Here is a 57671-nt window from a genome sequence, read left to right on the forward strand (position 1 = left end):
AGAGCAGGAATCCGCGAGAGATGGGGATGGAACTCCATCTGATGCAGGATTACCTGGCAATGTTGAGGGTAACGGGGCAGCTACTGATCCTTTATCTCCCGCGGTTTCAAATGACCCCGATAATCCTATTGATCCCACCAATCCGATTGCCCCCCTGCCGCCAGCAGAATCTGCTGAGCCTGTGGAACCGGTTGAGCCGGTTGAGCCTGTGGAACCGGTTGAGCCAGCTGAGCCAGTTGAACCAGTTGAACCAGTTGAACCAGTTGAACCTGTGGAACCAGTTGAGCCTGTGGAACCAGTTGAGCCGGTTGAGCCTGTGGAACCAGTTGAGCCGGTTGAGCCTGTGGAACCAGTTGAACCCGTGGAACCAGTTGAGCCGGTTGAGCCTGTGGAACCTGTGGAACCTGTGGAACCAGTTGAGCCTGTGGAACCAGTTGAGCCTGTGGAACCGGTTGAGCCTGTGGAACCAGTTGAGCCGGTTGAGCCTGTGGAACCAGCTACCCCGGCTGATCCTAACGATTGGGTAGGAACCCCTGAATACCAAGAATTTATGCAGAGCGTGCCCTGGGATGCCTTCGGTCAACCCATCGCCGGCAACAGTCTTTGCATCATTCGTTATTCGGTCTGGGATGAACCAGTATTCTTTATAACCTATATCCCCCAGATGGTTTTGGAGCACCCCCATGCCATCTATATTCTTAAGGAATTTCTGGGTTTACCCTCTATTGATGTGGTAGCTTGCTACCGCTAAAGGTATGGGCTGGTCGTCAGCAGCCCATGGGTTGATAGCCCTCAGCTGACAACCTCCCTCCACGGAGTGATGAGGTTTATTCTTTAATAAAGACCGGCACGCTGGCGGTCATCAACAGTAGAAAGGCTAGAAGTGCAGCACCACCACAATAACGGTCTAAAAACGGCGCTACTCCTGGGCTCCATGATTGGCTTCTTGCTCCTCATCGGCGCTGGTCTCGCGGCCTTTACCCGTAGTTCAATTTGGATTCTGCTGTTCGGTTTGCTGGGTGTGATTACCGTTGCCTACACCTACTGGAACTCCGATAAACTGGCTATTAAGTCGATGAAGGCCTACCCCGTTACCCGTGAACAGGTACCAGGTCTTTACTCCATTGTTGAGGAACTTTCAGCTAAAGCCGGCCAGCCTATGCCACGCCTCTACGTGGCCCCCACAATGACCCCTAATGCCTTCGCTACCGGCCGTAACCCGCAGAATGCTGCTGTGTGCTGCACCGAGGGCATCCTCCAGCTTTTAGATGAGCGCGAAATGCGAGGGGTGTTAGGGCATGAACTGATGCATGTTTATAACCGTGATATTTTGACCGGTTCTATCGCAGCAGCGGTTGCCTCGGTGATTGGTACGGTAGCCAATTTTGCTTCATTTGGCATGATGTTTGGTGGCGGCGGCAATAACGAAAACCGTGGTGGTGGTCTTCTCTTCTCACTGCTGATTGCCCTCTTTGCACCTCTCGCTGCTGGTATCATGCAAATGGCTATTAGCCGTACCCGTGAATATGATGCTGATGAGGACGGCGCGCAGCTGACCGGTGACCCGCTGGGGCTGGCTTCTGCTCTGCACAAACTTGAAAACGGCATTTCACGCTATCCCATGAACCCCAATAACCGGCAGGTAGCGGGAACTGCCTCCATGATGATTGCCAATCCCTTTCGTGGGGGTAGCGTGAAGAACATGATGTCCACTCACCCGCCCATGGCTGACCGCATTGCTCGCCTTGAAGCGATGGCTCGGGGGAACGGTCAGCTCTAAGCTCTCGGCACTCTACGTCTAATAAAACCAACCCCTACCGGGTAAACCCGGTAGGGGTTGTGAGGTTCTGCGAGGCTAGGCCAATTGACCTTTAGCGGTAGTTCATGAACTGAAGATCTACCTCAAGGTCAGCACCCTTTAGCAGTGCGATAACGTCCTGCAGATCGTCGCGAGATTTTGAGGTAACGCGCAACTCATCACCCTGAATGGTTGCCTTAACGCTCTTGGGGCCTTCATCTCGGATAAGTTTCGTGATTTTTTTAGCCTGGTCTTGGGCGATACCTTCTTTGATAGAAGATTCGATACGGTATTCCTTACCAGATGCGTAGGGGTCACCGGCGTCCAGAGATTTAAGCGAGATGCCACGTTTAACCAGTTTGGACTGGAAAACATCGAGCACAGCTAGAGCTCGCTCCTCTGAATTAGCCTTAATGAGAATTTTCTCGCCCGAGAAATCAATCTCAGCGCCAACGCCGCGGAAGTCGTAGCGCTGCGCTACTTCTTTTTGAGCTTGGTTGAGCGCGTTAGAAATCTCTTGTTTATCAACCTTAGAGACAACGTCGAATGATGAATCGCTAGCCATGAGCGCGCCTTCTTTCGTGGATAGATAGAGCGGTATAGGCCCCACGGGTGCGGGGTGATGTTACCTATAACGGTACCTTGTCTTAGGGTCTTCTCGCTCAGAATATAAATCGTTATGAAACTGTCACTAAATTCTCAGGAAGGATTAACCTTGATGGACGAGAATGGGGGTATGTTCGAAAACAGAAAAGAGATACGGGCACCCCACGGGGGCAATGCACTGTCATCTGACCCGCTCGCTGAAATGAAGGTGAGCGAAGAACAGGTTCAACGCGACTACAAAAACCTGATTGCTGAACTTGACCAGGAGAGTTTCTCTCAAGAGACTGAACCTCTAGATTTTGCGCCTAATCTTGGCTCAACACTCTATGTTGAAGCCCTCCGCGCACGCTTTGAGGGCGTCAAAGAAAATCTCGGTCGTGAAATTCTCAGCGGTATGTGCACCGTGGAGCAGGCTTATACCTATCTTGAAAACATGGAGATTTCGCTCTTGCTAGAGCAGGAGCTGTCCCTCACGGTTACCTCCTAAAACAGTCGCCCAAGCCTCTGGTTTCGTAGGCTTAGTCACAGATACCACCTAGAGTTTGCAAACTCTGCAAAGGCGTGTAAAGTATTCTACTGTTCGCTCAAACGAACGGTTCAAGAAATTGAACACGGCAGATTACCCGAGCGGCCAAAGGGGGCTGACTGTAAATCAGCTGGCATTGCCTACGGGGGTTCAAATCCCTCATCTGCCACAAACAATCCCGGTTCTTATGAACCGGGATTTTTTGTTTAAACTTCCCTTTACTCACCGAGTAAGGGCTACCGGTGCTACACCAGGATCTCAGACGTTTACTCAAAGTTAATTTAGACAGAACCCTCCGTAATCTTGAATGATTCCAGAAAACTGATTTAGAATGGGAGTATGGAAAGCAAGCAAATTACGGAGGCCCTCAGGGGTGCCGGCTTGCGCGTAACTGCCCCTCGCGTAACGACGATTGGCGTGGTCGCTGAGCAACCCCATCTGCAGGCTGATGCCATCGCAGCGGAGGTGCGCAAGCGGCTGGGTTCAGTCTCGACGCAGGCTATTTACGACATTCTCAACGCCCTCACAAGCGCTGGGATTCTGCGACGGGCCGCAGTGGACGGAAGGACATCGCGGTTCGAATTGGATTCAGGGGATAACCACCACCATATTGTCTGCACCGTGTGCGGGCGACTGGAGGACATTCCCTGCTTCGAGCAGGCGACACCCTGCATGCACCCGCCAAAGGGCACAGGCTTCGATATAAAAATCGCTGAAGTGCTCTTTCGGGGAGTGTGTGCCGATTGTCAAACCCCTTAACACAAGAAGGAGAACGACCTTGAAGTTCGACCCCACCATCCCCTCGACGACCGAAACCGGTGAGCGTCGTCAGTCAGATGCTCACTCACTATCTGTGGGCAATGACGGCCCCCTGCTGCTGCACGACGTAGCTCTGGTACAGAAGCTAGCACGCTTCGACCGTGAGCGTGTGCCCGAGCGCAGCCCCCACGCTAAGGGCTCCGGCGCCTTCGGTGAACTGGAAGTCACCGAAGACGTTTCCCAGTACACCAAGGCACACTTCCTGCAGCCCGGTCAGAAGACCCGCATGCTGGCACGCTTCTCCACCGTTGCAGGTGAGCTCGGCTCACCCGATACCTGGCGCGATGTGCGCGGTTTCTCGCTGAAGTTCTACACCGAAGAGGGTAACTTCGACATGGTGGGTAACAATACCCCCATCTTCTTCGTGCGTGATCCCATGAAGTTCCCCGACTTCATCCACTCCCAGAAGCGTTTGCCCGATTCAGGACTGCGCGATGGCAACATGCAGTGGGACTTTTGGACTCGTTCACCCGAGTCCGCTCACCAGGTCACCTACCTGATGGGCGACCGCGGTCTGCCTATTAGCTGGCGCCACATGAACGGTTACTCATCCCACACCTACATGTGGGTCAACGAGAGTGGCGAGAAGTTCTGGGTCAAGTACCACTTCCTTACCGACCAGGGCGTAGAGAACTTCACTAACGAAGAAGCTGAAGCGCTCGCTGGTAAAGATGCCGACTATCACCGTCGTGACCTCTTTGACTCCATCAAGAAGGGCGACTTCCCCAGCTGGACCATGTACGTTCAGATCATGCCTTACGAGGACGCCAAGAAGTACCGCTTCAATCCCTTCGACCTGACCAAGACCTGGTCAAAGAAGGACTATCCACGCATCAAGGTTGGACGTTTCACTCTGAACGAGAACCCCGTCAACCACTTTGCACAGATTGAACAGGCTGCATTCTCGCCCTCCAACACCGTTCCAGGTACCGGCATCAGCCCCGACAAGATGCTCATCGGCCGTGTTTTCTCTTACCCCGATGCTCAGCGTCACCGCATTGGCACTAACTACAACCAGCTGCCAGTGAACGCTCCCATCAACGCGGTAAACTCGTACGACAAGGAAGGCCACATGCAGTACTTCCACAGCGGCGATGCTCCCGTTTATGCACCCAATTCCTACGGCCGCGGTCATCAGAGCGATGACAACGCTGTTGTAGATAACGGCTGGGAAGCAGATGGTGCCCTGGTGCGCGCAGCTTACACCCTGCACGCTGAGGACGATGACTTCGGTCAGGCACGTACCCTGCTGCGCGAGGTTTACACCGAAGAGCAGCGCGAGCGTATGCTGGACACCCTGGCAGGTCAAGCACCTGACCTGGACGACATCGTCTACCCCCGCTTCATCCAGTACTGGAAGAACGTGGATGCTGACTTCGGCGCCAAGCTCGAAGCCCGCGGCCGCGATGGTCAGGGTGGGGATGACCCCGTTGGTGCCGGCGAAGCATAAGCTTCACCCTTGCTAGCTCAGAAGCCCACCTTCTCAGGGAGAAGGTGGGCTTCTTGCTGGTCGTTGAGAGTTCTTTCAAAGTGAAACCGCTTGGAATAACACCGCTAAACCTGTAGCGTGTTTTTCATGGCAACCATTGAAATCACGCAAGAAAACCTCACCCAGAACGTCGAATCATCAGACATTCTCTTTCTCGACTTCTGGGCCGACTGGTGCGGCCCCTGTAAGCAGTTCGCTCCTATCTACGAAGAGGCTTCGCAGAAGCACGAGAACATCACCTTCGGCAAGGTAGATACCGAGGACCAGCAGCAGCTCGCAGCCGCTGCGGGCATCACCTCTATCCCCACCATTATGGGCTTCCGTGAAGGAGTGCTCGTTTTCTCTCAGCCCGGCGCGTTGAACGCTCAGCAGTTCGATCAGGTTATCGAAGCTGTTCAGGGCCTCGATATGGCTGAAGTTCACCAGCAGGTCGCTGACGCCGAAAAGGCTCAGGAAGAAAACGCCGAATAAGCTTTCAACAAGTTTTCTGGCCGCCACCGGGTGCTACCCGGTGGCGGTTTTTCTATGGGGAAAGTTAGAAGGACCGGTGATCTTCTGGAGCTAGACGAGCCGCGCGGCGTGGCTCAGAAATGCCCGCAGCCTTAATCAGGCTAACGACCCGTTGTCGATGCCCTCGATAGGGGGCTAATAGCTCAACCATGCGCGCATCGTCCCCGCGCCTGCCGTCAAAGGCATAGGTCACATGGTGTGCCAGGTGGTAGTCACCCACCGATACCGCATCGGGGTGCCCGCAGAAACGCTGTAGAGTCTCAGAGATCGTCCATGGCCCTATACCGGGCAGGGACGCCAAGGCCCGTGCTAGGGGTGCCACATCACCTGCTGATGCCAGGCGTTCAAAAGAATCTGCGGTTCGCGCGTACTGCACAATGGCATCAGACCGGGTACGGTCGTAACCGGCCCGATGCCAGGTCCACGAGGGGATACTTATAAATACTGAGGCTTCAGGGAAGATGAGCATGCCGGCAGGCTGGTCCGGCTCACCGGTGGCAGGCGCCGGCTGACCATACTGACGCAGCAGGGCACGCATGCTGCCCATCGCCTCGATACCTGTCACCCTTTGCTCGTTAATCGCCTGAATCAGGTTCTGGCTGAGCAGACCGATAGCAGGTAACCGCAAACCCGGATTGTGCGCACGAGTAATTTGTAGGCGCTGGGGGAGGAGCTCCCAGGTATCCGACCCGTAGAAAGCAGACCAGTGGTCATCTTCACCCAGCCAGGCGGGAACCCTGCGGGCAAAAGACTCAAAATCAGCGACGGCCTGGGCGCCAGTAGCCTCAGACCAGAGGGTGACCGCCACTGGAGCTTCTAAACCTCCCCCGGCTTCCCGGCGAAAGCGAACCAGAAGACCGGTGCTGCCCTCGCGGGCTGTAGCCCAGTAAGCCTGTCCGCGAACATCCTTCACCGATCTGAAGAGCGGGTCAAAAGTGCCACGCTGCAGGGGAGCAAAGGTCTGCCCCAGGTGCAACCTGTGGCTTGGCTCAAGGGTGAAGGACGCCCGCAACATGGTCACCATTTTCTCATGACTACCAATGGATAAGTTGAAGAGAGCCTCCACTATACTGGGACGGACAGATTTTAGCCGCATCTAAGAGGCTCATGGCACCGTTAGCTTTACTCCCGGAGACACACCGCACCCGCGCGCGGGCGCTCGCTGCTGCCCTTGCGTTGGTCGTTTTTGCGCTCTATAGCCTTTACTCCTGGTTTCAATGGCGCCATTTTGTCATCCCCTCTTGGGACTTGGGAATCTTTGCTCAGCTGGCCAAGGCTTATGCCAACAGCCAAGCCCCCATCGTCCCTATTAAGGGTGAGGGCTTTAATCTGCTGGGGGACCACTTTCACCCCATCACACTTCTCCTGACGCCCTTCTACTATGTGTGGCCCAACCCAGCAACCTTGCTCTACGTGCAAAATGCTCTGATTGCGTTATCGGTCTACCTGCTGGTGCGGTTTGCTCAGCAGGTGCTACCTTCCGTCTCAGCTCTCTGCCTGGGCGCTGCGTATGCACTCAGCTTTGGGGTGCAACAGGCCGTTTCCGTGCAGTTCCACGAGGTGGCTTTTGCTTTGCCTCTGCTGGTCATGTCCCTGGGCTACCTGGTAATTTCAAGGGTGACTGATCAGCCTGCAAAAGCGCTGCGGAGGGCCGTCTACTGGGCCGCCCCGCTTGTCTTTGTCAAAGAGGATATCGGTATTACGGTCACCGCTATAGGGCTGGTCGCCCTGCTTCGTACCGGCTGGTTGAGGCAAGCTACTGACCTAGTGTTCCCCTCAGCGAGTAAAGACCCCACCACTGTGCGTCAGCGTCTGCGCACCGCTCTTTCATCCTGGGTCAGTACCCCTACTGTTGCTGAAACAAGCGTGCTGGCGCTGTGGGGCCTCACCTGGTCCCTGCTCGCTGTAGGGCTGATTCTTCCCTACTTCAACACCGGGGGAATCTTCGACTACTCCGATAAACTGGATGTGGGAGCTGCTATCGGTAACCCACTGGGTGCTCTGGCCCAGTTCTTCTACCCCTGGCAAAAATCAGCCTCCCTGGGGCTGATCATGCTGGTCGGCGTCCTCGCCTGGGTAGCTAGTCCTCTAGCCCTCATTGCCCTCCCCACCCTCCTTTGGCGTTTCCTTTCCCCACAGGAGGGCTATTGGCTTTCGACCTGGCACTACTCCCTGGTGCTCATGCCCATTGTTTTTCTAGCGCTACTGGATGTCTGTGCGCGGCCCCAGCGAACTGAAGGTGGGGGAACGGGCAGGAGCGCTCGCTTCCGGCAGTCCTACAGCCGCCTAGCACCCCAGATTCTGCCCGCGCTAGCACTAGCCGTAGCGGTGGCACTCACCCCGCAGCAGCCCCTCTGGCAACTAACAGACCCTAGTTTTGCTACCTCCCAGCTCTCAGCATCGGACGCCGCTAAATACAAGGTACTGGCCTCTATTCCGGAAGGTACCACCGTTGCTGCTGACCTCTCGGTGCTTACCTACCTGGTCGAGCCGAACACCGTCTACTGGATTGGGCACGAGGGTAAACCTGCCCCCGACTATGTGGTCATTGACAGGCTGGGAAGCGCCTGGAACGGCAAAGCTCCCACCGACATCGCCGCTTACGCCTCAGAGCGCTACCAAGCTACCTACCTGCCCCACCACAGCGTCGGTACTATCGACGTTGTGCGCAAAATCAGTGACTAGAAGAAGCAGATAAGGTGTGCTGTACCTTCCATCACCACAGCACCTTAAACAACAAAACCTCCTGTACAGTTGAGACCGTAAGTATCGGGAACCCCCGACGATTCTCTTAGCGCCCATGCCCATTTTCTGGCACAGACAGGGCTACGCGCGTTCAACTTTCACCCCATGGCACAGGTGAGACGGTTGAGCCACCGATAGAGAAACTGATAAGTATCAGCTCGCCCAAGCGCGCCTCCTTCACCTGCACACTCGTGCAGAGACACGTTAGCTCCGTTGCCACGAGATCTAACCCACCTGTCACTGGCTTCTAGAAGTTAGACCGGTTGCAGCCGTTCACACGGCTACCGAAACAGACGAAGAATAAGCGCCCACGATGAAGACCTCACCTGAGGCCCCTCGCGAGCAACCAGGGGAACAACCCGTGCAGCGCAACCAACGACAACAGCGCTGAACCCCCACTCGATGAGGAAAACATTGACTGAAAATACTGCTGTTAACGCAGAAACCGCAACCAACGACCTATTCAAAGAACCGGTTGCAGACACCACCACTCATGTTTCAGAAAACACCGAAGCACCCGCTGAAGAAGCAGGCATACGCTTCACCGACCTGGGCCTGGACGCCCGCGTCCTAGCGGCCCTTGAAAAGGTTGGCTACGAGAAGCCCTCACCCATCCAGGAACAGACCATCCCCCTGTTGCTTGACGGCCGCGACGTTGTGGGTCTGGCGCAGACCGGTACCGGTAAGACCGCTGCCTTCGCTGTACCTGCTCTCTCACGTCTGGCAGAGCTGGCCGACGTCAATGGTCACACCAAGGACACCCAGGTGCTTGTTCTTGCCCCCACCCGCGAACTCGCCCTGCAGGTAGCAGAAGCCTTTGGCTCCTACGCCACCGAAATGGACGACTTCACTGTGCTACCCGTCTACGGTGGCTCACCCTACGGCCCCCAGCTGTCCGGCCTCAAGCGCGGTGCACAGGTTGTCGTAGGTACCCCCGGCCGCGTCATTGACCACCTCAAAAAGGGTTCACTAGATCTCTCTAACCTGCAGTACCTGGTGCTCGATGAAGCCGACGAAATGCTGCGCATGGGCTTCCAGGAAGCCGTTGAAGAAATCTTCGAGCAGACCCCTGCTACCAAGCAGGTAGCCCTCTTCTCGGCGACCATGCCCAAGAGCATCCGCAAAATCGCTGAGCAGTACCTCAATGACCCCGAGGAAGTTCGCGTTAAGTCAAAGACCACCACTAGCTCCAGCATCCGTCAGCGCTACATGCAGGTCATGCACTCCCACAAGCTGGAGGCAATGACCCGCGTGCTTGAGGTTGAAGATTACGACGGCATCATCGTCTTCGTTCGCACCAAGCGCGAAACCGAAGAGCTTGCAGACAAGCTCAAAGCCCGCGGTTTCCAGGCTGCTGCCATCAACGGCGACATCCCCCAGAACCAGCGTGAGCGCACGGTTGAGTCCCTGCGCGATGGCCGCATTGACATCCTGGTAGCAACCGACGTCGCGGCCCGCGGTCTTGACGTTGAACGTATCTCCCTGGTCGTTAATTACGACATCCCTCACGACACCGAATCCTACGTGCACCGCATTGGCCGTACCGGCCGCGCAGGCCGTACCGGTGAAGCGATTCTGTTCATGACTCCCCGCGAAAAGTACATGCTGCGCCAGATCGAAAAGGCAACCCGCCAGCCGGTCGAGCAGATGCATATGCCTTCAGTAGATGATGTGAACGAAAACCGCAAGCAGAACTTTGCTCAGCAGATCACTGACACCATCGAAACCGAAGACCTCAGCTTGTTCCGTGAGCTCATTAACGCTTACGCCTTGGAACATGATGTTGAAGGTGAAGAAATCGCAGCAGCTCTGGCCTCCATCGCCCAGGAAGGCCGATCCTTCCTCATTGAGGACCTGCCCGAGCCCAAGCGCAAGAGCCGCGACCGCGACTTCGATCGTGACTCTGACCGTGACGATAAGCCCCGCGGCGGGCGTCGTGGCCAGGAAGAAGGCATGGTTGACTACAAGCTCAACGTTGGTCGCTCTTCCCGCGTAAACCCCGGCATGATCGTAGGCGCACTGACCAACGAAGGTGGCCTTAACGGCAAGCAGGTTGGTTCTATCGATATCCGTGACCACTTCTCCATTGTTGGTCTGCCTGAAGATCTACCCGGCGACTTCTTTGACCGCTTAGAAAACACCCAGATTAACGGTGAATTCATCAACATCAAGCGCGATCGCGGCCCCAAGGGTGGCGGCGGACGCGGTGGTCGCAGTTTCGGCGGCGGGCGCGGCGGCTATGGCAATCGTGATCGCGGTGGCGACCGTGGTGGTCGTGGTGGCTACGGTGACCGTGGTGGACGCGGCGGCGACGGTGGCGGCGACCGCGGTGGTCGTGGCGGTTACGGTGACCGTGGTGGACGCGGCGGCTATGGCGATCGCGACCGTGGCGGACGCGACTTCGGCGGCAGGAAATTTGGCGGCCGCAAGAGCTACTAAAGCTTAATGAGTGGGCTGCTGCCGGGGTAACCGGTGGGCAGCCCACTTCCATGGAGCAAGGCGCAGAGGTGACCGGCTTCCTGTGTTATCTCAACACAGAAAGCTGTGGGTCAGAACACCTGTAAAAGGTGCTAGCAAAATTTGCGCCTCGCGGCAGAAGTATCGTAGAGTATTATCTGTTGCCCCGATAGCTCAGTGGTAGAGCGCCATCTTGGTAAGATGGAGGTCCCGGGATCGATTCCCGGTCGGGGCTCTCGCAAGAGCTCATAAATAAATAAATATGTTCATGGCGATTGCATGGCGGTGTAGCTCAGCTGGTTAGAGCGCACGACTCATAATCGTGAGGTCGACGGATCGAGCCCGTCCACCGCTACGCCCCGATAGCTCAGTGGTAGAGCGCCATCTTGGTAAGATGGAGGTCCCGGGATCGATTCCCGGTCGGGGCTCAGCATTAAAACCCCTTCAACATTATGTTGGAGGGGTTTTCTGTATGCTTGGTCGGTCGCACATTTTGGTCAAAGGTGCCCATAATTTCAAATAAGACCTTGGCTGGCTCTAGAGTGGTGTCATGGCTATTAACCAAGACATTGTGGGGCGTATCTACCCGCCCGCTGGCACCTATACGGTAGGGCGAGAGAAAATTCGTGAATTTGCGGCAGCTGTTAAAGCTGAGTCCGCTCTGCATTTTGACGTGGAGGCAGCTCAGGCAGCGGGCTACGCTGACCTGATTGCTCCACCTACTTTCGCTATTATTCTTGCGCAGAAGGCTGATGCCGCCCTCATTCAAGACTCTGAAGCTGGCATTGACTTCTCCCGCGTGGTGCACGCTGAGCAGCGTTTTACCCACCATCGACCCATTGTGGCAGGGGATGAGCTGCTGACTGAGCTGCACGTTGACTCCGTGCGTGTCATGGGCGCCGGTGCCATGCTGACCACCCGCGAAGAAATTATGACCCTAAACGCCGAAGCGGTAGCTACCTGTATCTCGTCGCTTCTTGTACGAGCTGAGGACTAGAATGCCTACTTTTGCCGATCTTGAAAAGGGCGCCGAAATCGGGTCCCGCCAGATTCCTGTAACCCGTGCTGACCTTGTTGCCTACGCGGGCGCGTCCGGGGACTTCAACCCCATTCACTGGAACGAACGCTTTGCTACCGAGGTCGGACTGCCGGGTGTTATTGCCCACGGTATGTTCACGATGGGGGCGGCGGTGCAGCTGGTGACCGATTGGGTCGGTGACGCCGGTGCCATCGTGGACTACCAGACCCGCTTCTCCAAGCCCGTCCCTGTCCCTGACGCTCAGGACGCAGCCAGCCCGGCAACCGGGGGCAACGTCATCACGGTTGCCGGTAAGGTAGGCGCCCTGCACGAAGAAAGTCAGACCGCCCGAATTGACCTGACGGTTACCGCCCCTGACACGGACGGCAAGGATCAGAAGGTGCTGATGAAGGCACAAGCGCTGGTCAAACTCTAGAGAATATAAATACCCCGTACCGCCCCGGGTACGGGGTGTTTATTGTAAGGGGTAGAAAGTTCTTTGGTCAGAATGAAAAAATTAAACGGGTAAGCGATGAGCAGATTTTATAATCCATCACCCAACTGGCCCACCCCGCCCGCCTTGATCGCGAGAATAAGGGGGATGCCTGGGGCAAGGGGTGGCACCTGACCCCCCCACAATACTGAGTTCAGTCTCGTCTAAGCTCAACAGAAATTTATTAAGGTACCGACGGGCGGCGGTGAACCTTCCAGCTCGGGGTAACCTTTGGGCGTATGAGCAGAGACGCCTTTTCAGTATAGCGGCAGGTTCACAGGGGACTTTCCTCTTTCAGATAGTGGTGCGTCAAGAAGTAAGGTGGTCGGCGGCTATATTTGCTGACTAGAATACAGAGGGAAGCACACCGCTATCTCTCAACATTCTCTCTAAGGGGCCTCATCTTTTATGGCACAGCGCCTTCAGCTCTCTGAACGTGAAATAACTGTCTGGTATCGCGCTGTGCTGGGGCTCTTCTTCTCCAGTGGGCTCGTCATCGCAGCTCTGCTGACTCGCCTTCCGGATGTCGCGCACGGTTTGGGATTAAGCTCCGGACCCATGGGTATGTTGCTTTTGGGCATGACCTTGGGGTCCTTCACCGCCGTCAGTTTCTCGGGTGCTGCAGTGGCAAAATTTGGCTCCCGCACCTGTATCGCAGCCGCCTATGCAGTCACCATCGTAGGCATGTTGCTCATCGGTGTGGGTGTGCATCTTTCGAGCTTCCCTCTTGTCCTTGTCGGCCTGATTTTTCAGGGCCTCAGCAGTGCTATTTCTAACGTTGCCTCCAACGTCCAGGGAGTTTCCAATGAGCGTGCCCTGGGCCGCTACGTCACACCCATCATGCACGGCTTCTTTTCCATCGGTACCGTTGTGGGCGCCGCTATTGGCACCTTGGATACCGCCCTGGGTGTTCCTTTCATGGTGCACATGTTCTACTTCGCTGCTGCCGTTGCTTTTATCGTCTTCTTTTCGTTGCGGAAGTGTCACAGCGAAAGCTACGGGCAGGACGACACCAGAGCACTGGCGACCGTGGGCACCTACCGGGTGCGGGATGCCTGGCGAGATAAGCACACACTGCTGATTGGTCTCTTTGTCATGGGCATGGCACTGGCTGAAGGATCAGCCAACGACTGGGTCGCCCTGGCGCTCACTCACGACTACGGGACCAGCAGTCCAGTGGGATCCGCTGGCTACTTCACCTTTGTGGCAGCGATGATGGTGGGCCGTTTAGCCGGCACTGTCTTCCTTAACCGGTACGGCCGCGTCAGGGTACTGCGGGTAACCTGTACTCTTGCCTTAGGTGGCCTCACCCTCTTTATCTTTGCGCCCAATGTGCCCCTGGGCTTTGCTGGGCTCCTCATCTGGGGCCTAGGAGCTTCCCTAGGGTTCCCCACCGGTATGTCAGCTGCCTCCGATGACCCCCTCAAATCAGCGGTGCGGGTCTCGGTAGTCTCCACCATCGGCTATGCAGCCTTCTTGGGCGGCCCGCCTCTGCTGGGCTTGCTGGGTGAACACTTCGGCATTCGCAATGGTCTACTGGCGGTCCTCATCTTCGTTGCTGTTTCTCTCTACCTCACCCGCTACCTTGAACCCCGCAAAAAACCTGCGGTCTACACGGAGTCCTTGCCCGTCATCCGCGAGATCCGCACCCAGGACTAGCCATCCCGTCATCCGTGCTTGCGTCACCGGTAGAAGGTAGAGCTACTGCACAGTCATTAGTCAGCCTCACCCTGTAAACTTAGGGGCGTGACTGACATGCTTTTGAGTGAACTAACCACCGCCCAGATCGGTGGCCCCGCCCGCACCTACGTGAAAGCGACGAGCGAGCAAGAGATTATTGCCGCCGTGCGCGCTGCCGATGAGGCCGGTGACCGGGTGCTGATCGTTGGTGGCGGGTCAAACCTGCTGATTGCCGATGAGGGTTTTGACGGAACCGTAGTGCATGTAGCCTCTCAGGGCATCGAGGATATCGGGAACTACTCCTGCGGTGGCGCTAACCTGCGTGTGCAGGCAGGCCATAGCTGGGATGCTCTCGTTGCCTATGCGGTACAGCAGGGTTTTTCGGGCATTGAGGCACTCTCGGGCATCCCCGGCACCGTTGGCGCCACCCCGGTGCAAAACGTGGGTGCCTACGGCGCTGAAGTTGCACAAACCATCTCTTCTGTACGCACCTGGGACCGTGAAACCGGAGGCTACAAGACCTTCGCCAACGCAGACCTCCAGTTCTCCTACCGTGATTCGGTGCTTAAACAGTCCACCGTGGATGGCAGCCCCCGCTATGTGGTGCTGACCGTTGACTTCCAACTACCTCATGGCACCCTTTCAGCCCCCATTCGCTACGCTGAACTGGCACGTCAGCTGGGTGCTGAGGCCGGTAATCGTGTAGAGATGACGCTCCTTCGTGAAACCGTGCTGCGACTGCGTGCCGGTAAGGGCATGGTACTGGATGCTGCAGACCGCGACACCTACTCCACCGGCTCTTTCTTCACCAACCCTATTGTCAGCGAACAGGCTGCAGCGCAGCTACCCCAGGACGCGCCGCGCTTCACCGCTACCACCGCCACCGGCCAACCCATTGAAGGTATGGTCAAGCTGAGCGCTGCCTGGCTGATTCAGCACGCAGGTTTCGATAAGGGCTTCGGGTTAGAAGGCAAAAGCCGTAATATCGCCGGTGGACGGGCCTCCCTCTCCACCAAGCACACTCTGGCTATCACCAACCGCGGCGGAGCCTCCACCGCTGATGTCGCCGCTATCGCACGCGCTGTGCGCGCTGGAGTAGAAGAGAGCTTCGGGGTGCGCCTGGTTGCTGAGCCGGTCACCGTTGGGTTCGAACTCTAACACTGCTGGGCTGAGCTCTTGAGTCTAGATAAAGAAATCGCCTCGGGGCAGGGCGGCCCCCTGCACCGCGCTATGCAACGCTACCGGGCCTTCGTGGGCCGGCACCTCATTCTGCTGTGGGTTTACCGCACACTAGTGATTGCCCTAGGCTTTATCTGCATTGTTGCGGGGCTCGTCATGCTGGTGACACCTGGTCCTGGCTGGCTTTTCATTTTTATGGGCATGAGCCTCTGGGGCACCGAATTCCACTGGGCGCACCGCATGAACCTCTGGGCCAAGGCGAAGGTCTTAGCAGCTTGGCGTACGCTGGAGCGCCGCAGACGTCGCCGGGGCCGTGCTCGGCAAACTGCCCGTTGGGCACGCAGACCCAATAAACAGCATTACTGCCCCTCGAACTGTCACTACCAGCTATAGCCCCGCCTTAGCCTAAAAGCTAGCAGGCAGATATTATCTAGCTTGACCCCGGGTTTTGCGCTTTGTTTGACAGCTCGCGGTCTAGCCCCAACATGTGGTCCACGGTAGCGTGGATCTGCCGGTCTTCGTAGCCCAGCTTACGCATAGCTACAATGAACTTTTCGGTCAGAAGCTGTGCTTTGTGAGAGGTGGCATCGAGGGCAGTCACAAAAGAGCCGGCGCGCCCATGAGTTTCGATAGCACCAGCTGCTTCGAGCTCCTTATAGGCTTTTGCCACCGTGTTCACAGCCAGCCCGGTTTGTGTGGCCAGTGTGCGCATGGGGGGCAGACGGTCGCCGGCGGCGAGCGTCCCGTCAGAACGAGCGGCAATAATAGCGCGGCGTAGCTGTGAGTAGGGCGGGACGTCCGACTCCTTATCAACCTTGAAATTTAAAGCACAGATGCCCCCGCACAACTCCTCATGGGGACCGTGTGCTAGAGGCATCTCGTGTGAAGTCATGGCTCCAGTTTACAGAGTGCCGGTGGCAATTCTAAGCATTCTGCGCACGGGCTCTGCGGCACCCCAGAGTAGCTGGTCGCCTACAGTGAAAGCACTGATGTACTGAGGGCCCATGCTGAGCTTGCGGATGCGGCCTACGGGGATATCCAGGGTGCCGGATGCCGCCACGGGGGTGAGATCGCGCATGGTGGCTTCGCGTTCGTTGGGCACGACCTTTGACCACTCGTTGTCGTTATCAATAATTTTTTCGATTTCTTCAACGGTCAAGTCTTCGGTGAGCTTGAGGGTCAGTGCCTGGGAGTGGGAGCGCATGGTGGCAATGCGGACGCAAAGACCGTCGAGGGCTACGCGTTCGTCACCGTCAAGACCAAGAATCTTATTGCTTTCTGCCTCTGCCTTCCATTCCTCGCGGCTTTGACCATTGCCCAAATCTGAGTCAATCCAGGGAATGAGGGAGCCGGCCAGGGGCACACCAAACTGGGTGGTATCCAGATCGCCGGAGCGCTGCTTCTCAAGAATCTTACGGTCGATTTCAAGGATGGCGGATGCTGGGTCAGCCAGTTCATTCGCAACGGTGCCGTTGAGCTCGCCGAACTGGGCGAGAACTTCACGCATGTGGCGGGCACCGCCGCCGGATGCAGCCTGGTAGGTCATGGAGGTTCCCCACTCGACCAGGCCCTGCTTCCACAGGCCGCCTAGACCCATGAGCAGGCAGGAGACAGTGCAGTTGCCGCCCACGAAGTCTTTGATGCCGGAATCCAGGCCACGGTCAATGACATCACGGTTGATGGGATCTAGCACGATGACGGCGTCATCGTTCATGCGTAGGGTGGAGGCAGCATCAATCCAGATGCCGTCCCAGCCGCGTTCACGCAGTGAGCTGTGCACAGCTTTGGTGTAGTCCCCGCCCTGGGCAGTGACGATGACAGGTAACTTGACCAGCTCATCAATATCGTGGGCGTCCTTGAGGGTGCTTTCTTCCAGAACGCCGCCCAGGGTGGGAGCTGGTGAGCCTGCCTGAGAAGTGGAGAAAAAGACGGGGTTAATGCCCTCAAAGTCTCCCTCATCGACCATGCGTTGCATGAGCACGGAGCCGACCATGCCGCGATATCCTACAAAACCAACTGAGTCACCGGGTGTAAAAGTCATGCTCCCAGTCTAACGTGCCTGCCTCAAAATGAGATGAGGGCGTTCACTGTTCGAAACACAAAATCTGATGCGCGATATCTCCCGTAGGCAGCGGAGAAAAAATTATGATGCTGAGGTATGCTTCAGGGTCTGGAAACGCATAACTAGCGGTAGCTTGGTGCCATCTGCTGAAAGGCCGTACCCTTTTTCTGAGAGGACGCGCTCGCCCTCAGTGACCAGCCTCCAGGAGCTATCGAGGGCAGGAGCGTGGGTGTCCCCGGTGAGCTCAAGATCAAAGACGGTGCGCTCCACCCGCTGTATGCGCCCACCGTCAATCACGGGCACATCAGCTCTACTTAAGGCTTCAGCGTAGACTGAGCCACCCCCAATGACCCAAATAGTTTGGGGTTGCTCACCAGCGGCCTCCATAAGGGCATCATCGAAAGAGGGCACCCAAAGAGCCCCATTTTTCTCTACCTGAGAGGCCGCAGAAGAGGTGATCACAATATTGGTGCGCCCGGGCAGGGGGCGGAAGCGGGGTGGGAAGGACTCCCAGGTTCTCCGGCCCATGATGACCGGCGCTCCCAGAGTCACCGTTTTGAAGTGTGCTAGATCCTCGGGGGCGTACCAGGGCATATCTCCGTCCCGACCGATAACCCCGTTGAGGCTTTGTGCCCAGATTGCACCCAATACCGGCTTGCTCATACCCACCCCTAAACAGCTATGGGCGCTTTGATGGTGGGGTGGTGGCGGTAATCCACCAGCTCGAAGTCCTCAAATTCGTAGTCAAAGATAGAGGCCTTCTTATTCTTAATGCGCAGTTGAGGGTAGGGATAAGGTTCCCGGGAGAGCTGCTCTTCAACCTGTTCGTAATGGTTGGAATAGATGTGGCAGTCACCCCCGGTCCATACAAATTCGCCGGGTTCCATGCCCACTTCTTGGGCGATGAGCTGGGTGAGTAGAGCGTAGGAGGCGATGTTGAAAGGTACGCCAAGGAACATATCGGCGCTTCGCTGGTAGAGCTGGCAGGAAAGCTCCTGGACCCCGTCCTGGCGAGTTTTGACGTAAAACTGAAAGAGGGCATGGCAGGGCGGTAGTGCCATGTCATCAACCTCAGCCGGGTTCCAGGCGCTGACGATGTGCCGGCGGGAATCTGGATTAGTTTTCAAGGAGTCGATGACCCTAGCAATCTGGTCGATTGTTTCCCCGTGGCCAGCAGGCCAGGAACGCCACTGCACGCCGTAGACCGGCCCCAGTTCACCGTCTTCATCAGCCCATTCATCCCAGATACTCACACCGCGCTCCTGTAGCCAGCGCACATTCGATTCACCGCGCAAAAACCAGAGCAGCTCAATAGCAACCGATTTAAAATGCACCCGCTTAGTGGTGATGAGAGGGAAGGACTCGGAGAGGTCAAAGCGCATCTGGCGCCCAAAAACACTCTTGGTGCCGGTGCCGGTGCGGTCGCCTTTTTCGTCCCCTCTGTCCATAATCTCGCGCAACAGGTCTTCATAGGGGGTGGGGATGGTGCTCATGGCAATCTTTCAATCAAACGGCGGTCAAGGTAGGGATGTCTGAACCTAACTCAGTATTCATTGGGGCCCCCTAGGGCGCCCGCAGAGGAAGAGCTAGTCGTCGAAGGGTTTAATCTGCTCTAGACTCACCACGGTCTTTTCCTGGCCAGTTACCTGTAACACCCACATTTCACCGGGTTTCAGGTAGGGATCTTCGGTGGGGAGGTGCCGAGAAAGAGAGAGGGGCAGACGCGGGGTAAGAACCCCCAGAATAGTGGGTAGTACAGGTCTGTGGGTGCAGAGAGCTACCGGCTTATCGTACTTGTCAAAAAGGGATTCTACTATCTTGGCAGCTGCTTTAGGTGAACGCTCGTTAGCTGCCTCTGTTAAGGCACGCTTTTCTTTGATAGGTAGCCCTTGGTTCTTAGCATAGGGGTAAAGGGTCTGCATGCAACGCACCCAGGGTGAGGAGATAAGTTTCTCAGGCCCCCAGGCTTCCATGAGACGACCAGCGGCAAGCGCCTGACGTTTACCGGTTGCAGCGAGGCTTCGTTCGCCTTCGGCTCCAGCCCAGGTAGAACGAGGCTTCGCTTTTGTATGGCGGATGACAATCACGGGGCGGGTGCGCAAGAGGCCTTTTTTGTAGAGGCTGATCAGGGCATCCAGGGGCTCACAATCGGTAGGGTTGGTGAGCATCTCTCGGGCCTGCTGGGGGCTAACCCACCGCAGTTCATCCACTTCACCCTCATCTGCTTTAGCCTTGGCGCCGTGGGGCAGCTCTGCCGCCCAGTAAAAGACCTCTTTGGAGCGTTTCTTAACGCGGTAGGCAGTGACAGCCAGCGGTACACCCAGGGTGATCTGCAGCCCTACCTCTTCCCTGACCTCTCGCACCGCAACCTCAGGCAGCGTCTCTCCCGGGTCCTGTTTGCCCTTGGGCCACGACCAGTCATCATAGTTGGGGCGGTGAATGACTAAAACCTGCAGTTGATCACGGCGGTAACGCCAGATCAGGGCGCCAGCTGCATTAATCTCTGCACTGTTGCCGGCTCCACGTTGAATACTGAGGGACTCGTCTGCGCTGTGCGCTGCATAGACGAATTCTGTGGTTGCTTTGGGCATAAGCTGAGCTCTCTGTGTGACGGGCAGGGCCATGCCCTTGGGCTAACCCTGCGTTAACCCAAGGACATTCTATCTGTCGGATTAAGGGCGGTACGCCCCCTGTCTACTTCTTCTTCTTATCCCTACTTGATAGGTAGGAAGCCTGGACGTCGAGGAGCGGCTGACCGTCCTTGTTAAGGTGGTGCCTTTCCCACTTACCATTGGCGTCCAAGTGCCAGTTGCTGGTTTTGGGAGAGAGGTAATTATCAAACATATCCAGGAGATACTTCACGTGGGCGGGTGCCTTGACCTGAACCAGTGCCTCGACACGGCGGTCCAGGTTACGGTGCATCATATCGGCTGAACCAATGTAGGTCTTAGGTGATCCGCCGTTCTCAAAGGTGAAGACACGGGAGTGCTCCAGGAACCTGCCCAGCACAGAACGCACCTTGATATTCTCAGAAAGGCCAGGAACTCCGGGGCGCAGAGCACAGATACCGCGAACAATCACGTTGACCTCAACCCCGGCCTGGGAAGCGCGGTAGAGGGAATCAATGATAGCTTCATCCACCATGGAGTTGCACTTAATCTGAATTTTGGCTTTTTGACCTGCCAGCTTGTGCTCAATCTCCTTATTGATATTGTCAATTAGACCTGAGCGCAGGGAACGCGGAGCCACCAAGAGCTGCTTGTAAGTGGTCTTGGGGGCGTAGCCGGATAGCTGGTTGAAGAGACGAGAAACGTCCTCCCCAATCTGCTGATCACAGGTAATCAGGCCCAAATCCTCGTAGAAACGAGCAGTGGAGGGGTGGTAATTGCCGGTACCAATGTGGCAGTAGCGGCGCAGACCATCAGCCTCTTTGCGCACCACCAGTGAGAGCTTACAGTGGGTTTTCAGACCCACGATACCGTAGACTACATGCACGCCTGCGCGTTCGAGTTTGCGGGCCCATTCGATGTTGGCCTGCTCGTCAAAGCGCGCCTTAATCTCAACCAGCGCTAGCACCTGCTTGCCTGACTCTGCTGCCTCAATGAGAGCGTCCACAATGGGGGAGTCACCCGAGGTGCGGTAGAGGGTCTGCTTGATGGCCTGGACGTTGGGGTCAGCTGCCGCCTGCTCCAAAAAGGCCTGCACACTGGTAGCAAAGGAATCGTAGGGGTGGTGCAACAGTACATCGTGTTCACGTGCTGCCCCAAAGACGTCAGCAGCCTTGGACGTTTCGTTAGCGTTGAGCCAGCGGGACGTATGCGCCACGTGCTTGGGGTAGTGCAGAGCTGGGCGATTTGCCTTGGCAATAGCAGCAAAGCCGCGCATATCCAGGGGAGCGGGTAGCTTGTAGATTTCGTGACCGTCGATCCCCAGTTCAGAGACGAGAAGATCAAGGATATTGGGGTTGATGGTGTCTTCGACCTCAAGACGCACGGGCGGGCCAAAGCGGCGGCGTAGCAACTCCTTTTCTAGAGCTTTGAGCAGGTTCTCAGCGTCGTCCTCTTCCACCTCCAAGTCTTCGTTACGGGTCACGCGGAAGGCATGATGCTCTACGACCTCCATGCCGGGAAAGAGGACATCCAGATGCTGGGCGATAATAGCTTCCAGAGGGATGAAGCGTGCCTCTGATGAGGAAGAGTTAACGGCGCGGGAGCCATCGATAGAGATCATGCGGTCGATGGTCTCGGGTACCTTGAGACGGGCGAAGAGCTCTTTGCCGGTCTGTGGGTTACGCACGATAACGGCTAGATTCAGCGACAGTCCAGAGATGTAGGGGAAGGGGTGTGCCGGGTCCACGGCCAGGGGAGTGAGGATGGGGAAGAGCTCAGCGCGGAAGAAGCGGGTGAGTTTCTCCTTGGCAGCATCTTCGAGGTCATCCCAGCCCACAATACGGATTTTCTCTTTTTCCAGCTCGGGGTAAACCTGCTCGTGAAAGACACGGGCCTGGCGCTCCTGCAGAGCGTGGGCTGCCTCAGCAATTTCTTCCATCTGCTCTTCAGGAGTCAACCCTGAGGGCGCAGGTACCGCGATACCGGTAGCGATACGACGCTTCAACCCTGCCACACGCACCATGAAGAACTCGTCGAGGTTGCTGGTCACAATTGAAAGGAAGTTGAGGCGCTCTAGCAAGAAGAGATGGGGGTCCTCTGCCAATTCCAGCACGCGGGTATTGAACTCAATCCAGCTGGTTTCACGGTCCAAAAAACGGTCACTACCAAAGTCACCGGCAAGGTTAGGTAGCTTAATCTTTTCGCCGATATCGATGCGGTCTACGCGGGTCTCTGCACGTTCGATCTTGTTGATGTCACCGCCGATATGGTTGCTGGTCTGAACCCGAGTATCAGGTTGAGTAGTCATGGAGTCCTTTTCCTACTGTGTGGGATTGAATGAAGTTTAGCGTTCTGTGGTAGCCAGATATTGGCGATCAATCGTCAGCGGTGAGAAACCGAGAGAGCGGTAAAGGGTAACAGCAGGGGAGTTCTCTGCATCCACGTAAAGCACGATCCGGTCGAGTTTCTTACCCGGGGCATAGTCAGTCTGCGCTAGATATGCCATACCGGCTAGAGTCAGCGACCGTCCTAGCCCCTTGCCTTGCCAGTCAGGAGTAACACCCACGGCATAGACCTCACCCTCTAGCACCCCGGTCTGGTGGTGCGGAATCTTGGTCCAGTGGGAACCGGCAATGCTCCCCGTACCATCTTTGGCTAAGAAGAAACCCTCGGCTCTGAACCAATCAGAACCGGCGCGTTCCTCAAGATCTTTGAGGGTCAGCTTTCCCTGCTCGGGGTGATCAGCAAAAGCCGTTGCATTAGCCTCTACCCAGCCGCCGGCGTCCTTCTCGGTGTAGGTCTCCAAGGTGATGTCAGCAGGTAGAGGAGCAGCCTCAGCTGCAGCGAGGATGCTCGCACGTGTCTCATCAGTCAAGGCAAGCCCCATCTTGAAAAGCTCACGCTGAGCCACAAATCCCTGGCTCTTAGCCAGCTTTTGGGCTGAAATCATTGCAGAACTTGAAGCATCAGGTCCACCGTGCACCCAGGCGGCTACCTCTCCATCCACCCGCGTCAAGGCTTCGGTAATGAGGGCTGTGCCCAGGCCGCGCTCGCGGGCTGAGGGGTCCACTGCGGCCTCAAGAAGACAGCTATCACCATCGGTGACCAGAGCGGCAAAACCTCTGGTTTCGCCAGCCTCACACACTTCGAGAATGCGCACTGCGCTACTCTCCCCGCGAGACCACTTGCGGGCTTCAACCAGGGTCTGTTCCGAGAAGGGCTGAGCCTCATCAATGCTAAAGGCTCGTTGGGCTAGGGCTTCAAGCCGCTCGACAGTCGCACTGCTCGGTTCTTGCCATATAAAATCTATTGAACTCACTGGTGTGTCCTCCTGCACTTCTTTACCTAAAACCACTCTACTCGCAGCGGCCCCCCGCTTACGAGGTGGGTTTGCCTAAAATAGGTCAAAGATTTATCGCGAACCCCGTCTAACGATCAGTGAGTCGGGGGGAATTGAAGCTGTAACCCACATTGCGGACCGTGGTGATGAGCTGCTCATGGTCAGGGCCCAACTTGGATCGCAGACGACGAATGTGGACGTCCACGGTGCGGGTGCCACCGTAGTAGTCATACCCCCACACCTCGGAGAGCAACTGGGCCCTGGTGAAAACACGCCCTTGATGCTGCACCAAAAACTTCAGAAGCTCGAACTCTTTATAGGTCAGGTTGAGAGGGGAACCCTGTAAACGCGCGGAATAAGAGGCTTCATCCACCGTGACGCCGCCGGCACGAATCACGGTTTCATTCGGGGTTTCTGCCGGTGCGCTGTGTGTCACCAGTAAACGTAGCCTGGCTTCTAACTCCGCTGGCCCAGCACTGGCCAGCATGATGTCATCTACCATCCACTGTGCTGAGACAGCGGCTAGACCGCCTTCGGTGAGTACCATCATCAAGGGAGTCGATAAACCGGTACCTTTGAGCAACTGGGCGCAGTTGCGGGCAGCTACCAGCTGCTCGCGGGCGTCCACCATCACCACATCGGGTGAATGCGAGCTCACCACTGGCGCTGCTGCGTTCAGCGGCAAGACGGTCAGACCGTGAGTTAGTAGACCTAGGGACGGGGCGACATCGCTGCCCTCAACCGCCGAATCGCTCAACAGAACAATCTGCACCATACCGCTCACAGCCTTTCTGAGCGCTCAACGCTCCAACAGTAAGTATAAAACGCCTCACCCCAAACATTGATAAAAAGGTTCGGTATACGGGAAGATGATATGAATACTGAACGCGCACCCCACTACGTAAGAAGAACGGCCCCTGTGTCTACCAAAGAACCCACCTCCACCCGAGCCATGCGCACTTTCGTGCCAGAGTTGAGTAGGCTACGCCGAGCCCGTCAAAAAACGGTTTATGAGGGTCCCCTGGGGAAAATTGGGGCTACACCGCGTTCGCGCTACCTGCTGGTTGCCATTTCTGCGGTGGTAACCCTGGTGGGGTTAGTACTTGCCGCCTCCATCGCGCCCTGGGCTGCTGCTCTCGTGGGCTTTATCGCCGTTCTCTTTATCGCTGGCGGGTGGCCAGCGGCAACGGGTATTGCCGAGCTGCGAGGCCGTACCCGTATTACCTCTCACTCGGTCATTGTTTTATTGGCAGGCACCACCTCTGTGCTATATTCCTGGCTCACTGAGGGCCCCCTTCCCCTTGAGGCTCTACCAGCCATCGCAGCTGTGGGTGTTGTTGCCAGCTTCCTGGTAGAGCTGATGCGCGGTGAAGGGGCAGTGGGACGCCTAGAGTCAGTGATTAGCTGTGTTACCGGGGTGCTGGCGTCGGTATCAGTCGCGGGGTGGGTAGGGCTTGCTGCCCTGACCCGTCTTGAAAACAGTAGCCTGCCTGTGGTTTCCATCGGCATCATCGTTGGTGTGCTGTTGGGCCTCATCGGGGTACGCGTTATCTCTGCCGGCCCCAAAGAAGGCCCCCGTCGCGGGGCTATTACACTGGGCGTAACACCGGTGGCATTTATTGGCGTTATCGGTTACGTATGTGCGACATTCCTCACTCGCATGGTAGGGTAGCCGTATGAGTATTCTTGCACTTGAAATCTTCTTTCTGACCCTCCTGGGCCTGGCAGGTCTAGCAATTTTCACCTGCATCGGCTTTGTGCTGACCGGATTGTTCCGCGGCCAGAAGTAACAAGCCCTTTACCGCAAGACCCCGTGCACCGTTGCGCGGGGTCTTGTGCGTACCCGTAAACGGCTTTTGAAGCCTGAGCCCTGTTTCGCCCGCCGCCTAAGCCGCTGACCAGCGCCCCACCCCGGGCTAAACTAGTGGCTATGGCTATTGAAATTCCTTCAAATCTCACCCCTGAACTCGTGCCTCTCTCCTGGCTGCTGGGCACCTGGGAAGGCACCGGTTCTCTCTGGTATGAGGGAGCTGAGGAAACCCCCTTCGGGCAGATTATTACCTTCACCCAAGACGGCCTTCCTTTTGTGGAGTACCGTGCTGAGTCCTTCTTGCTCGATGATCAGGGGCAAAAGCTGCGCCCGCTGACCGTCGAGACTGGGTTCTGGCAGATTGACCGCCCCCAGGTCGATGGGGACGTCGGTCCGGGCCTTGTCCCCGCTGACGTGGTGCCCGTCCACAAGGACGCAGATTCCGTTGAAACTCTGCGCAATGAGGACGACGGCTTCAACATCCTTGCCACCATCGCCCACCCTGGCGGTCTCACCGAGAACTACGTGGGTATGATCAAGGGGCCGGTGGTGCGCCTGCAGACCGGCAACATGTTGCAGGATGACATCACCAAGGAGTACGCCGGTTCGGTGCGTCTTTGGGGTCTAGTCAACGGCAATCTCATGTGGGACTGGGAAACAGCTAACCCCGTTACCCGCAAGCTGGAGAAGCACGCTTCGGCTGAGCTTCGTAAGACCTCGTCCATGACCGGTGATGATTTAGGTGCAACCATGTTTGGCAGCCTGGATGATGAACCCGGCGACGGCGAGTCCAAGTAAAACCCGGCTGGAAAAGTAAAAACATGACTAAGACTGATTACCGCAGCCCCCTGCTCAGCCGAAAGGGTGCTTTTGGCGCCCTGGGGCCGGACGCGGGCGTCGCTGCCCATTACGGGGATCCCAACGCCGAACAGCGCACCCTGGCACGTAAGGTGCACCTGACTCTGGTGGACTATTCCCAGTTGGGTGTAGTGACGGTGGAAGGGCCCGATCGACTATCCTGGCTCACTACCCTCTCTAGCCAAGTGCTGACCAACTTAGACGAGGCGCAGAGCGCTGAGTTACTACTGCTGTCGCCCCAGGGGCGCATTGACTTCTGGGCTGCGGCGGTGGAGAACGACGGCGCGGTCTGGCTTATCACTGAGAGGTCGGCTGCCGCGGAGCTCACCGCCTACCTGGAGCGCATGAAGTTTATGCTGCGGGTTGAGATGACTAACCGCACAGATACCCACGCGGTACTGGGCAGCACCCTTGACCCCCGTACCGTTGAGAGTGCCCCGGCTGTCCTGCGCGAGGGTATCGTCTGGCAGGATCCATGGGCTAACGGTGTGGCGGATGGCGGCTACACCTATACACAGGCAGGGGTAGAGCACCCCGGCTCTGGCTACAGCTGGTACCTGACTGTCGTGCCCTCTCACCAGCTGCTGGATGCCACCGAAGGGGTGGCTCTCGCCGGTTCCTGGGCTGCCGATGCTCTGCGTATTGAGGCGTGGCGGCCACGGTTAGGCAATGAAGTTGATGAGCGCACCATCCCTCACGAACTGGATTTGATGCGCACAGCCGTTCATATGAACAAGGGCTGCTATAAGGGGCAGGAAACCGTGGCTCGCGTGCACAACCTGGGCCACCCGCCTCGCCGCATGACCTTCCTCGATCTTGACGGCTCTGAACACACCCTGCCCCGGGTGGGCACTCCAGTTTTCGCCGGTGAGAAGAAGGTGGGCTATATCAGTTCGGTTGCCCTGCATCATGAGGCTGGCCCCATTGCACTGGCTCTGCTCAAGCGGTCGGTTGACCCGGCCTCAGAGCTACGCGCTATCGATGACGGTGATTTTGATGGGGACGGCAACCCGGCACCCGCCACCCACTACGCCTGCTCCCAGACAGTTATCGTTGCTCCGGATGCCGGCCAGGTGGCTGGCCGTCGCAACATGGGAGACTTCTTCCGAGGTTAAATGCCTGAATCGGAGAGCTTGAAGCATTCTCAAACGGTTATCAGCTTTAGAAAAGCCGCCTGCCCCTTTGGGGGCAGACGGCTTTTCTCTGCTTAGTTTTGCTACTTAGCGGCCGAAGAGCACCTTAGCTTCTTCGTAACGGTAGGCGGGAACGGTCTTGAGACCGTCCAGTGCCTCTGAGAAATCAACGCGTTTGATATCGGTGCCCAGCATTGCAACCATCTTGCCCCACTCCTTATCGTGAATCATATCCACGACCTGAATGCCCAGGCGGGTGGAGAGCACACGGTCAAAGCCGGTAGGTGCGCCACCGCGCTGGATGTGGCCCAGAGTGGTGTTACGGGTTTCGATACCGGTGATTCGCTCAATCTCCTGAGTGACGTACTCACCAATACCGCCTAGACGGGGCCGGCCGTCCTTCTCTTCACCCTTGCCGGCAAGAACATCATCGAAGCCTTCGGGGATGAAGCCCTCAGCGACTACAACCAGGGGGGAGCGTCCGCGGTCGTGAACTTCCTTAACCCAGACAGCTACCTCTTCCATAGAAACCTTGACCTCAGGGATCAGAATGGCGTGGGCGCCACCGGACATACCTGAGTGCAGAGCGATCCAACCCACGTGGCGGCCCATGACCTCTGCAACCATGGCACGGTGGTGAGATTCACCGGTGGTGCGCAGACGATCTAGAGCATCAGTTGCGATAGAAACCGCAGTGTCAAAACCGAAGGTGTAGTCGGTGGCCTGCAGGTCATTATCAATGGTCTTGGGGACGCCTACCACGGGGAGGCCAGCGTCAGCCAGACGCTTAGCGCCAGCCAGGGTGCCTTCGCCGCCGATGGCAACAATGGCGTCAATGCCGTTGCGTTCCATCATAATTTCGATCTTTTCAGCACCACCCTTGGGGCCGTCAAAGGGGTTGGTGCGGGAGGTGCCCAGAATGGTGCCACCCACACGAGCTAGACCGCGCACCTTGGTGCGGGGAAGGTCCATGAAATCACCCTCGACAACACCACGCCAGCCATCGCGGAAGCCAACGAATTCGTCACCGTAGGTTTTGATGCCATTGAGCACTGCACCGCGAATAACAGCGTTGAGGCCGGGGCAGTCGCCGCCGGAGGTGAGCAGACCGATCTTCATGGGAGGATCTCCTAAAATATTCCTGAAAAGGGAATGATGGTTTCTATGACCAACGCATCGAGGCGAGTCAGTTAACCTGCCTCAAACATGTTGGTCTTTGTTGGTTTCTATTCTAGTAAATTTGGTCTTGAGTGGGTAGCTGTGGGCTGGGTTGGGTTGTATGTTTCTAACCTCTGCCTTAGGGTCAAAAGCAACTTTATTGGCAAGTCGCGAGCTAAGGCTGAAAAGCAGGCTGGCACCTCACCCCAACAAGATTTAAATAGTTCGACCGCTAACCAGCACAGCAAGAGCAAGCTGACCCTCTCGCCCGGTTCGCTGGCACTCACGAGGCGATTTACGCCAGCCCCGAGCCAGCTTGCTTTTTTGCTGTGCTGATCAGCGGTCTTGGACCTCTGTCTCCTACTTGGCGGTGCCCAGCAGCTTTTGAATACGCGTTACACCCTCAGCCAGGTCCTCATCGCCCAGGGCATAGGACAGGCGCAGGTAGCCTGAAGGGCCAAAAGCCTCACCGGGAACTACCGCAACTTCGGCTTCTTCAAGAATGATTTCAGCCAGCTCAGCGGAAGTTTCAGGGCGCTTGCCCGCAATTTCTTTGCCCAGCAGCCCGGTGACGTCCGCGTAGACGTAGAAGGCACCCTTGGGGGTGGGGCAGTGCACACCTTCAATGGCGTTCAGACCTTCAACAATAGCCTTGCGGCGGCGGTCAAATGCAGTGTGCATTTCATGGACGGCGTCCAGGGAACCAGAAACGGCGGTGAGAGCTGCCATCTGGGCTACGTTGTTAACGTTGGAGGTCATATGGGACTGCAGGTTGGTCGCTGCCTTGGTGATATCGGTAGGGGCAATCATCCAGCCCACGCGCCATCCGGTCATAGCGTAGGTCTTTGCAACACCGTTGAGGATGACGGTGTTCTCGGCAAGAGCAGGAACGGCAGCAACAATAGAGGTAAAGGGCACGCCATCGTAGGTCAGGTGCTCGTAAATCTCATCGGTCAGTACGATGATTCCCTTTTCCAGCGCCCACTCACCGATAGCCTTGGTTTCCTCGGGGGTATAGACCGCACCGGTGGGGTTGGAGGGGGAGACAAAGATCAGTGCCTTAGTCTTTTCGGTGTAGGCAGCCTCAAGCATGTCCGGGGTGACCTTGTACTCCAGGTCGCTGCCCGCAAAAACTTCCACGGGGTTGCCACCAGCTAGGCGGATAGCCTCGGGGTAGGTGGTCCAGTAGGGGGCGGGGAGTAGGACCTCGTCGCCTTCGTCAATGACGGTAGCGAAAGCCTGGTAGACAGCCTGCTTGCCACCATTGGTCACAATGACCTGAGAAGCGTCGATGTCGATGCCGGAGTCACGCCTGGTCTTTTCGACAATGGCCTGCTTAAGGGCGGGTAGGCCAGCTGCCTGGGTGTAGCGGAAATTTGCGGGGTCGTTGAGGGCCTCGCGAGCCGCGTCAACAATGTAGGCCGGGGTGGGGAAGTCTGGCTCACCGGCGCCGAAACCGATGACGGGGCGGCCCTGGGCTTTGAGCGCCTTGGCTTTGGCGTCGACGGCTAGGGTAGCTGAGGGGGCGATTGCGCCAATACGGCGTGAAACGCGGGCAGACATGGGGAATCTCGCTTTCATCCCATAAAAGGGTGGCTCGGGGTTGTGGTCGCTTGCCTGAGGGGCTCTACCTCTAGCATAGGAGTTCCAGCGGGTGAGTACATCTTTATGAGAGGCTGTGGCTAATAAACACCGAACTTATGACCCTGCTAGCCAGGTTTTGCCAAAGCAAGAAAAGATGATGTACAGTAGGTACCGTTGTTCGCAACCGAACAACGCTGGTTTGTGCCCTAAGAAGTACAGACGCTTTGAAGACAGATGTTTTCAAAGGGCGGTGGCTCAATTGGTAGAGCAGCGGTCTCCAAAACCGCAGGTTGCAGGTTCGAGTCCTGTCCGCCCTGCTCAAGCCTCACAGGTTTTCTTTCAACCGAACATATCTGTTCATAGGTAAGAAGTAGAAAGGGGCGGGCCCCATATGGCTAAATCAATCGCCGCTCGGACCGCCAATTCTGACGAAAATGGCGCAGAAAAGACCCCCGGTTTCTTTGGGCGCATCTTCCAGTTCCTCCGCGAAGTTATCGCCGAACTCAAAAAAGTAACCACACCCACCGGCAAAGAACTGGTGCAGTACGTGATTATTGTTCTTCTCTTTGTGGCCTTTATGCTCCTACTAATTTCAGGTCTTGACTACCTTTTCGGTCAGGGAGCCTTCTGGATTTTCGGTAACGGCGTAGCCTAAGGGTCCGCTTAGTTGGGCTAAAGCAGCCTTAACCCCGTAAAATCATTTACCAAGACGAACGCGCACGTGCGCGATAGACAACAGATGAAAGCAGGAAAGCGTGTCCGAGCAGGAAATGCAGCACGAAGCCGATGAGGTTGTAGAACCTGCCCAGCAGGCAACCGAAGAGGGCCACGAAGCTGTAGAAGTTGCAGCAGCAGAAGTGGTTGAAGAAGTTGAAGCCGCTGAGGCTAACGACGAGTCCACCGTTGATCCCCTTGAAGAATTCAAGTCCAAGCTTCGCCGCCAGGAAGGCGAATGGTTTGTTATTCACACCTACGCCGGCTACGAGAACAAGGTTAAAGCTAACCTCGAATCCCGTGTGCAGACTCTGAACGCTGATGAAGATATCTTCGAAGTTCAGGTGCCCATGGAAGAGGTCATGGAGGTCAAGAACACTTCTAAGAAGATGGTCCGCCGCGTTCGTATTCCCGGCTACGCACTGGTGCGCATGAACCTTACTGACGAAAGCTGGGGCGTTGTACGCCATACCCCCGGTGTGACCGGCTTCGTAGGTCAGGACGCCTACAACCCCGTCCCCCTACGCCTTGATGAGGTTGTTGAGATGCTGGCTCCTGTCTTTGAGGCTGAGCAGGCTGAAGCAGGTGTTGCACCGGCAGCTGCACCTGTTGTCGAAACCGGTTTCGAGATCGGCGAGGCAGTTACCGTCAAGGACGGACCTTTCGAGGGTATGCCCGCAAGCATTTCAGAAATCAACGCTGCTTCACAGCAGCTGGTGGTTCTCATCTCTGTCTTCGAGCGTGAAACCCCTGTGACCCTGAACTTCGCTCAGGTCACCAAGGTCTAAGACCTTTCGGTGTAGCTTAAGAGCCGCTTTCCCTGTTTGGGGGAGCGGCTCTTTTGCTCCCGCTGTGAGCAAGAGCTAGCCCTGGCCGTCCGCGACCACCTAGCTTAAGGCCGGCAAAACTACTAAGATATAAGTTTGTGTGTGCACCTACGCTTGGTGCCTCCACACAGGCGACCGCGCCACGGCCGCCACCGGCCGACGCATACTCCTGTGCGCCGGTACACCAGCTAAGAAAAGGACCAAGAATGGCTCCCAAGAAGAAGGTCTCAGGCCTCATTAAGCTGCAGATCCAGGCAGGCGCTGCTAACCCGGCTCCTCCCGTTGGCCCCGCACTCGGTGCGCACGGCGTCAACATCATGGAATTCTGCAAGGCATACAACGCTGCAACTGAATCACAGCGCGGCAACATCATCCCCGTAGAAATCACCGTTTACGAGGATCGTTCCTTCACCTTCATCACCAAGACCCCTCCCGCAGCGCAGCTCATCAAGAAGGCAGCTGGCGTTCCTAAGGGCTCCGGTGTTCCCCACACCCAGAAGGTCGGTTCACTCAACATGGACCAGGTGCGCGAAATCGCACAGACCAAGATGGATGACCTGAACGCTAACGACCTTGATGCAGCATCAAAAATCATCATGGGCACCGCACGTTCAATGGGCATCACCATCGACTAATCTCAGCCTCTTCGCTGAGACGAGGCTAGAGCCTCACCCAAGACAAATTATTAGAAGCCTAACCCCGGCCACGGGGAAGGCAAGTGGCAGAGCCGAGCGCGGCTCATAAGAGACCACACCTGCAAAGGAGAAAAGCAGATGGCAAAGCGCAGCAAAGCGTACGAGGCAGCTGTAGCAAAGATCGATGCGGAGAAGCTTTACGCACCCGCAGAGGCTATTGCAGTTGCAAAGGAAATCGCAGCAGAGAAGCCCCACTCAACCGTTGAGGTTGCACTGCGTCTGGGCGTTGACCCCCGCAAGGCAGACCAGATGGTCCGCGGCACCGTAAACCTGCCCAACGGCACCGGTAAGACCGCTCGCGTGGTTGTTCTGGCTGAAGGCGAGAAAGCTGCAGAAGCTGAAGCAGCTGGCGCAGACTTCGTTGGTTCAGATGACCTCATCGCAAAGATCGCTGGCGGCTGGGTTGACTTCGACGCAGCGGTTGCTACCCCCAACCTCATGGGCAAGGTAGGCCGCCTGGGTAAGGTACTTGGTCCCCGTAACCTCATGCCTAACCCCAAGACCGGCACCGTGACCATGGACGTCACCAAGGCTGTTAACGACATCAAGGGCGGCAAGATCGACTTCCGCGTTGACCGTAACTCCAACCTGCACTTCATCATCGGTAAGGCTTCCTTCACCGAGCAGCAGCTGACCGAGAACTTCGAAGCAGCTCTTGAAGAGATTAACCGCCTGAAGCCCTCTTCGTCTAAGGGTCGCTACATCTCAAAGGTTACCGTTGCAACCACCTTCGGCCCCGGCGTCCCTGTTGACCCCGCGACCGTAGCTGCATAAGTCTAGTTTTCTAGTCTTAGTCTTTGAGGCAGGCTTTCCGCTCAGGCGGGGGGCCTGCCTTTGTTTTGAGCTAGTCATCGTGCACCTTGCCGCCCAACGTGCCTCTTAGAGCTGCACAGTCGTCAATAAGGTGCACATGCTCGGGGATAATAGAGACCATGAATCAACCAGGGCTGCACCTAGCCGGTATCAGTAAAAACTACGATGGCACCATCGTTCTAGACGGTCTTGACCTATCTTTGCCTGCCGGTCAGATGCTAGCCCTGCTGGGGGCTTCTGGAGCCGGTAAATCTACTCTGCTTCGTCTTATTGCAGGGCTGGAAGAGCCAGATTCAGGCGTCGTCAGCTTCGGTGGGCAGGCTATAGAGCCGGGCCAAACTGCCCTGGTCTTTCAGAAACCCGTGCTCTACCCCCACCTGAGTATTGAAGAGAATATCCTTTTTGCCTTTCGCCTCAAAAAGTCTGCACCTTTAGACAGGGAGCATTACAGCTCTCTGGTGTACACCCTGGGGTTGGGAGACCATCTGAAGAAGAAACCCGCTCAGCTATCGGGCGGGCAGGCACAGCGGGCAGGTATCGCCCGCGCTTTGGTGCGACTCACACCGGTGGTCCTCTTCGATGAGCCACTTTCAAGTGTTGATGAAACAAGCAGCGCCAGTATTCGCTCTGATGTGCAGCTTTTGCATACGCAACTAGGTTTTACCGGTATTTACGTTACTCACGACCAGAATGAAGCCCTCCAAATGGGTCAACGGGTAGCGGTTTTATCGGGCGGACGTCTAGCCCAGGTAGGCACCCCAGAGCAGCTTCTGGCGTCTCCTGCCTCTGCGGAGGTAGCTCACCTGGTGTTCCCTCTTTACAACTCGTTTGATGCGCAGCTAGCGGGGCGGGCCGTCCGCGCGGGACTGAACGCCTTTGCTTTTTCACCCGGTCATCAGATGGGGAGCCTCACCGCTGTAGTCCGCAGCAGCTGGCAGCATACAGCTGGCCTACGGGTAGAAATAGAGGTTGTTCAGGATGCTCTGGTCACTACCGAGGCAGGAGAACTTACTATCCCTGAGGGCACCGTACTGACAACCCTGCTCACCGGAAGACGGCATGTGGAGACAGGGCATAGCCTTAATGGGGAAATAGACCCCGCTGGCCTTCATCTCTTCTCGGCATAAGGTTAAAGAACGTGATTAAGCCCGCTTAAGGATAAAAACAGCTTGCCTAGCCGCCGTAATCCGTGGTTAGATGGAGTAACCAAAGACCGCCGGTCTGTGCCTTCTTCACGGAAGAACACGGTAAGGGCTCACAAGGAGCCACCTGCGTAGGTGCCGATAAAACAATACTTACTAGGAAATTTTCTGGTCTGTATTATGCCTCGATGCCTGCGCGTCGGGGCATTTTTGTTAGCCCGGCGGGATAAGAACTGGAAGGAACACCATGGCAACACAGGAAAAGATTGCTGCTGTTTCCGAGCTCAAGGAACTCCTTGAAGCTTCAAACGGCGTAATTCTCACCGAGTACCGTGGTCTCACCGTTGCGCAGATGAAGGATCTTCGTCGCGCGCTGGGCACTGAGACCGAGTACGCCGTGGTAAAGAACACTCTGACCGCTATCGCGGCTAAAGAAGTTGGCATCGACGCATTCGATGGTCAGCTCCACGGCCCTAGCGCAATCGCATTCATCAAGGGAGACTTCATTGATGCTGCGAAGGGTCTGCGTGACTTTGCCAAGGCTAACCCCCAGCTGATCGTTAAGAGCGGTTACTTCGAGGGCGAATCCCTCGACGAAGCTGGTATCAACAAGTTTGCAAGCCTCGAATCACGCGAGGTACTTCTTGCAAAGGTCGCAGGCGGCGCGAAAGGTGCAATCGCTAAGGTTGCTCGCACCGTTGACGCTCTGCGTATCAAGCTCGAAGAGCAGGAAGGTGCTGCACCCGAGGCTGAGTAATCACCCGGTTGTCTGTCACTTTTTATAGACTTTTGGCCCCACATGGGTCAGCATAATTTTCAAGCTCGCAGGCTGAAAAATTTAGGCTTGCAACTGAATTAAAAGAAGGAGCCAATCTCATGGCTAAGCTTTCAATCGAAGAACTCATTGAAGCATTCAAGGAACTCTCACTCGTTGAGGTTTCAGAATTCGTCAAGGCATTTGAAGAAGAATTCGACGTAACCGCTGCAGCTCCCGTTGCTGTTGCTGGTGCCGCTGGCGGCGAAGCTGCTGATGCTGAAGAGCAGACCGAATTCGACGTTATCCTCGAATCAGCTGGCGATAAGAAGATCGGCGTTATCAAGGAAGTTCGTGCACTGACTTCACTCGGCCTGAAGGAAGCTAAGGACCTCGTTGACTCAGCTCCCAAGGCTGTCCTCGAAGGCGCTTCCAAGGAAGACGCTGAGAAGGCTAAGGAAGCTCTCGAGGGCGCAGGCGCAACCGTTACCCTCAAGTAAAGTTTCTAACTTTTCTTATCTTTGGCGCAGGGGCGGCACTCCTTTCGGAGTGCCGCCGCTGCGGCTTTCAAGAAATACCGCCTTGCACCTAATGCGGCGGCCAGCCTTGCCGGGGGGGGGCATAAAGGACGGACGCCGCTACCCGTTTCTTCCCCTGCCTGCTGGTTTTAGCTAGGCTGGGGTCATGGGTAAGACTCTGATTCGTGTGCTCTGGTGCCTGCTGTTGGCAGGTTTTCTGACCTGGCTAGCTATCCTCCTATGGGCGGGTCACCCGGCCACAGCCTGGCTGACCACCCGCCTGGTCATAGCCCAGGCCGTTGCCTTCCCCGCCCTGCTTGCAGTAGCCGGGGCGGGCGTCCTGATAACGGCCCTGCTGGTCGCCCTGCGCTCTAGAACCAGCACAATCACCCGCTGCCTCGCCGGGCTGACGGCACTAGCCTGTGCCGCTTCTACCCTGCTGGCGGTGATTGACCCCTACGGAGCTGTGCGATATGGGGCAGGCGGGGTGCCCGCCATCGGCTGCGTCAATGTGCAGACCTACCGGGTCACCACCTATAACGCCCTCGACACCCTCACCGACCAGAGCCTGGCCCGGCTACTGGCCGATCAACCGGATTTTCTGGTGCTCCCCGAAGTCTCACCCGACACGCCCGCTCTAGCCGGTGGGGTACCGGGCTACCAGGTGTTCGCATCCACCAGTGAGAAGATCCACATTGCTCCCACCCTGACCCTGGTCAGCGACAGGCTGGGTACCTACACCGCTCAGGAGATGCCCATGACCTTCGGAGCCCTGATGCTGGCTCCCGAAAACGAAGATACCGGCCACCCCTCACTGCTGGCGGTGCACACCGCCCCGCCCGTCCCTGCCTACATGCAGCAGTGGCGTGAAGATCTCGCTACGATTGACCGGCTGGCCCGCGAAGAAGCGAGCCTCGACCTGATAGCCGGCGACTTCAACGCCACACTGTTGCACGGCAGCTTGGCCAGCTACTCGGGAGCACGCTCACTGCTGGGGGTGGACGCCGCCTTGGCCACTGACCAGGTAGAGGGCACCTGGCCGGTGGGCGGGGTACTGGGAATGAGAGCCCCTATTGATCACGTCATGGTGATGCAGGGAGCACCTGCAGGCGGGAAAGAAACCACCTACCAGCAGGTGGGTGAATCTGACCACCTGGCAGTGAGCGCCCTCGTGGACCTTTGTAGGTAGGGGCGTGGGCTAGCACATAACATAATCTGGGATATTTGCCGGTCTGCACTGCAAGCCGCAACCCCGGACCTAGAAGGAGGGCAGGAGGTAAGCTGGATATGACAAACGATTGACAGAGCCCGCCACCGCACCCCACCCAAGGAGCCCCGCGTGACTAAGCCCGGACGTCCGGACGCCGCCGAACTACTCGCCGCTGCCGAGCAAGCCTATGCCACCTACCATGAGCAGGTCCGCACCGACCCCGACTACCCGGCCCTGCACCTGGCACCCCCGGTAGGCCGCCTTAACGACCCCAACGGGCTGATCTATAAAGACGGGGTCTACTACGCCTTCTACCAGTACTCACCGGTACACCCCACCCGCGCCGTCTTCTGGCGTCAGGCCACCAGTACCGACCTCACTCACTGGGAAGATCGTGGCACCACCATCGCCCCCACGGACTGGTTCGACAAGAACGGCTGCTATTCCGGTTCTGGTTTTGTGGGCGAGGGCGGAACCCTCGAATTCTTCTACACCGGCAACGTCAAAGATGAGCAGGGTAACCGCGAAGCCTACCAGGTGTTATTTACCTCAGAGGATGATGGCGCCACCTTCACCAAGCAACAGGTGCTGATTGATGGCCCAGAGGCTGGCTACACCGCTCATTACCGTGACCCCCACGTCTTTGAACGCGATGGACACTTCTACGCCGTTATCGGTGCTCAGCGGGAGGACGAAACCGGTGCCGTAGTGCTTTACCGCTCCACCGACCGCCGCACCTGGGTCTTCGCCGGCGAAATTTCCTTTACCGACCCCGTCCTGGCGGATATGGGCTACATGTACGAGTGTCCGGGGCTGATTCAGCTGCGTGACACCGACGGTCAGCTCAAGGACGTTCTTATCTTCAGCCCTCAGGGCATGGAAGCAGACGGGGAGAAATACAATAACATCTTCCAGACCGGCTACCTGGTGGGCACCCTCAACTTTGACACTCTGCTCTTCACGGTTGAGACTCCCTTCACCGAGCTGGATTCTGGCACCGAATTTTATGCCCCCCAGTGCTTCCACGGGGTAGGGGCAGACGGTTCTCACGCAGTTTTGCAGGGCTGGCTGGGCAATGCTGACCAGGATGATCAGCCCTCCTGGGAAAACCACTGGGTACACATGCAGACCTACCCCCGCACCCTGACCCTGCGCGGTGGGCAGCTACTGCAAAACCCTGTGCGCCAGCTTGATAGCATACTGGATCCAACGCCTGTGACTCCGGCGTCCGGCGGAGAAGTTGTTGAAGCTAAGGACGCTCGCGTCTTTAGGCTGCGGGGTACCGTGAGGGTTGCAGAGACCCCTGCCCATATCACGGTGGAAGACGCCGCCGGGCAGGCTCTAGACATCACCCTAGATGCTACCGGTGCCGCCCTTTCCCGGGCAGGTTCCCGCTACACGGTGGGGGGCACTGACCGCCGCCGAACCTTGGGAGAAGCCGCAGAACGTACCTTCGATTTACTCATTGACGCCTCAGCTACTGAGTTTTTTGTTGACGGAGGGACCACTGCCTTTGCATCCCGGGTTTATTTCACCGGTAGCAAGCGAACCGTCCGGGTGCAGGGGGCGGTGCTCTCGTTAGAATTCGCTCGACGCGCGGAGTAGACCCCTCGTGGATGCCAGGCGAAACTTTTGTTACTTTATGGCAAGTGTTGCCGGGTAAAAAACTGCAATCCTTTTATCAGTAATGATAGTGTGATAGAAGATACCGCATAGGCGGTAGCTCACAAACCATAGAAAATGAGGTGCACCGTGGCAGGCTTTTTCAAAAAACTCTTTGGCGGTAACGAGCAGGCAGAGCCTGCGCCAGTACTACCGGCTGAAACCCCTGCGGTGCAGACCGTAGCTCCTAATGATCTCAGTGCTCCCCTGGGAGGCACCGTGGTAGAGCTGTCGGGCGTATCTGACCAGATGTTTGCTTCCGGTGCCTTGGGCCCCGGTGCGGCAATCGAACCGGTCAGCGGCACCGTAGTAGCACCTGCCGATGGCATTGTAACGGTCGCTTTCCCCACCGGTCACGCCTTCGGCATCCGTACCACTGACGGTCTAGAAATCTTGATTCACGTAGGCTTTGACACCGTTGAGCTCGATGGTAAGTTCTTCAACGCTAAGGTTGAAAAGGGAGCCACCGTCAAGCGTGGAGACGTGCTGGTGGAGTTTGACTTAGAAGAGGTCAAGACAGCGGGATACCCTGTTACCACCCCGCTGGTTATTACCAACGCTAAGGCCGCCATCTCATCGGTGCGGGCGCTCAACGTGGGCAGCCAGGTAGCCGCAGGCGATGCTTTCCTCGCCGTAGAACCTAAGGGATAACCCCATCACTAGTTATAGGGATATATAACCTGCACATAAGCGCCGCCCCCTTCTCTGAAATAGAAGGGAGCGGCGCTTTTTCGTTTCTGTCATAACACTGCCTGAACCGCGCTAAAGATGCTAGTATGTCAAACGATTGGCATATTATCTGGCTCACATCACCACACCTGCCACCAGGTTGACCTCGGTGGCTCATACACCAAGGAGACGGCATGGATCATCAATCCGTGGCTGAACGCGTGCTGGCCAACGTCGGCGGCGTTCATAACATCCAGGCAGGCGCCCACTGCGCCACCCGCCTGCGCCTCGTGCTCAAAGACCCTAAAGCAATCAATCAAACCGCGTTGGATAACGATGACGATATTAAGGGCACCTTCCAAAACGCTGGGCAGTTCCAAATCATTGTGGGCCCCGGCGACGTCAATGAGGTCTATAAGCACCTTGTAAACAAGGGGATGAAGCAGGCATCCAAGGATGAGCTTAAGAGCGTGGCGGCGTCTAAGGGTAACCTGGGCACCCGTTTCCTCAAAACCGTCTCCGATATCTTCTTGCCCATCATCCCCGTGCTGGTAGGCGCGGGTATGCTCATGGCGCTGAACAACGTGTTAACCTCAAAGGATCTCTTCTGGGGTGAAGGCGCAGCTCCTCTGGTTGAACAGTTCCCCTCTTGGGCTGGCTTCGCAGAAATCGTTAACCTACTTTCGGCGGCGGCTTTCGCCTTCCTGCCTGTGCTGGTAGGCTACTCGGCTACCAAGGTCTTTGGCGGTAACCCCTACCTGGGCCTCACCATGGGAGCAGCCATGGTCTTCCCATCCCTGGTCAACGGTTACAACGTGGCCGCTGCCCTCGAAAATGGCACCATGACCTACTGGGATGTTTTCGGCCTCCAGGTGCAACAAGCAGGCTACCAGGGCACCGTTCTTCCTATTCTTTTCGTAGCGTACATTCTTGCTAACGTCGAGAAGTTCTTCCACAAGATTCTCAAGGGCGTCATCGACTTTATCTTTACCCCCACTCTCACCTTGCTCATCACCGGCTTTATTACCTTCCTAGCTGTTGGTCCCGTGATGTTCAAAGCCGGTACTATGCTGGGTGACGGCATCAACTGGCTGTACACTACCGCTGGCCCTGTTGGCGGTTTCCTCTTTGGTCTTATTTACTCACCTATCGTGATTACCGGCCTGCACCAGTCCTTCCCGCCCATCGAGCTCATGCTCTTCGATAACGGCGGCTCCTTTATCTTCGCGACTGCTGCAGTTGCCAACGTAGCCCAGGGCGGTGCAGCACTGGGTGTTTACCTTTCAACTCGCGATGAAAAGCTCAAAGGTATCGCAGGCGCCTCAGCGCCTTCAGCATTCTTGGGTATTACCGAACCTGCTATCTTCGGCATTAACCTGCGTCTGCGCTGGCCCTTCTACATCGCGATGGTTTCTTCTGCAATTGGCTCAACTATCATCGCCTTGCTGGGCGTTAAAGCGGTAGCTCCCGGCGCTGCTGGTTGGATCGGCTTTGTTTCCATCGGTACTCAGTATGGTGCCGGCTGGCCTGGCTTCTTCCTGGCCGTAGCAGTTTCAACCATTCTGGCAACCGCTGCCACCTTCATCTACGGCAAGCGGGTAGCTGCTAAGGCTACCGTTGATACCACCGCCGCTCCTGTGCTTGCGAGTAGCACCCCCGGTTACGAGCTGACCTCCCATATGAAGGGATCTGCCCTGCCCCTGGCCTCTGTCTCTGACCAGACCTTTGCCTCTGGCGCGCTGGGGCCCGGCGTTGCTGTTGAGCCCACTGAAGGCAAGCTCTACGCGCCTGCAGACGGCAAAGTTACTGTAGCTTTCCCCACCGGTCACGCTATCGGTATGCGCACTGAACAGGGCGTTGAACTGCTCATGCATATCGGCTTTGATACCGTGGAGCTCGACGGCAAGTTCTTTACCCCCAAGGTAGAAAAGGGTGCTGAGGTCAAGCGCGGGGACGTGCTGGTGGAGTTCGACATGGACGCCATCGCCGCTGCGGGTTACCCCCTGACGACTCCTTTAGTCATCACCAATGCCAAGAAGTCTATTGGTTCAGTGGAACTGGCGGTTGCTCCCAGTAGCACTGTTGTATTAGATGACATTCTGGTCGCAGTAACTGCCCCTGAGCAGGTTCCTGCCTCGTAGATTCCACCGCCAGAATTACTTATTTACCGGTAAAGAACTGGGCCCGGCTGTACTACAGCCGGGCCCAGTTTTTTTGCGCGTCATACCGCTAGCACGGTCCCTCTGTGGATAATTAGAAATATTCACAGGATTTCGTGCACCTTGAGAACCAGAGGAAAGAACTATGGCAGAAGAAAACCGCTACACCTTTACCGTCCGTCAGGCAACCGAAGCTGACTGGCCCGGCGTCATCGACGCTCTCACGAGTGCTTTTGAGCATGACCCGGTGATGAACAACGTTATGGGAGGTGACGGCAAAAGCCAGAAGGTGCGGGACCTCTTCGGCTTCCAAATCCGTCACACCTATGGCCCTAAGGGCACCATTGATGTGGCAGTGACCGAGGAGGGTAAGATCTTGGGCGCAGCTCTCTGGATCTCCCCGGAGGGGCAGAAAGGCGGCTTGATTGATGAAATCAGGGCACTGCCCGAATATGCAAAGGTCCTAGGGGCGGGCCTACTCCGAGCCGCTATTGTCGATTTAAAACTTCTCGCCGCGCGGCCCAAGTTCCCTCACTGGCTCCTTTACACCATCGGTGTGCATGAGGACGCTCGTGGGCACTCCATCGGTTCTCATTTGCTCGATTTCCGCCGCTTTCAGCTGGGTGAGCTACCTGCCTACCTAGAAGCATCTACTTATCGCAGCGCCAAACTTTACGCCCAGCACGGTTTTGTGGAGCTCTTCCGCTTCAAGAGTGGTAAGCCGGTTCTGGGGATGTTGCACCCGGCGCCGGTCACCCAGGTCTCCAAAAATAACCCTGCAGGGCGCTAGAAAGCTAGTCTAAAGAGACCCGGTCGGGCTGCTTCTGGCGCAGTGTGCTCCCCTCGTATACGCTGACCGGTAGGACGTCAGCCCCGTCCAGATCATCCTCCTGCCCTGCAATAGCGTGGAGTAGGCGCGCAACTGCGCGCTGGGCAATCTCATCGATAGGTTGCATCACGGTGGCTAGATGGGGGAGCATAGCGCGGGTATAAGGAGCCCCGTCAAAACCAATCACCTGTAGGTCCGTGGGAACTTCTAGGCGCAACCTCTGGGCACAGCTGAGTACCATTGCCGCGTATATATCGTTAGACGCAAAGACCGCATCGAGGGTGGGGTATTGGTCGAGATAGCTGGCAATCATTTCCATTTTGTGGGCGTGGGGAGTATCAAACCCCAGTTCGAGAGTGCGGCCTGTAATGCCGTGTTCAGCCAGGGCATCACGGTAGCCTCGCAGTCGCAGGTTAACCTCAGACGCAGTTGAAGTGATGTGTACCGGCTCTTTCGCACCGCGTTCTAGCAGTAGAGAAGTAGCCCGGTAACCGCCGTCGTAGTTATCGCAGCGCACGTTAGGAGCCTTGCCCGTTTCAGCACGATCGATGGTGACCAGGGGTGCACCCATGAGCGGGAACTGGGCCACCAGCTGGGAATGAGCGCCGGTGATGACGCCGTCCACCTGGTTGGCTAGTAGCATGTCAAGGTAGCGCTGTTCAGCTTCTGGTCGGTCCCCACTGTTACAAAGGATGGTTTTGTAGCCGGCATCCGCGAGGTGGGACTCCAGACGGTAGGCCATTTCACCGTAGAAGGGGTGGGCAACCGAAGGAAAAACCAAACCGATGAGCTGGCTCTTGCGGCCTTGCAAAGAACGGGCGATCGCGTTCGGCCGGTAGCCCAGGGTTTTCATTGCTTCGAAGACGTTGGAACGGGTTTTTTCTGAGAGGTAGCCGCGGTTATTGAGCACACGGGACACCGTGGTGGGAGAAACCCCCGCAAGTGCAGCAACATCACTGAGTTTGGGCTGAGACATGTGTCCCTTGGCTGATAGATAAAAAATGTACTTCTTCAGTATAGGGGCGTGCCGAGAGCGTACGGGGGTATGGCGGCACCTTCGTCTGCTTAGACGGGTAGTCCCAAAAATTGGCAGTTTTTTTCTGCCTCTGCGCCTTCAGGAGGAAGCAGTGCCAGCGCATCAGCTGAAGCGAAGCCGGTCAGCATGTGGGAGCGGGTTTTATCTTGTGGGGTGAGATGGACGCCCCCCGGTGTTACCTCGATGGTCACGGGTATCAGACGCAGATCTTTTGTGCTGTAACCGGGGACCGCTGCGGTGAGGGTTCCGGTGGGTAACTGCGCTAGTGGTTGACCGAAGATACCGGCAAGGACGGCGGGCAGGTAAGAGTAAAGGGCGACGTGGGCTGCTAGGGGGTTCCCAGGCAAGCCTAACACCAGGCGTCCGTCCGGTAGGAGGGCGGCGAGCGCCGGGTGGCCGGGGCGGATAGCGACTGATTCGAAGATGTAGGTAGCACCTAGTTCTGTTAGGACGCGGCGTACCCAGTCTACGTCTGAGGTGCTGGAACCGCCGGTGAGCATGAGGATATCGGCGGCTGTGTGGTCCAGCCAGTGGTGGAAGTTTGGGGCGCTGTCCTGCAGACGAACCGTAGACGTTACTCTGGCCCCGAAAGATTCAATGATGAATGGGAACTGGGGCGAGAAGGCGTCGCGTACTTCGCCCGGGCCTGGCAGACCACCGGTGATGATTTCGTTGCCGGTGTAAGCCAGCGCCACGGTGGGTTGGGTATAGACCGGCAGGCTATCGAAACCCAGAGTTGCCAGTGAACCGATATGGCGGGCACCCAGGCGGATACCGGCTGCTAGCACCGTGGCTCCGGCTGCTAGTTCTTCACCGGCGCGGCGAATATCGTCGCCAACTGCTGGTTGCAGGTGAGGGGATCTTTCAAAGAAGTGGGGGAGGGCTTCAATCATAGCCAGGTCGCCGTCATTGGACAGCCGGGCATGTTCTAGCCTGAGCACGGCGTCCGCACCGGGTGGCAGGAGCCCACCGGTCAGAATAGGGGTGGCCTGCCCTGCCTCAAGTGGCACGGTTTTACGGTGGACGTTCTCGCCGGGTTGGGATTCTTGGCTTGCAAGCAGTTGCCAGGGGCCCCGGCCGGCCAGAGCATAGCCGTCCATAGCAGAGGAATCATAGTGGGGCACCGGTAGCGGACTCTTCAGGGGCTCCGCTAGAACCCTGCCGATGGCTGAAGGCAGCGCTACCCGCTCTGTGGCAGCTGCATGCAGGCTGCCTTCAGCGTGCAAAAGGGTGCGGGCATCGAACCAGGAAACATGCTGCATAGGGTTCCTTGAGAGTGGGAGAAGTTAGGCGGACGGTGCGGTGGACGTATCGCGGGTGTAGCCACTGGCCTGGGCCTGTTGCCAAGTGTCCACATCGGCAGTTAGCTCTGAGGTGAGCTGCACCGGCTGGGGGGACAGGGGTGCTAGAAAGCGGCGCACTGATGCGTTGGCGGTATCACCGGCAAAAGCCTGCGCCAGCTGGTCGGTGCGGTAGATACCCAGCAGGGGCTGGAAGGTTCCATCGGCAACCCCCCAGAACCCCAGGGTCTCGGGGGTAGCTGAGGTCGCCGCCTCAGTCAGTTGTTCAACGGCACCTGCGACCCCGGGAACATCCACCGACAGTAAGAGCGTCCAGGGTGCGCGATGCTGTGCCAGGGCGTCTAAACCCGCGCTAATAGCGGCAGCGGGGCCAGAGAAGACCGGCTCTTCGCGGGTCAGTAACACACCTGAGGGCAGGGGTAAGTCTGAGGGGCCAACGACCACACGGGCAGCAGCCGTACCGGCAGCGTCCAGAGTGGACGCCAGCAAGGTCTGTTGCCCGTTGGAGAGCAGGGCTTTGGGTACACCGCCCAAGCGGGAGGATCGCCCACCTGCAACAATCAGAGCGTTAAAAACGAGCACGTTTACCCGCCGGCAAAGGGAGGCAGAACGTCAAGACGCTGGACGTCCTCCAGCGATGCATCTGCCGGGGAAGCCTGCCCGTCGAGCAAGAAAGAGCACTGGGGCAGAATATCTGCCAGACTCTGGCCTGAGGGGGTGGTGCCGGTCAATGTTTGTCTCAGGTGATCGAGCAGGGCTGCCAGCGTGGGTTCAGGTAACTGAGAAATCTGGCACTGGGTTTCTGCCGCACCGGCAGCAGCGCGTGCCGCTGCAAAAAAATGAATCTGCATTTTAGCCTCCGATAGCGCTCATACTGCGAGCGGGTTGCTGAAAATCTGCTGACTCAAAACCGGCTGAGTCCTTGCCGTGAGCCTTGGGCTTGCCCCACATGGCATCGCGCCAGATCTGTGCAAACTCCTCATCGGTGATGCCGGCTCTGAGCGCTGACAGAAAATCGGTTTCTGTCAGCGAGAAGAGGCAGGATCGAATCTTACCGTCTGCGGTAATGCGAGTGCGGGTGCAAGCGGCGCAGAAAGGCTCGGTCACCGAGGCGATAATCCCCACCTGGCCTAGTGCCGGTGCATCTGTTGTCTCGCTGCCTTCAAGCGCGGCCTGGGTATCGGTAAAGGTGCCCTTGGGGTACACATTCCATAACTGGGCTGGAGACGAACCCCGCGGCTTCTCAAAGGGTGCCAAATCAACGTCAGCCAGCAACTTCTCACGAATCTCACCGGCAGTAATCGTGCCCTCGCGGGTCCACCGGTGGTCAGCATCCAGAGGCATCTGCTCAATGAAGCGCAACTGGTAGTTACCGGCAAGAGCCCATGCTAGAAGCTCCCCACCTTGGCTGTCATTGATACCGGGCATGAGTACAGCGTTAATTTTAATGGGGTGCACGCCTGCTGCCGCTGCGGCATCCACACCCGTCAGTACCTCCGCCAGTTTGTCCCTGCGGGTCAGCTCGGCAAAGGTCTGAGGGCAAATGGTATCGAGAGAAACGTTGATACGGGAAAGGCCGGCTTCTTTAAGGGCACCCACCTTCTTTTCCAACCCAATACCGTTGGTTGTCATAGAAATCGGCAGGTTGGGGTGGGCACGGTGGATCCGCGAAATAATATCGACCAGATCTGCACGTACCAGCGGCTCACCACCGGTAAAACGTACCTCTTCAACGCCAAGTAGCCGAACGCCAACATCAGCAATACGGAAGATTTCCTCGGCACTCATGAGGCTGGCACGAGGCAACCAGTCTAGACCCTCTGCGGGCATGCAGTATTGACAGCGCAGATTGCACTTATCTAACAGTGAGATACGTAGGTCACTAGCAACTCTGCCCCAGCGGTCAGCTAACCCTCCGCGGGTGGGCGCGCCCGGAGTAGAGGATCCCCGCCTAACAACCGGGATGCTGGCCCCCAGGGGGACAGACCCGGTAGAAGCATTGGATAAGTGTGCCATACCTGCGCTTTCATAAATCTGGTATTGAGAATGTAAAATAAAGCCTAGCTAAACTAGTGCCGCAACACCACTTCATACCACCCTACCGCGGATGCCCAGTTCCGGCGCAAGATAACCTTTCAAGGATAGAACCATCGAAACCTCCGCCCTGCTCAAAAATTCGCGTCTGCTCGCCGGCGCTGTCGCCGTCACCGTACTGGGACTTTCAGCCTGCAACAGCTCAGCGGATCAGGGTGCCGGCGCACAGCAGAGCGCGACGGTAGAGGTTTTTGCCGCGGCCTCCCTCAACAACGCCGGTGCCGATCTTGAAGCCACCTATGAGAACGCCAACCCCGGGGTTGATATCATCTTTAACTTTGCCGGTTCCTCCAAGCTGGTACAGCAGATTCAAGAAGGTGCCACCCCCGATATGCTGATTACCGCTGATGCTCCCACCATGAGCGGCGCCATCGAGAAGACCGAGGAACTGAAGGGGGTCAGCACCGAAGTCATCGCCACCAACGCTCTGGTCCTTGCCACTGCTCACGGTAACCCTGCAGACATCAGCGCTCTGGATGATCTCACCCGCCAGGGAGTCATCACCGCCCTCTGCGCTGCTGAGGTGCCCTGTGGCAAACTTGCTCACCAGGAGCTAAAGGGCAAAAATATTGTGCCTGCAACCGTAACCGAAGAGGCAAACGTGACCGATGTGTCCACCAAGGTCGCCACCGGTGAAGCAGATGCCGGCTTCATCTACACCACCGATGCCGCCTCCATCAAGATGCAAGGCCAGGACATCACCGTGCTTGAGCTACCCGCCTTGGAACGCAACGCCTACCCCCTGGCAGTAACCAAGAGCGGTTCTGTCAATGATGCCGCCAAGAGCTTTGCTGACTGGTTGGCGCACTCTGACGAGGCTTCTGTAATCATGACCGACTACGGATTCACCACCGCCTAAGCTAGAAACGTGAGCAAAACCAGCGCCTTTAGATCCGTACCAGGATTCCTGCTAGCCCCATCACTCCTTGCCTTTCTTGTAGTGCTGGGGCCCATGCTGGGTCTGTTCACCCGTATACCCTGGGCGGACGTCCCGGCTTTGTTCGCTGAACCGGCCATGCTACAGGCAGCCCGGTTATCCATTGTGACTGCCACCGTCTCAACCCTTATCTGCGGTCTCCTGGGAGCACCCACCGCCTTGATTCTGACTAAGGTACTGGCGCGTAGCCGCTTTGCCTCCTTCACCTTCCCCCTTTATTGCCTGATTTATGCGCCGGTGATTTTCTCCCCGGTGGTTTCTGGTCTGGCGCTTATCTTCTTTTGGGGCCGGCGCGGGGTGCTGGGTTCTTGGCTGACCGAAATGGGAATCTCGGTGGCCTTCAGCCCCCTTGCGGTTATCCTGGCCCAGGTTTTTGTTGCCCTGCCTTTCTTCGTAGCAACTGCCGTCACCACCTTGCGTGCCCTGCCGGTCAGCTATGAGGAAATAGCTCTGGTGGAGGGCGCCAGCCCCGCTGAGGTGACGCGCAAGGTTCTGCTACCGCTGGCCGCCCCCGGTTTGCTCACCGCTTTTTTGCTCTCCTTCGCCAGGGCGCTGGGCGAGTACGGAGCCACCGTCACCTTTGCCGGCAATGTTGCCGGTGCTACCCGCACCATCCCGCTCAATATTGAGTTGGCACTCAGCTCTAACCACATGGACGCCGCACTTGGCTCCGCTCTGATGCTGATTAGTCTCTACATCCTTATTCTTGGCACCCTGGCGCTTGCCACCTGGCTGCGCCGTCTGAAAGGAGCTAGCCTGTGAACCCCCTACCCACCTTTCCCCGCCAGAGCACGGTGAGCCCTACTGATTACCGCCACCTGATTGAAGCGACCCTAGCTGCCACCGTGCAGTGCAGGAGCGAAAAGCTCCCTCTGGTTGAGACCTCCGGTAGGGTGCTAGCTCAAGATTTGCGTGCGCTGCGCTCAGTGCCGCACTTCGATAACTCCCAAATGGACGGTTATGCCCTCACAGCCCTGGGCGCTGCCAGAGATGACCGCACCTTCATAGTGGGCGCAGACGTACCCGCAGGGTCTGATGCTCGAGACCTGCCCATCAGAGACGATATTGCCTACCCGATTATGACCGGCGCGCCGCTACCTGCCGGTTATGACGCTGTGGTCCCGGTGGAACGCTCCCGGGTCTTGACGGGGGAGCAGGACGCCGCAGGCTTTGCTCAGCGGGGCGGGCAGATTGACCTGCCGCGGGCAGCTTTTGGGGACTTTGTACGCCGGGTGGGTGAGGACATCGAAGCCGGTGAGCTACTGGCAACAGCCGGCTGCCCAATCACCTCGGCCCTGATTGGCGCACTCGCCTCCCAAGGAATCGGTTCCCTCAAGGTGCGCAGCAGCCCCAGAGTGGTATTGATTACCGGTGGGGATGAAATCACCTTGGATACTGAAGCCGCCCCCGAAAGCGGCAAAATACTGGACGCCAACGGCCCCATGCTCTGCGCACTCGCCGGAGCTGACGGCGCTGAAACTCAGCGGGTGGCTATCGGAGACTCTGTTGAACAGCTGGTGGGAGTTCTCACCCGGCTAGTGCTCACCTGGCGCCCTGACTTTATGATTACTAGCGGCGGTATCAGCCACGGCAAATACGAGGTGGTACGACTAGCTCTCACCGCCATGATGGAAACTAAGGACGCCCGGGTGCAGGCAGAGCGCACCTGGTTTGGGCACGTTGCCCAGCAACCTGGTGGCCCTCAGGGGCTGTCCCTGCTACGGGCCACTTCCCAGGAGCAGGACGGCAGTGCCCATCTGGTCCCGGTGATTTCATTGCCAGGCAACCCGGTCAGTACCCTTGTCTCCTATGTAGAGCTGGTGCGCCCAGCTCTAGCCCAACTCACCGGTAGGGTAGCACCCCAGCCCCGTCACGGCGTCCTGGCACTAGCGGAAGGGGAGGAGCTACAAGCCCCGGAAGGTAAAACTCAGTACCGGCGAGCGCGTCTTGAGCGGGTCTTTGAGAGCGACGGAACGGTGCGCACTCTGCTGACCCCTGATCCATTGACTGGCTCCCACCTGCTGCACCGGGCAGCCACCGCCCAGGTGCTGGTCCAGCTAGACCCGGGGGTCACCTACCGTAGCGGGGACGTTGCCTTCTACCTTCCGCTCTGACCCGGGAACGCCTCTGCCTTAATGAAGTATCATGGATACTAAATTTCACCGCCTGACCACCTCAATCTGCTCTAAGGACTCCATGACTACCCCAGAACCTCAGGCACACCTTACCCACGTCCGCACTGACGGTAGCGCTCACATGGTGGATGTCACCGATAAGGCGATTACCACCCGCACCGCTGTTGCTGAAGGTTATGTGATCACCAGGCCCGATGTCATCGAACAACTCTTTGACGCCACCCTGCCTAAGGGTGACGCTCTGCCCGTAGCCCGCGTTGCCGGCATCATGGGGGCCAAAAAGACCCCCGAAATTATCCCCCTCTGCCACCCCCTGCCCCTGGGCAAAATTACGGTGGACTTCCAGCGGATGGAGGACCGGGTACGTATTGAAGCGCTGGTGAAGACCACCGGAGTCACCGGTGTAGAAATGGAAGCCCTCACCGCTGTATCTACTGCCTCCCTCACGGTCTTTGACATGATTAAGGCAGTCGATAAGCAGGCCACTATCACAGGTCTTCGAGTGCTAGAAAAAAGCGGCGGAAAATCGGGCGATTGGTCGGTGGAGCGCTAATCATGGGTAAAAATTACACACTGCCCGAGGGGCTGACCGGCTTAGTCATCGTTGCCTCAACTCGAGCTGCCCGCGGAATCTACCGCGATGAATCCGGCCCTGTGGCGGTTGAATGGTTGCGGTCCCGAGGCTTTGAGACCCCTGAAGCGGTCGTGGTAGCTGACGCTGATTTTGGCCCCTACTTTGATGGGCTGGTTGCCGCAGGAAACCTGCCTACCTTCATTCTCACTAGCGGTGGAACCGGGCTGAACACCGATGACATGACCGTTGAGGCCGTGCGTGCCCACCTGGATAAAGAAGTGCCGGGCATGATGCATGCTTTCTGGGCGCAGGGGCTGAACCACACTCCCACCGCCGTGCTCTCGCGTGGCGTTGCCGGTGTAATTGGGCGTAGCTTCATCATGACCCTACCCGGCTCTAAGGGTGGGGTGAAGGACGGCTGCACCGTATTAGACCCCCTGGTCACCCATATTTGCCGCCAGATGGAGGACTACCATGACCACTAAAGACGCCAACCCCTACGCGGACAGCCCGCTTGAACCTCACGGTTCAACCGTGGTGCACACCGCTATCACCGAAGAACCCCTGGAGCCACTACTCGCTGCAGCCAAGCGTCAGACCATGACCCAGCAGATGGGTGCACTGGTGATCTTTGACGGTATTGTGCGCAATCACGACCACGGGCAAGCGGTCGCTGCCCTCAGCTATTCTGCTCACCCGCAAGCCCAAGACTTTATGGAGCGCACCGTGCAAGGTGTTGCCGATCAGCTAGCAGGTGTGCGGCTTTGGGCTGTGCACCGCGTGGGCCCCATTGCTATCGGTGAATCAGCCCTCACCGTGGTGGCGGCTGCCGCCCACCGAGGACTGGCATTCACCGCCTGCGAGATGGTCGCTGACCGCATTAAGGCAAATGTGCCCATCTGGAAAGAACAGGAACTGACCGACGGCGCCGTGGAATGGGTGGGGATCGACACCCCACCGGCCGCCCGCTAACCACCACGGAGATAAGACACCATGACCGCACCAGCTGACTTCAGCCCCCTGGAATACAAGCTCTACGGGCGGCAAATGATTCTGCCCGAGCTAGGCCAGGCTGGGCAGCAGAAACTTAAGGACGCCAAGGTGGCAGTCATCGGCGCAGGGGGTCTGGGTGCTCCTGCTCTGCTTTACCTGGCAGGTGCCGGGGTGGGCACCGTGGTGCTAATCGATGATGACGAAGTAGAGATTTCCAATCTGCACCGGCAGGTTATTCACTCCTTCGCCCGGGTGGGAACCGCCAAGGCAGACTCGGCTGCTCAAACCATGCGCGAACTTAACCCCACCATTAGGGTGCAGGTGTTCAAAGAACGTCTCACCGACGCTAACGCAGACAGCCTCCTACAGGGAGCAACCGTTCTGATGGACGGTAGCGATAACTTTGCCACCCGATACGCTGCCTCCCGAGCTGCCGCCCGCGCCGGTATTCCTCACGTCTGGGGCGCAATTTTGGGCTTTGACGCACAGATGAGCGTCTTTTGGCGCGATCAAGCACCCGTCTATGAAGATCTTTACCCGGTAGAGCCGGCCCCCGGCTCGGTGCCCAACTGCGCCACTGCCGGCGTCATCGGGGCGCTCGCCGGGGTGGTGGGTACCTCCATGGCGATGGAAACCATCAAACTCATCACCGGTGTCGGCCAGCCACTCACCGGGCAGGTTGGCTACTACACCGGACTAACTGGAAGGTGGGAATACATCCCCTTAGTTGCTTTACCTCGGGAGCCTGCTAAGGCCTCAAAGGCACCTGAGCCGAAGCTAGACAAGAGGCCTACGCTCGATGAGCCTCAGAACGCCACTCAGGGTCTGGTTCGTGATGCATCTCAGACCACCACCCAGCAACCAAAAAACCTTAGTGATATATCTAACATTTTTAGGGTGGGTGAGGCCAGCCCCTATGGCCTAGATATTACTTTTGACGACTATTTCGACAGCGGTGACTTCGCCGGGGTACCTCTCATTGACGTCCGTGAGCCGCATGAGTTTGAAGCGCTTTCTATACCGGGAGCCATCAACCTGCCCCTGTCGGTTATTGAGTCGGTGGGCGAAAACCGCAGCATTGACCAAGAAATAGAGCGGGTTTTGCTGGAAAAACAAGCTGCTTACGCCCTTTACTGCGCTGCCGGCGTCCGCTCGCGCACCGCCGCACAAAAACTTCTCACCCTGGGCTACGGCAACCTCTATAGCCTCGAAGGAGGACTCTCAGCCTGGCTTGCCCGCTAGGGGAAAGCATCCCAAAGCTTGAACCGTAAAATATTCGCCCCTTTGCTCCTGAATTAGGACAGATTTTAATTCGGTATTTTGTGTGCGAATATTTCGGTAGAGTGATGTTCATGACTCAGCAGGCATCACACACCGCGGGCCCTGACGGCCCTCTCACCGACAAACTGATTAAATTCGGTAAGTTCTTCACTAAGTGGGACGAAACCGACGACGGCCGTGCAGCTTTCTTGCAGGGCGGTCGTCAGGGCGATATCTTCTATCGCAACCGCTGGAGCTATGACAAGGTTGTCCGCTCCACCCACGGCGTGAACTGTACAGGCTCCTGCTCCTGGCAGGTCTTCGTCAAGGACGGCGTCATCACCTGGGAAGCCCAGGCAACTGACTACCCGACCATTGGCCCTGACCGCCCTGAGTATGAGCCCCGCGGCTGCCCCCGTGGCGCAGCCTTCTCCTGGTACACCTACTCACCGACCCGCGTGAAGTACCCCTACGTCCGCGGTGTCCTGCTCGAAATGTACCGCGAAGCCCGCGCCCGCCTGAACGACCCCGTGGACGCCTGGCACTCCATCGTTTCTGACCCTGAAAAGCGCCGCCGCTACACCTCAGCACGCGGTAAGGGTGGTCTGGTGCGCGGCACCTGGGCAGAAGCCCTTGAAATGGTAGTTGCAGCTCAGATCCACACCATCAAAACCTACGGGCCTGACCGTAACATCGGCTTCTCGCCCATCCCCGCTAAGTCCATGGTCTCCCACGCCTCTGGCGCTCGTTACATCGAGCTGATGGGTGGCGTTATGACCTCCTTTTACGACTGGTACGCCGACCTGCCCGTCGCCTCACCTCAGGTTTTCGGTGACCAGACCGACGTGCGCGAATCAGGTGACTGGTGGGATGCCACCTACCTGATGATGTGGGGCTCTAACATCCCCGTCACCCGTACCCCTGACGCCCACTGGATGGCTGAGGTACGCTACCGCGGTACCAAGGTAGTCTCGGTTTCCCCGGACTATGCCGATAACACCAAGTTCGCCGACGAATGGCTCCCCGCCCAGCCCGGCACTGACGCCGCTCTGGCGATGGCCATGGGCCATGTCATCCTTAAAGAAAATTTTGTGGACCGCCGCGTGGAGTTCTTCGAGGACTACACCAGTACCTACACCGACTTCCCCTTCCTGGTCACCCTGGAAACCCGCGAAGACGGCACCAAGGTGCCCTCCAAGTTCCTGACAGCAGCTATCCTGGCAGAGCACAAAGAGGTTGCTGACGCTGCCTTCAAGACCGCCCTGCTCAACCGTGAAACCGGCGAGGTCGTTGTGCCCAACGGTTCAATGGGCTACCGCTACAACACGGAAGACGAAGGCAAATGGAACCTGGATCTGCAGGGCGTCAAGCCCGCTCTGTCCATCCTTGATCTGCCCAGCGGTAGCGAAAAAAACGTTGAGATTCTGCTCCCCGCCTTCGACGAGCCTTCGGGTCGCGGCAAGGTAGTGACCCGTGGCGTCCCCACCATCACCGTTGAAGGCTTTGAAGTCACCACTGTCTTTGACCTCATGCTCGCCCAGTACGGGGTAGGCCGCGACGGTATTCCCGGCCAGTTTGCTACCGGCTTTGACGATGCCAGAGTGCAGTACACCCCTGCTTGGCAGTCAGAAATCACCTCGGTTCCCGCCGAAGCTGCGATCCGTACCGCCCGGGAATTCGCTCAGAACTCCATTGACTCTAAGGGCCGCACCATGATCATCATGGGTGCCGGTATCTGTCAGTGGTACCACGGCGATGCTACCTACCGCTCCATCCTCGCTCTGCTCATGATGTGCGGTGCTGAGGGGCGTAACGGCGGCGGTTGGGCTCACTACGTGGGACAGGAAAAGGCTCGCCCCATCACCGGTTGGGCTCACATGGCTAACGCCCTGGACTGGTACCGCCCGCCGCGCACCCAGGCTGGCACCAGCTTCTGGTACATGCACACCGATCAGTTCCGTCAGGATGGCTACTCCTCCGAGGCCATGCAGTCCCCACTTGCTAAGGGTGAACTCAAGGGTGTTCACACCGCTGACCTTCTGGCTCGTGCCGTGCGCATGGGGTGGACTCCCTTCTACCCCCAGTTCCCCGAGAACCCTCTAGAGCTGGCTGAAAAGGGCGCCGCTGCCGCAGCAGCTGGCACCGCAGAATCACCGGCTGACTACGTTGCTCAGCGTCTGAACTCAGGCGACCTGGAATTCTCGGTAGAGCACCCCGATGCGCCGGTCAACTGGCCCCGCACCCTCATGCTCTGGCGTAACAACCTGCTGGGTTCATCAGCTAAGGGTGAGCAGTACTTCCTGCGCCACCTGCTCGGCAATGAGAACTCCAATATTAGCGAGGACGCTGAAACCCGCCCCTCAGAGGTGCGCTGGGAAGAGGATGCCCCGGTCGGTAAGCTGGACCTGCTGGTAACCACCGACTTCCGTATGACCTCATCCACCCTGTCATCCGACATCGTTTTCCCCGCTGCCACCTGGTACGAGAAGTACGATATTTCCTCAACCGACATGCACCCCTACATCCACGCCTTCTCACCTGCGATCAGCCCGCCTTGGGAAACCAAGACTGACCACCAGGTCTTCAAGGAACTGGCTTACGTCTTCGCGAAGATTGCTAAGAAGCACCTGGGCGTGCGTAAGGACCTGGTCTCGGTGCCCTTGCAACACGACACACCCGGCCAGATCGCCCAACCCGGTGGTCACGCACCCGACTGGAAGAACAAGGGGATCAAGGGTATTCCGGGTAAGAACATGCCGGTCTTTGCCGTGATTGAGCGCGACTACGGTGCCCTCTACGACATGTACACCTCGGTAGGGCCCCTGCTCTCGAAGCTGGGCACCACCACCAAGGCGGTCACCGTGGACGTCAACGACGAGCTAGCAGTTCTGGCTGAAGAGCACGGTGTGATGGGCACCGGTAAGGGTGCAGGTCTTCCTGCCCTGGATACCGACGTCAAACTGGCCGATACTATCCTGGCCCTCTCCGGCACCTCCAACGGCCCTGTGGCCCTCAAGGGTTTTAAGGCTCTGGAGAAGCGCGTGGGCAAGAAGATGCATCACCTGGCAGAGGGTAACGAAGAGAAGCGCATCCGCTTCCGCGATACCCAGGATCGACCCGTTCCCGTCTTCACCTCACCCGAGTGGTCAGGTAGTGAAACCGGCGGACGCCGCTACGCACCCTTCACCCTCAACATTGAGCAGCTCAAGCCCTTCCACACCCTCACCGGTCGCATGCACTTCTTCTTGGATCACGACTGGATGAGCGAGATGGGCGAGCAGATGCCGCTCTACCGCCCGCCGCTGGATATGCACAACCTCTTCGGTGAGCCCGAACTGGGCGAAACCGGTGACTTGTCAGTGGCTGTTCGTTACGTGACGGTTCATAATAAGTGGGCTATCCACTCCTCCTACCACGACAACCTCTACATGCAGACCCTTTCACGCGGTGGTACCCACGCCTGGATGAGCCCGCAGGATGCAGAGAAGATTGGCGTCAAGGACCACGACTGGATCGAGTGCGAGAACAACAACGGTGTCTTCGTTGGCCGCGCTGTTGTCTCCCACCGAATGCCTGAAGGCGTTGTCTACGTGCACCATGCCCAGGAACGCCTGGTCAACGTGCCCAAGGCAGAACGTACCGGGCGCCGCGGCGGTATTCACAACTCCGTCACCCGCATCCTGGTCAAGCCCACCCACCTCATCGGTGGTTACGCTCACCTTTCCTACGCCTTCAACTACCTGGGCCCCACCGGTAACCAGCGTGATATTGTTTCCCGAATTCGCCGCCGCAAGCAGGAGGTAACCTACTAATGCGCGTCATGGCACAAGTTTCTATGATTATGGCACTCGACAAGTGCCTAGGCTGTCACACCTGTTCTGTGACCTGTAAGCAGGCATGGACCAACCGTGCTGGCACCGAATACGTCTGGTTCAACAACGTTGAAACCCGCCCGGGTCAGGGCTACCCTCGCCGTTACGAGGACCAGGAGAAGTGGAAGGGCGGCTGGACGCTGAATAAGCGCGGACGCCTGGAGCTCAAGAGCGGTAACCGTTTCAAAAAGCTCTTTACCCTCTTCGCCTCACCGGTTCAGCCCGAGCTCTCGGACTACTACGAGCCCTGGACCTATGACTACGAGAACCTGACCAGTGCACCTCTGGGGGACGATTTCCCCACCGCTAAACCTAAGTCGCTGATTACCGGTGAGGACACCTCGATTGAGTGGGGCCCCAACTGGGACGATAACCTGGGTGGCTCCAGCGAAAACGGTCACCTTGACCCGCTGGTTGAGAAGGTACGCCAGCAGTCAGAAGAGAAGATTAAGTTCGAATTCGAACGCACTTTCATGTTCTACCTGCCCCGTATCTGCGAGCACTGCCTCAACCCCTCCTGCATGGCATCCTGCCCTTCAGGTGCTATCTACAAGCGCGAAGAGGACGGCATCGTTCTCGTGGACCAGAACCAGTGCCGCGGCTGGCGTCAGTGCATCACCGGCTGCCCCTATAAGAAGATTTACTTCAACCACAAGAGCGGCAAGGCAGAGAAATGTACTTTCTGCTACCCTCGCATCGAGCACGGTATTCCCACCGTCTGTGCTGAGACCTGTGTTGGCCGTATGCGCTACATCGGTATCTTCCTCTACGACGCCGACCGCATCACCGAGGCTGCTTCAGTGCCCGATGAAAAGCAGCTCTACCAGGCCCAGCTAGACATCATGCTGGATCCTTTTGACCCCGAGGTCATTCGTGCGGCCAAGGAGCAGGATATCCCTGATTCCTGGATTCAGGCAGCTCAGAAGTCACCGGTCTACAAGCTGGCTAAAGAATGGAAGATTGCCCTTCCTCTGCACCCCGAATACCGCACCATGCCCATGGTCTGGTACGTTCCTCCGCTCTCACCCATCATCGACCTGCTCAAAGAGCAGGGCCACGATGCTGAGAGTCAAACCAACCTCTTTGGTGCCATCGACTCCCTGCGTATTCCCGTGGAATACCTGGCAGAGCTCTTCACCGCTGGCGACACCACCATCATTACCGATGTGCTCAAGAAGCTGGCTGCCATGCGTGCCTACATGCGTGACATCACCCTCGGTGGTACCGGCAACGAAGAAATTGCTTCTCAGGTAGGTATGACCGGCGCTGAAATGTACGAGATGTACCGTCTCATGGCGATCTCCAAGTACGAAGAGCGCTACGTCATCCCCCCTGCACACATGGAAGATGCCCATAACCTCGAAGAAATCGGCTGCTCGCTCGATACTGACGGTGGCCCCGGCATGCTCTACGATAGCGCCTTCAACGATCCTGGTGACCGCCCCGTCCCCGTCTCGGCAGGTAGCTACGCTAATCAGGCACGCCAGGATGGCAAGGTCAATATCTTCATGTGGGATGGTAAGACACACCCTGAGGGTATGTTCCCCGATACCAGCGGCAGCAAGAGGGTCTAGTTCTTCATGGCTGGATTTTTCTCTCAACT

General features: G+C 57.4%; 55 protein-coding genes and 5 tRNA genes (2 of these 60 cut by a window edge). 43 read left to right on the forward strand and 17 right to left on the reverse strand.

Annotated features, from left to right (window positions below; translation table 11 throughout):
* Together ABD982_RS02065 and htpX are read left to right on the forward strand one after the other, a co-directional pair.
* A protein-coding gene (locus ABD982_RS02065; RefSeq protein WP_345444123.1) for an RNA polymerase sigma factor crosses the window boundary here: on the forward strand, positions 1–751 show its final stretch. It extends 1376 nt beyond the left edge of the window; only the last 751 of its 2127 coding nucleotides appear in the window; the start codon falls outside the window, past its left edge; it ends in the stop codon at positions 749–751.
* 132 nt (positions 752–883) lie between these two features.
* Entirely contained in the window at positions 884–1780 is an 897-nt protein-coding gene (gene htpX / locus ABD982_RS02070) for a zinc metalloprotease HtpX (RefSeq protein ID WP_345444126.1), read from the forward strand.
* Between the two features lie 91 nt (positions 1781–1871).
* On the opposite strand, the gene ABD982_RS02075 is transcribed toward htpX, so the two are convergent.
* Complete coding sequence (locus tag ABD982_RS02075; RefSeq protein WP_237202342.1) at positions 1872–2363, reverse strand: YajQ family cyclic di-GMP-binding protein; 492 nt, start codon at positions 2361–2363, stop codon at positions 1872–1874.
* A 153-nt stretch (positions 2364–2516) separates the two neighbouring features.
* Here ABD982_RS02075 and ABD982_RS02080 point away from each other — a divergent pair, with 153 nt between their 5' ends.
* From ABD982_RS02080 to trxA, 5 genes are all read left to right on the forward strand, one after another.
* Positions 2517–2891: a hypothetical protein gene (locus ABD982_RS02080; protein ID WP_345444130.1), complete on the forward strand. Its 375-nt coding sequence runs from the start codon at positions 2517–2519 to the stop codon at positions 2889–2891.
* Positions 2892–3017: 126 nt separating this feature from the next.
* Positions 3018–3099: transfer RNA gene (locus ABD982_RS02085), tRNA-Tyr, on the forward strand.
* Between the two features lie 170 nt (positions 3100–3269).
* Positions 3270–3689, forward strand: a complete 420-nt coding sequence (locus ABD982_RS02090; protein ID WP_251379298.1) for a Fur family transcriptional regulator — start codon at positions 3270–3272, stop codon at positions 3687–3689.
* A 19-nt stretch (positions 3690–3708) separates the two neighbouring features.
* Positions 3709–5199 carry a catalase gene (locus tag ABD982_RS02095; protein WP_345444134.1) on the forward strand — a complete coding sequence of 497 codons (1491 nt, stop codon included), beginning with the start codon at positions 3709–3711 and terminating at the stop codon, positions 5197–5199.
* Positions 5200–5325: 126 nt separating this feature from the next.
* Positions 5326–5709, forward strand: coding sequence for a thioredoxin (gene trxA, locus ABD982_RS02100; RefSeq protein WP_345444137.1), 384 nt, complete (start codon positions 5326–5328; stop codon positions 5707–5709).
* 64 nt (positions 5710–5773) lie between these two features.
* Here the strand turns inward: trxA and ABD982_RS02105 are convergent, their stop codons facing one another.
* A complete protein-coding gene (locus ABD982_RS02105) occupies positions 5774–6772 on the reverse strand; it encodes a DNA-3-methyladenine glycosylase family protein (protein WP_345444140.1) in 999 nt (332 codons plus the stop codon).
* Between the two features lie 83 nt (positions 6773–6855).
* Here ABD982_RS02105 and ABD982_RS02110 point away from each other — a divergent pair, with 83 nt between their 5' ends.
* The 10 genes from ABD982_RS02110 (at position 6856) to ABD982_RS02155 (ending at position 15713) form a co-directional block, all read left to right on the forward strand.
* The gene (locus tag ABD982_RS02110) at positions 6856–8433 is read left to right on the forward strand and encodes a DUF2079 domain-containing protein (protein ID WP_345444144.1); all 1578 of its coding nucleotides are present in this window, start codon (positions 6856–6858) and stop codon (positions 8431–8433) included.
* A 462-nt stretch (positions 8434–8895) separates the two neighbouring features.
* The gene (locus ABD982_RS02115) at positions 8896–10932 is read left to right on the forward strand and encodes a DEAD/DEAH box helicase (protein ID WP_345444147.1); all 2037 of its coding nucleotides are present in this window, start codon (positions 8896–8898) and stop codon (positions 10930–10932) included.
* Positions 10933–11113: 181 nt separating this feature from the next.
* Positions 11114–11185: transfer RNA gene (locus ABD982_RS02120), tRNA-Thr, on the forward strand.
* 46 nt (positions 11186–11231) lie between these two features.
* A tRNA-Met gene (locus ABD982_RS02125) sits at positions 11232–11305 on the forward strand.
* Position 11306: 1 nt separating this feature from the next.
* Positions 11307–11378: transfer RNA gene (locus tag ABD982_RS02130), tRNA-Thr, on the forward strand.
* Between the two features lie 122 nt (positions 11379–11500).
* Entirely contained in the window at positions 11501–11947 is a 447-nt protein-coding gene (locus ABD982_RS02135) for a MaoC family dehydratase N-terminal domain-containing protein (RefSeq protein ID WP_345444150.1), read from the forward strand.
* A gap of 1 nt (position 11948) precedes the next feature.
* Positions 11949–12404, forward strand: coding sequence for a MaoC family dehydratase (locus tag ABD982_RS02140; RefSeq protein WP_251379291.1), 456 nt, complete (start codon positions 11949–11951; stop codon positions 12402–12404).
* Positions 12405–12869: 465 nt separating this feature from the next.
* On the forward strand, positions 12870–14120 hold the full coding sequence (locus tag ABD982_RS02145; protein WP_345444157.1) for an MFS transporter: 1251 nt from the start codon (positions 12870–12872) through the stop codon (positions 14118–14120).
* An 87-nt stretch (positions 14121–14207) separates the two neighbouring features.
* Positions 14208–15299, forward strand: a complete 1092-nt coding sequence (locus ABD982_RS02150; protein ID WP_345444160.1) for a UDP-N-acetylmuramate dehydrogenase — start codon at positions 14208–14210, stop codon at positions 15297–15299.
* Positions 15300–15317: 18 nt separating this feature from the next.
* Entirely contained in the window at positions 15318–15713 is a 396-nt protein-coding gene (locus ABD982_RS02155) for a PGPGW domain-containing protein (protein WP_345444163.1), read from the forward strand.
* 37 nt (positions 15714–15750) lie between these two features.
* Here the strand turns inward: ABD982_RS02155 and ABD982_RS02160 are convergent, their stop codons facing one another.
* The 8 genes from ABD982_RS02160 to ABD982_RS02195 form a co-directional block, all read right to left on the reverse strand.
* Positions 15751–16212 carry a GntR family transcriptional regulator gene (locus ABD982_RS02160; protein ID WP_345444166.1) on the reverse strand — a complete coding sequence of 154 codons (462 nt, stop codon included), beginning with the start codon at positions 16210–16212 and terminating at the stop codon, positions 15751–15753.
* A gap of 9 nt (positions 16213–16221) precedes the next feature.
* Positions 16222–17361: an aspartate-semialdehyde dehydrogenase gene (gene asd, locus ABD982_RS02165; protein ID WP_345444169.1), complete on the reverse strand. Its 1140-nt coding sequence runs from the start codon at positions 17359–17361 to the stop codon at positions 16222–16224.
* 102 nt (positions 17362–17463) lie between these two features.
* Positions 17464–18045: a dihydrofolate reductase gene (locus ABD982_RS02170; protein ID WP_345444172.1), complete on the reverse strand. Its 582-nt coding sequence runs from the start codon at positions 18043–18045 to the stop codon at positions 17464–17466.
* 8 nt (positions 18046–18053) lie between these two features.
* Positions 18054–18875, reverse strand: coding sequence for a thymidylate synthase (locus tag ABD982_RS02175; protein ID WP_345444175.1), 822 nt, complete (start codon positions 18873–18875; stop codon positions 18054–18056).
* 93 nt (positions 18876–18968) lie between these two features.
* The gene (locus ABD982_RS02180; RefSeq protein ID WP_345444178.1) at positions 18969–19973 is read right to left on the reverse strand and encodes an NUDIX hydrolase; all 1005 of its coding nucleotides are present in this window, start codon (positions 19971–19973) and stop codon (positions 18969–18971) included.
* 103 nt (positions 19974–20076) lie between these two features.
* Positions 20077–22299, reverse strand: coding sequence for an RNA degradosome polyphosphate kinase (locus ABD982_RS02185; protein WP_251379282.1), 2223 nt, complete (start codon positions 22297–22299; stop codon positions 20077–20079).
* 36 nt (positions 22300–22335) lie between these two features.
* A complete protein-coding gene (mshD, locus tag ABD982_RS02190; RefSeq protein ID WP_345444183.1) occupies positions 22336–23310 on the reverse strand; it encodes a mycothiol synthase in 975 nt (324 codons plus the stop codon).
* A gap of 109 nt (positions 23311–23419) precedes the next feature.
* Complete coding sequence (locus ABD982_RS02195; protein ID WP_345444186.1) at positions 23420–24106, reverse strand: winged helix-turn-helix transcriptional regulator; 687 nt, start codon at positions 24104–24106, stop codon at positions 23420–23422.
* A 144-nt stretch (positions 24107–24250) separates the two neighbouring features.
* On the opposite strand from ABD982_RS02195, the gene ABD982_RS02200 reads away from it, so the two are divergent.
* The 3 genes from ABD982_RS02200 to ygfZ all read left to right on the forward strand — a co-directional run bounded on the left by ABD982_RS02200 (position 24251) and on the right by ygfZ (position 27114).
* Positions 24251–25003 (forward strand): hypothetical protein, encoded by a 753-nt coding sequence (locus ABD982_RS02200; RefSeq protein WP_251379279.1) that lies wholly within the window; start codon positions 24251–24253, stop codon positions 25001–25003.
* A 258-nt stretch (positions 25004–25261) separates the two neighbouring features.
* Positions 25262–25939, forward strand: a complete 678-nt coding sequence (locus ABD982_RS02205) for a heme-binding beta-barrel domain-containing protein (protein WP_251379278.1) — start codon at positions 25262–25264, stop codon at positions 25937–25939.
* 23 nt (positions 25940–25962) lie between these two features.
* Complete coding sequence (gene ygfZ, locus ABD982_RS02210) at positions 25963–27114, forward strand: CAF17-like 4Fe-4S cluster assembly/insertion protein YgfZ (protein WP_345444193.1); 1152 nt, start codon at positions 25963–25965, stop codon at positions 27112–27114.
* 105 nt (positions 27115–27219) lie between these two features.
* Here the strand turns inward: ygfZ and ABD982_RS02215 are convergent, their stop codons facing one another.
* Both ABD982_RS02215 and ABD982_RS02220 read right to left on the reverse strand, forming a co-directional pair.
* On the reverse strand, positions 27220–28251 hold the full coding sequence (locus ABD982_RS02215; protein WP_345444196.1) for a 6-phosphofructokinase: 1032 nt from the start codon (positions 28249–28251) through the stop codon (positions 27220–27222).
* Positions 28252–28650: 399 nt separating this feature from the next.
* Positions 28651–29853 (reverse strand): pyridoxal phosphate-dependent aminotransferase, encoded by a 1203-nt coding sequence (locus ABD982_RS02220; RefSeq protein ID WP_345444199.1) that lies wholly within the window; start codon positions 29851–29853, stop codon positions 28651–28653.
* 265 nt (positions 29854–30118) lie between these two features.
* On the opposite strand from ABD982_RS02220, the gene ABD982_RS02225 reads away from it, so the two are divergent.
* The 13 genes from ABD982_RS02225 to ABD982_RS02285 all read left to right on the forward strand — a co-directional run bounded on the left by ABD982_RS02225 (position 30119) and on the right by ABD982_RS02285 (position 41827).
* A tRNA-Trp gene (locus ABD982_RS02225) sits at positions 30119–30191 on the forward strand.
* 74 nt (positions 30192–30265) lie between these two features.
* The gene (gene secE / locus ABD982_RS02230) at positions 30266–30529 is read left to right on the forward strand and encodes a preprotein translocase subunit SecE (RefSeq protein ID WP_345444202.1); all 264 of its coding nucleotides are present in this window, start codon (positions 30266–30268) and stop codon (positions 30527–30529) included.
* A gap of 100 nt (positions 30530–30629) precedes the next feature.
* A complete protein-coding gene (nusG, locus tag ABD982_RS02235; RefSeq protein WP_345444205.1) occupies positions 30630–31376 on the forward strand; it encodes a transcription termination/antitermination protein NusG in 747 nt (248 codons plus the stop codon).
* Positions 31377–31621: 245 nt separating this feature from the next.
* A complete protein-coding gene (gene rplK, locus ABD982_RS02240; protein ID WP_251379272.1) occupies positions 31622–32050 on the forward strand; it encodes a 50S ribosomal protein L11 in 429 nt (142 codons plus the stop codon).
* A gap of 138 nt (positions 32051–32188) precedes the next feature.
* Complete coding sequence (gene rplA / locus ABD982_RS02245; protein WP_345444209.1) at positions 32189–32884, forward strand: 50S ribosomal protein L1; 696 nt, start codon at positions 32189–32191, stop codon at positions 32882–32884.
* A gap of 158 nt (positions 32885–33042) precedes the next feature.
* Positions 33043–34050: an ABC transporter ATP-binding protein gene (locus tag ABD982_RS02250; protein ID WP_345444211.1), complete on the forward strand. Its 1008-nt coding sequence runs from the start codon at positions 33043–33045 to the stop codon at positions 34048–34050.
* Between the two features lie 262 nt (positions 34051–34312).
* Positions 34313–34822: a 50S ribosomal protein L10 gene (gene rplJ / locus ABD982_RS02255; RefSeq protein WP_251379269.1), complete on the forward strand. Its 510-nt coding sequence runs from the start codon at positions 34313–34315 to the stop codon at positions 34820–34822.
* A gap of 119 nt (positions 34823–34941) precedes the next feature.
* Positions 34942–35319, forward strand: coding sequence for a 50S ribosomal protein L7/L12 (gene rplL / locus ABD982_RS02260; RefSeq protein ID WP_251379268.1), 378 nt, complete (start codon positions 34942–34944; stop codon positions 35317–35319).
* Positions 35320–35503: 184 nt separating this feature from the next.
* Positions 35504–36526 (forward strand): endonuclease/exonuclease/phosphatase family protein, encoded by a 1023-nt coding sequence (locus ABD982_RS02265; RefSeq protein WP_345444218.1) that lies wholly within the window; start codon positions 35504–35506, stop codon positions 36524–36526.
* A 150-nt stretch (positions 36527–36676) separates the two neighbouring features.
* Complete coding sequence (locus tag ABD982_RS02270) at positions 36677–38152, forward strand: glycoside hydrolase family 32 protein (RefSeq protein WP_345444221.1); 1476 nt, start codon at positions 36677–36679, stop codon at positions 38150–38152.
* 147 nt (positions 38153–38299) lie between these two features.
* Complete coding sequence (locus tag ABD982_RS02275; RefSeq protein ID WP_345444223.1) at positions 38300–38860, forward strand: PTS sugar transporter subunit IIA; 561 nt, start codon at positions 38300–38302, stop codon at positions 38858–38860.
* 212 nt (positions 38861–39072) lie between these two features.
* The gene (locus ABD982_RS02280; RefSeq protein ID WP_345444225.1) at positions 39073–41019 is read left to right on the forward strand and encodes a sucrose-specific PTS transporter subunit IIBC; all 1947 of its coding nucleotides are present in this window, start codon (positions 39073–39075) and stop codon (positions 41017–41019) included.
* Positions 41020–41182: 163 nt separating this feature from the next.
* A complete protein-coding gene (locus tag ABD982_RS02285) occupies positions 41183–41827 on the forward strand; it encodes a GNAT family N-acetyltransferase (RefSeq protein WP_345444228.1) in 645 nt (214 codons plus the stop codon).
* A gap of 4 nt (positions 41828–41831) precedes the next feature.
* On the opposite strand, the gene ABD982_RS02290 is transcribed toward ABD982_RS02285, so the two are convergent.
* The 5 genes from ABD982_RS02290 to moaA all read right to left on the reverse strand — a co-directional run bounded on the left by ABD982_RS02290 (position 41832) and on the right by moaA (position 46219).
* Entirely contained in the window at positions 41832–42842 is a 1011-nt protein-coding gene (locus ABD982_RS02290; protein WP_345444231.1) for a LacI family DNA-binding transcriptional regulator, read from the reverse strand.
* 89 nt (positions 42843–42931) lie between these two features.
* Positions 42932–44164 (reverse strand): molybdopterin molybdotransferase MoeA, encoded by a 1233-nt coding sequence (locus tag ABD982_RS02295; protein WP_345444234.1) that lies wholly within the window; start codon positions 44162–44164, stop codon positions 42932–42934.
* 24 nt (positions 44165–44188) lie between these two features.
* On the reverse strand, positions 44189–44785 hold the full coding sequence (gene mobA / locus ABD982_RS02300; RefSeq protein WP_345444236.1) for a molybdenum cofactor guanylyltransferase: 597 nt from the start codon (positions 44783–44785) through the stop codon (positions 44189–44191).
* Positions 44786–44787: 2 nt separating this feature from the next.
* Complete coding sequence (locus ABD982_RS02305) at positions 44788–45054, reverse strand: MoaD/ThiS family protein (protein WP_251379260.1); 267 nt, start codon at positions 45052–45054, stop codon at positions 44788–44790.
* A gap of 1 nt (position 45055) precedes the next feature.
* Positions 45056–46219, reverse strand: a complete 1164-nt coding sequence (gene moaA, locus ABD982_RS02310; RefSeq protein ID WP_345444241.1) for a GTP 3',8-cyclase MoaA — start codon at positions 46217–46219, stop codon at positions 45056–45058.
* A 196-nt stretch (positions 46220–46415) separates the two neighbouring features.
* Here moaA and modA point away from each other — a divergent pair, with 196 nt between their 5' ends.
* The 10 genes from modA to narJ all read left to right on the forward strand — a co-directional run.
* Positions 46416–47156, forward strand: a complete 741-nt coding sequence (gene modA / locus ABD982_RS02315; RefSeq protein ID WP_251379693.1) for a molybdate ABC transporter substrate-binding protein — start codon at positions 46416–46418, stop codon at positions 47154–47156.
* Positions 47157–47165: 9 nt separating this feature from the next.
* Entirely contained in the window at positions 47166–47996 is an 831-nt protein-coding gene (locus ABD982_RS02320; protein ID WP_345444244.1) for an ABC transporter permease, read from the forward strand.
* Positions 47993–49348, forward strand: a complete 1356-nt coding sequence (locus ABD982_RS02325) for a molybdopterin molybdotransferase MoeA (RefSeq protein WP_345444248.1) — start codon at positions 47993–47995, stop codon at positions 49346–49348. Before ABD982_RS02320 ends, ABD982_RS02325 begins: the two co-directional genes overlap by 4 nt.
* A gap of 82 nt (positions 49349–49430) precedes the next feature.
* Complete coding sequence (gene moaC / locus ABD982_RS02330; RefSeq protein ID WP_251379692.1) at positions 49431–49922, forward strand: cyclic pyranopterin monophosphate synthase MoaC; 492 nt, start codon at positions 49431–49433, stop codon at positions 49920–49922.
* Positions 49923–49924: 2 nt separating this feature from the next.
* Positions 49925–50428 (forward strand): MogA/MoaB family molybdenum cofactor biosynthesis protein, encoded by a 504-nt coding sequence (locus ABD982_RS02335; RefSeq protein WP_345444252.1) that lies wholly within the window; start codon positions 49925–49927, stop codon positions 50426–50428.
* Positions 50418–50915, forward strand: a complete 498-nt coding sequence (locus tag ABD982_RS02340) for a molybdenum cofactor biosynthesis protein MoaE (protein ID WP_251379255.1) — start codon at positions 50418–50420, stop codon at positions 50913–50915. Before ABD982_RS02335 ends, ABD982_RS02340 begins: the two co-directional genes overlap by 11 nt.
* 21 nt (positions 50916–50936) lie before the next feature.
* Positions 50937–52178, forward strand: a complete 1242-nt coding sequence (locus ABD982_RS02345) for a ThiF family adenylyltransferase (RefSeq protein WP_345444256.1) — start codon at positions 50937–50939, stop codon at positions 52176–52178.
* Positions 52179–52288: 110 nt separating this feature from the next.
* Positions 52289–56008, forward strand: a complete 3720-nt coding sequence (locus tag ABD982_RS02350) for a nitrate reductase subunit alpha (protein WP_425570002.1) — start codon at positions 52289–52291, stop codon at positions 56006–56008.
* On the forward strand, positions 56008–57642 hold the full coding sequence (narH, locus tag ABD982_RS02355) for a nitrate reductase subunit beta (RefSeq protein ID WP_345444262.1): 1635 nt from the start codon (positions 56008–56010) through the stop codon (positions 57640–57642). Before ABD982_RS02350 ends, narH begins: the two co-directional genes overlap by 1 nt.
* 6 nt (positions 57643–57648) lie before the next feature.
* Positions 57649–57671, forward strand: the 5' portion of a protein-coding gene (gene narJ, locus ABD982_RS02360) for a nitrate reductase molybdenum cofactor assembly chaperone (protein WP_251379251.1). Its footprint extends 796 nt past the window's final position; only the first 23 of its 819 coding nucleotides appear in the window; it begins with the start codon at positions 57649–57651; its stop codon lies off the right edge, out of view.

This window comes from Rothia endophytica, assembly GCF_039543885.1.
Classification (GTDB): Bacteria; Actinomycetota; Actinomycetes; order Actinomycetales; family Micrococcaceae; genus Rothia; species Rothia endophytica.

Bases quoted from the DNA above. Each gene is read 5' to 3' on its own strand.
- ABD982_RS02075 (WP_237202342.1), bottom strand. From the start codon at position 2,363: ATGGCTAGCGATTCATCATTCGACGTTGTCTCTAAGGTTGATAAACAA.
- ABD982_RS02080 (WP_345444130.1), top strand. From the start codon at position 2,517: ATGGACGAGAATGGGGGTATGTTCGAAAACAGAAAAGAGATACGGGCA.
- ABD982_RS02090 (WP_251379298.1), top strand. From the start codon at position 3,270: ATGGAAAGCAAGCAAATTACGGAGGCCCTCAGGGGTGCCGGCTTGCGC.
- trxA (WP_345444137.1), top strand. From the start codon at position 5,326: ATGGCAACCATTGAAATCACGCAAGAAAACCTCACCCAGAACGTCGAA.
- ABD982_RS02105 (WP_345444140.1), bottom strand. From the start codon at position 6,772: ATGGTGACCATGTTGCGGGCGTCCTTCACCCTTGAGCCAAGCCACAGG.
- ABD982_RS02110 (WP_345444144.1), top strand. From the start codon at position 6,856: ATGGCACCGTTAGCTTTACTCCCGGAGACACACCGCACCCGCGCGCGG.
- ABD982_RS02115 (WP_345444147.1), top strand. From the start codon at position 8,896: ATGAGGAAAACATTGACTGAAAATACTGCTGTTAACGCAGAAACCGCA.
- ABD982_RS02135 (WP_345444150.1), top strand. From the start codon at position 11,501: ATGGCTATTAACCAAGACATTGTGGGGCGTATCTACCCGCCCGCTGGC.
- ABD982_RS02140 (WP_251379291.1), top strand. From the start codon at position 11,949: ATGCCTACTTTTGCCGATCTTGAAAAGGGCGCCGAAATCGGGTCCCGC.
- ABD982_RS02145 (WP_345444157.1), top strand. From the start codon at position 12,870: ATGGCACAGCGCCTTCAGCTCTCTGAACGTGAAATAACTGTCTGGTAT.
- ABD982_RS02160 (WP_345444166.1), bottom strand. From the start codon at position 16,212: ATGACTTCACACGAGATGCCTCTAGCACACGGTCCCCATGAGGAGTTG.
- asd (WP_345444169.1), bottom strand. From the start codon at position 17,361: ATGACTTTTACACCCGGTGACTCAGTTGGTTTTGTAGGATATCGCGGC.
- ABD982_RS02170 (WP_345444172.1), bottom strand. From the start codon at position 18,045: ATGAGCAAGCCGGTATTGGGTGCAATCTGGGCACAAAGCCTCAACGGG.
- ABD982_RS02175 (WP_345444175.1), bottom strand. From the start codon at position 18,875: ATGAGCACCATCCCCACCCCCTATGAAGACCTGTTGCGCGAGATTATG.
- ABD982_RS02180 (WP_345444178.1), bottom strand. From the start codon at position 19,973: ATGCCCAAAGCAACCACAGAATTCGTCTATGCAGCGCACAGCGCAGAC.
- ABD982_RS02185 (WP_251379282.1), bottom strand. From the start codon at position 22,299: ATGACTACTCAACCTGATACTCGGGTTCAGACCAGCAACCATATCGGC.
- ABD982_RS02195 (WP_345444186.1), bottom strand. From the start codon at position 24,106: ATGGTGCAGATTGTTCTGTTGAGCGATTCGGCGGTTGAGGGCAGCGAT.
- ABD982_RS02205 (WP_251379278.1), top strand. From the start codon at position 25,262: ATGGCTATTGAAATTCCTTCAAATCTCACCCCTGAACTCGTGCCTCTC.
- ygfZ (WP_345444193.1), top strand. From the start codon at position 25,963: ATGACTAAGACTGATTACCGCAGCCCCCTGCTCAGCCGAAAGGGTGCT.
- ABD982_RS02215 (WP_345444196.1), bottom strand. From the start codon at position 28,251: ATGAAGATCGGTCTGCTCACCTCCGGCGGCGACTGCCCCGGCCTCAAC.
- ABD982_RS02220 (WP_345444199.1), bottom strand. From the start codon at position 29,853: ATGTCTGCCCGCGTTTCACGCCGTATTGGCGCAATCGCCCCCTCAGCT.
- secE (WP_345444202.1), top strand. From the start codon at position 30,266: ATGGCTAAATCAATCGCCGCTCGGACCGCCAATTCTGACGAAAATGGC.
- rplK (WP_251379272.1), top strand. From the start codon at position 31,622: ATGGCTCCCAAGAAGAAGGTCTCAGGCCTCATTAAGCTGCAGATCCAG.
- rplA (WP_345444209.1), top strand. From the start codon at position 32,189: ATGGCAAAGCGCAGCAAAGCGTACGAGGCAGCTGTAGCAAAGATCGAT.
- ABD982_RS02250 (WP_345444211.1), top strand. From the start codon at position 33,043: ATGAATCAACCAGGGCTGCACCTAGCCGGTATCAGTAAAAACTACGAT.
- rplJ (WP_251379269.1), top strand. From the start codon at position 34,313: ATGGCAACACAGGAAAAGATTGCTGCTGTTTCCGAGCTCAAGGAACTC.
- rplL (WP_251379268.1), top strand. From the start codon at position 34,942: ATGGCTAAGCTTTCAATCGAAGAACTCATTGAAGCATTCAAGGAACTC.
- ABD982_RS02265 (WP_345444218.1), top strand. From the start codon at position 35,504: ATGGGTAAGACTCTGATTCGTGTGCTCTGGTGCCTGCTGTTGGCAGGT.
- ABD982_RS02280 (WP_345444225.1), top strand. From the start codon at position 39,073: ATGGATCATCAATCCGTGGCTGAACGCGTGCTGGCCAACGTCGGCGGC.
- ABD982_RS02285 (WP_345444228.1), top strand. From the start codon at position 41,183: ATGGCAGAAGAAAACCGCTACACCTTTACCGTCCGTCAGGCAACCGAA.
- ABD982_RS02290 (WP_345444231.1), bottom strand. From the start codon at position 42,842: ATGTCTCAGCCCAAACTCAGTGATGTTGCTGCACTTGCGGGGGTTTCT.
- ABD982_RS02295 (WP_345444234.1), bottom strand. From the start codon at position 44,164: ATGCAGCATGTTTCCTGGTTCGATGCCCGCACCCTTTTGCACGCTGAA.
- ABD982_RS02305 (WP_251379260.1), bottom strand. From the start codon at position 45,054: ATGCAGATTCATTTTTTTGCAGCGGCACGCGCTGCTGCCGGTGCGGCA.
- moaA (WP_345444241.1), bottom strand. From the start codon at position 46,219: ATGGCACACTTATCCAATGCTTCTACCGGGTCTGTCCCCCTGGGGGCC.
- moaC (WP_251379692.1), top strand. From the start codon at position 49,431: ATGACTACCCCAGAACCTCAGGCACACCTTACCCACGTCCGCACTGAC.
- ABD982_RS02335 (WP_345444252.1), top strand. From the start codon at position 49,925: ATGGGTAAAAATTACACACTGCCCGAGGGGCTGACCGGCTTAGTCATC.
- ABD982_RS02340 (WP_251379255.1), top strand. From the start codon at position 50,418: ATGACCACTAAAGACGCCAACCCCTACGCGGACAGCCCGCTTGAACCT.
- ABD982_RS02345 (WP_345444256.1), top strand. From the start codon at position 50,937: ATGACCGCACCAGCTGACTTCAGCCCCCTGGAATACAAGCTCTACGGG.
- ABD982_RS02350 (WP_425570002.1), top strand. From the start codon at position 52,289: ATGACTCAGCAGGCATCACACACCGCGGGCCCTGACGGCCCTCTCACC.
- narH (WP_345444262.1), top strand. From the start codon at position 56,008: ATGCGCGTCATGGCACAAGTTTCTATGATTATGGCACTCGACAAGTGC.